Origin of the sequence: Sporosarcina sp. E16_3 (assembly GCF_017347125.1) — a bacterium.
Classification (GTDB): domain Bacteria; phylum Bacillota; class Bacilli; order Bacillales_A; family Planococcaceae; genus Sporosarcina.
In genome coordinates this window covers 1-57,671 of sequence record NZ_JADPRX010000022.1, presented here as the reverse complement: position 1 = coordinate 57,671, position 57,671 = coordinate 1, and the positions used below count along the sequence as shown (strand labels likewise).

Below are 57,671 nucleotides of genomic sequence, written 5' to 3'. Positions count from 1 at the left end.
CATTGATTTTTTGAAGCCCTCTCTTAACAGTATTCAATATCATCGCGAAAACGTCTATGGCTTATTCTTAACCTCAGGACGGCTGTGAATCCAAAAATTTATTGTATGACTGGTACTCCCAAAAAGCTGACTATTTCTTTGATGACTAGAAACTAATGGGCTAGATTTCAAAATAGGTCGCCTTGAGTGCGAAGCTTTGCGTGCCCCACTATTGAATAAACTTAGCATGGCGGTCCACAATTTGATTCTTAACACCCCTGTTATAATTTCCTGACAGGTTCCAGGAAATCAGGGTGAAATGATAAAAACGGCAATACGCTCAATTTAGCGGATAGCCGTTTTTGCATTTACTACTATGTATACTGTGTAAAAATTTATCGTGATAGTTCAAACAATCATGGATTTGCTTTTATAAAAAGTTCGTTCTTACACAGATACAAAAAAAATGAAGACAGACACCCCCGTCATGCATTCTTCTATCGTGCGAGTGACTCTTTTTGAATAAATACCAACATTACTCATTCCGAACTCTTAGTTTTCATCCTCGCTGTAACCCTGATAAATCAATTCAGTCATCCATTTAAAGATGAACAATTCATTTTCTTGAATCAATACCATATCTATACTCTCCCTAAAATTCTCCCCAATGAATACTAACTGGCGCATTTTGTGATGTATCTCCAATATGTATTTATCAAACGTGAACGATAACACTCTGCTCGCCCTGTCAACAAACACATCATCTAAATTCACTCGAACATCATACGAAACCCGTTGTACAATTTTCCAAAGAATATCTTCTTCTACCGTTTTTGAATGCAGACTTGCCAATGAATCAGCTTGAAGAAAGTTATTCGCGTAAACAGTCGCCTGATGATGAATATGATACCCCTTCCCCTCAATCAACTTCTGTTGCCAACGATTGACCTTAAAATGAATACTTTTCCCGACAATTTCAATATTCGCCACTTCAGCATAGTAACGAATATGTACCCCATCATCCTCATAAATCGCAATATACCGTATGTGTTGCCAACCCGCTAGCAAATCTGCAACAAGTATCTCATAACTTTTTGCTATTAATAACTGCTGTAATTCTGCTTCGCCATGTACAACACAAATTAACACCTGATCTACTGAATAAAGAATGCCTAATTCTTCATATGTCCCTTTCGGCAATATCCCCTCTTGCTGTAGCTGATCTGGGCTTTTATTCAACAGGTTATCAATGAAACGATCTACTAAGGTTGTCACATTCGGTAGGAATGGGAAAGCACCGATATTTACACTTTCAATACTACGGTATAATGGATGATTCTCATATTTTCGTTCTTCAGTCCAAGGAAATAGCACATAAGCACCAAATGCCGTGCGCTCATACCGACCATCTGTATTCACAACAATTGAATCACGATAACGATGCATCGTATTAATATCATCCTGCATTGGTCCGGGCATATCAGGATTTGTCTCTAAATCTAAGCGGTACTTTGCATCAAAAATATACTGATATTGATACTCTTTGCCAATCTTACCTATACTCAACATAGAATCAGGTTTTTGTTGTACAGTTGGTACCCGGTTACTTGATGTATCAAACTGGTATCTCAATGTGATTTCTTCACCTGTAATAGGATGAACATACTTACGCTCGGCTGCTCGTGACTTATCCAAACTAATAAAAAGCCCGTCTGAAATAATACTTACAATGTTCTGGCTGATCGGCTTACACTTTTGTTCTAACAAACGGCCTAACTTTAAAAATGTCCAATATTCATACAAAGTTGCAATGTCTTTGACAGACATCTTATAAATCTCACCTTGCAAAACAATACTTTTGCTAATAGTCGTATACACTTGAAGTACAATACGATAGCCTGGCGCCATTTGTAGTACTAAACTCATTACAGAGCGATCCAACTTACCAATTGCTCGCCAAAATATATTTCTCACTCTTTTTTCAAGCCATTCAATCATCATCTCAAGTTTATTTGCCAATTCAAAGTCTTCTTTTCCATATCCCTTTACATATGACTTTTCAATCGCCCTTATTAAATCCTTGAGCCGTGTAGCTACCCTAAGCATCGTCCATTTCACATAACGATTTTCGAGGGTATCTGCTGAATGTTCTTTTTTCATTAGCAACCCCTTGGTAGGCATTACAGTTCTTCCGTGTATAGGTATACCGTTTAGGGTATCCGCAAAGCGTCCGCTATTTTTGCGTAAATACGCTAACGTTTGTGAATCCTGTTTCCTTAACTGATCCCCCCGTACTTCCACATATTTTTTTATCAATTGCTGATGGGAAAATTTTTCGATTCGCTCAATCGCTCGAGTATATTGTTCAAAATGTAAATCAATTAGGCGATAAAACTCCGTTAAAGAAGGCTCTTTATAAATCTTGGCACTCCCTTGTAAATACGTTCGCTTAATAAAGTGGTAAGCTAGATTATAAATTTCCTCATTCACTTCGTCTAATAACGCCTTGTAATCCTTTTTATAATCCAGCTTTGTAGGATAAATTTCTAATACCACTGTTAATAATACGCGCTGCTGAGCCCCACGAATCTCAAAAGAAGTTAAACCTACCTCATTTTGAAAATGCAATGTCCCTGTTAATACATCACTTCTAGAAAGCTTTTTTATCGCTTCTCTGAATCCAGGAAATTCATGATAAAATGTTATCTGCTCTTTTATTTCAGGTTCAGGTAAAATAATAACTTCATAACGTCCATTTTCAAAAAAGACAGGTAGTAATGGTTGATTTGAAAAATTTTCTTCTTGTCCTGTCAACAAATTATAAACTTGAACTTCCTCTAAATTTTCCGCCCTACAATAAAATTGCATTGCATCCTCAATTTTAAACGACATATGTTCACGAAGCTTATTATATTGTGGATGCGCTACCGCCCCTTTAATAATGCACGTCAATTCCGCTGTCTTAATGACCACCAATTCTTTTTCTTTAGGAGATCCAGAAAGAAGTGAAACCATCTGCATGATACCTCCCTAGCATTTCCACGACCTTTCTCGTACTGCGTGGATAACTAGCGGATGTAGCAATATTTCCACTGTCATAAGATTCGCCAGTTAACCATTCAAAAAGATCATTCAAGAGCGTGTCAACGCGTCCATCTCCGCCCGTAATACGAGGCAATAGTTTTTGGATCATACAGTAATCAAACGCTTCATTTTCATCAAGTAATTCCGCTTCTGCATTATGTATCATATAAAAGCAAATCTCATCACGCACACGATATCCAACATGCGCATTCAAGGGTTCAAGGAACTTATTAATTGCTACTAGTCTGTTTGAAACTAAAGTGATCAGTGAACTATGTGTATCATATACATCCTTCAATGAGATATAATTTGCAACCAACTGCTCGTTCAAAATTGGTTGTGGTTGTGGTTGTACTTCTACCTCTTCCTGCTCTTCAAAGAAATCAAAGTTTTCCAAGTAAATTTCATTAAACTCTATAGTATTTGCACGATCCAACACCTTCTTACTAAAAGGATGTGTCGTCTCATCCATATTGACCGTACCGATAATATAAAGATTTTCAGGCAGTCGTAAAGATACACCAGTAGCCTTCTTATCTAACAAATAGGATGAAATAATCTTATCCCCATCCCTTCGTCGGCTCTCCATCACACTTAACACGTCACTAAAATAATACTCCACGCGTGCTAGGTTCATCTCATCCAAAAGAACAAAATGGGGTCGACTCGGACAATCCATAGCATGCTCGATCATTTCCGTCAATGGACCTTTTTTAAAATCACCTGTTATATCGGTATATCCTAATAACTCCGAACCATCACTCCAGTCCGGTCTTACAGGGATTAACTTAAACTGTCCATTCTCCTCCGTAGCCCCCACACTCTCTGCAAACAGCTGCACAATCTTCGTCTTCCCAGTCCCTGAGATCCCTGAGATGATGACAAAAGGCTTACTACGTAGGGATAGATAGAAATTTTTTATGTTGGGGAGGGAATAGTTGAAGCCTTTGGAAGTAATGCAGGAATGGATATGCTCGATTAAATCGACAACCTCTATTATTTCTAGCTTCCCTATTTCAGGTTCAGCAGGAAGTTTACTTTGTTCTTTTAAATTCAAAAGTGTTTCTAGCATTGTATATTTTACGGGATTACCACTACCTTTATGGATAGACTGAACATCAAGAGCAATTAATTTCTCACGAATAGCCTCATCTGCCAATTCCCCTTCTAAAATAAAACGACCTTCTTTCTCTGGACGAGTATCTGATTTATACCCAATTAATCGATAAACTTCAATAATTTCACTATTATATACTGCACAATAATATTTAATGTCTAAAGTCTCTAGTTTTCTTTCGCTGATTTTCCAGCTAATACTGGTTACCTCGTATAATTTCCCCGGAGAAATGTCTCCATAATAACTCTGATTAATCTTAATCAGAATTACATCATCAATGTTTATTATAGTCAATTTCATACCCACTTCCTTCAACTGCAGGATTTTTCATTATATTTCAATACAGCACTATGGATATAGTTCTATGATTGGTTAATTACCAACAATGAAAATATTTTAAAGGCATCCAATCATATATAACGAAGAAACCGATTCACTTATCTGTCAATTACAAACAAATCATACCATATAGTTGCCATATAAAAGTATAATTTGTAAAGTACCTATAACTTAACAAGTTGTTTTACTCGATACTATTCTAGGATTATTTTACTAATCCGTTTAATACACACTTCCAATTCCATCAATAATATCAACAAAACCCGCTACTCGGTACGATGCTTAAGCTTTCGCATTAGCATACATGGAAATAACAGGTTTAATCCTCATTGAATTCGTTACAGTTATTGCAAGCAGACAAAGCATCCTTGCCAATCTCAACCACATGAATATCATAAGTATCAGATATTTTATTATAAATGATGATTTGAAGATGCTTTTTCATCTTGAACAGCCTCAAATATTACTTTTGTAATTTCGCTACTTTAAACGTCATACCATTCCGTCCAATAAGCACCACCATTGCCATCATCGTGAATCGCCAAATATTCATCCCATGTAATCACTTTTGTTAAACATTCTTCACTGCAATACTGTGTTCCATCCGACTCAAAATAAAATCCTTCTTGCATCGTTATTCCACATTCTGAACATAAGCGCTCCTCTTCCTCTGGGTCTTTCATGCGAAGGTCTTGAGTAGCGAGCATTATGTTTAACTCGAAACTTGTTGTGCAAACAAATTTAAAGTGCCCTTCATCTATATCATAAATTGCACAAAACTGATCACTTTCAACCAATATTCCATTTTGAACTACAATCGCACCGCTATCGTCTACCACTTGAATGTCTATACTTTTGAAATTCAATTTCCCTCCCCCTGACTTAATTAATCAATTCAGATTCTGGAACAATCCGCAAACTTTCATAATTGCAGACTTCGCATATATAGGTTTCATCCGCATGCATTTCATGGCATTTGTTGCAGACGTATAATACAGCTTCATGTGCTTCATATTCCTCTGTATTTATATAGTATTTAGCAACTTTCATTTCTTCTTCCATCCATTCACATCACCTTCATACTGATATTTGAATAAATAATATTTCGGTATAAACTCTATCATCTAATTGATCTCTACTACATTCACACAATGAGTCGCAAGCATGTGACCTAAATCGCCACTTAATGTACAGACATAAGGAAACCAATTTTCATCTAAATCATAAATCGCACAAAGGCCTTCTCCTTCTACCCAAACCGCTCTTTTAACAACAACTTCTCCATCATCATGAATCACTTGGACTAGCGTTTCTTCAATACGATACTTGATAGTTGATTTCACAATAGATCCTCCCCTGAATTCGAATTCTTTATTTCTATACCTTTCCGATCCCCCTATCACCGTTATTCTAAACCATACTGTATTAGTGCCGATTATCATGGCTTTATCGAAACTATCAATCACTTTAGGACTTGAACTATAGCTGATTGCCCGTACAGATGAGGCGATGAGTTTAGATTGATTAATTCTTATTACCACCATGAAGAAATAAGCGTGTTAAAGCCATTGTCGACGTTACAAAGGTCAAAACCTTATTGACTGAGTTGGGGTCCGATTGCGGAGTTAGGGCAGGTAATTTGATTGTCTGCAATTCGGCCAACATATCAATGTATACTCCCATCCTAAATGGACACAATACGGGTAAATTTGAAAGGGGATTCGATATGTCATATGATAAAGTTGAAATTGCAGATTTGAACCACGAACAACTAGCAGCGTTAAATGGCTTGGAGGATAAACTAGGGGTAACTTTGGTTGCTTATGAAAATGCTTCAATGTCTACAAATACCGCTTCAGATCAGTAACGCTGTCGGACGCATTGAACGCCATAATAAAGAGACCTGGTTCTGAAAACAACACGAAATTGTTTCAGATTCAGGTCTTTTTTTTGTTATTGAACAACCGATTCAATAATTCCCTTCACTTTTTCAAGCTGAGATTTTTGTTAATTGTGCTGATCAAACCAATACAAAGTGCTGAATGATTTGTTTTCTAAAGTGAAGTAGATATAAAAAAAGAGAAGATACCCGTTTTGAGTATCTTCTTCAATGGTGAAAGCTTAATCGAATTTCAATCGAACATTGACTAAGAGCATCAATGTCGAAGCGAATACCACACTACATATCCATAAAAATTTGGGCCACAATGATGTTATTTTGCCTCTTCTACATCTAATTGTTAGAGGAAATCACTGTATCATCGCGGGGGAATTTTAGGGGATGAGCGGGGCCAACTGATTGATTTTAAAGGGTTTGCCATGGAATGCACAAACTTGTCCCGTATAACCAAACCTTGGTTCGAATGAAAAGCTGTTTAGTTAAATTACTGTAACTAACTCTACAGCTTCTACAACTAATGGAGTTCCAGCAGATATACTGCCAGTGACACCATTAAAGGTCAATTCTGTTGCGGATATTGTATACGAATCGCCCTCTTGTAGTACACCGTTTATATAGAGATTATAGTAACCATTCGTTACTACTGGAAAAGCAGTTGCAGCAGTTCCACTATCATCCAAAAAAGCAGTTGCAGCGACAGTTGTACCATCGACGACAGCTAAAGTTGCTGCCAACACATCAAAAAACCTTGTGGATGTACCTGAAACGTTCACGTGAATATTAATAAGGGTAAGCGCCATTTGATTCACCTCCTTTCGTCTACATTGTAGTAGATGCAAAGCATCTATGAAGTGACAGGGCTGTCCAAATAATATATTTTACTATTTGGATGAAAACCCTAACGATTCAATAACAATTGGAGTACTCGCACTAATTTTTGAAGCAGTGGGATTAATAATTAAGGAATTCGTATTCACCCTATACATTCCCCCCTGTTGCATTACACCATTTATATAAAGATTAACGTGTCCATTTGGACAAAAAATCATAAATTCAGTTGTTAGGCCTCCATCATCGTTATAAAATAGATTTGAAGGAATAGTTGCCCCATTCGTCAAATCAATAGTAGATACTGGAATATAAAAATATCTGTTTACAGTCGGTATGATACTAACTTCAGAGATATCTATTGGGCTAACTTCTATGCTTGTCTGGCACACAATCTTTTTGCAATAGTGTTTGTAATCAATAATTCTTACTACTCTTTTACACTTTCTATGTCTCTCCATGATATTATTACCTCCTTTCCATACTATATGATAATAATTAGTTGGCAGATTGACGTTCACCCAGTTCTAGTAATTTTTCATAATATCTTTATAGTTCCCCGAAATCAAAAACCCCACTTCACAGTGGGGTTTTTGATTTTTCTTATTCCCTATTAACCGGCATTGAGCAACACCTAAATGAGCCACCCGATTTAATAATTTCGGAGAAGTCCACCTCGATAACCTCGAATCCGCGTGCACGTATTTGGGCATTTACTTGTTTGTTTTGCGGTAGGCTGAATACTTTTTTGCCGCCGATTGATAAGACATTTGTTCCCATCGTGAATTGTTCTTCTTCAGAAACTTCGATGAGCTTGTATGTGGCTGTTAGCATATCAACAATGCTTCGATCAAACGCTTGTGGGAAAATCAGTCCCACTTCGGGTGACAGGATATTAAACACGCAGTCAAGATGCAGGTACTTTTCATCGAAAGGAACAGGAATAATCGTGTAATCTGGAAGATCGACATTTAATTTCTCAGCAGCTTCTATGGATGTACGGCTACTAATGCCGACGTACAATGTGCCGCGATCGACAATGACATCTCCGCCTTCCACTTTATTCGTTGTCGTCTGGAACGAGATGTCCTCATCGGCCAGCCACTCTTCCAGCGCCTCTTCCTCCCCTTTACGAATATCACTTGCCATTTCTGCGACAAAAATGTCGTCACCGACAGTAAATCCGATATCACGTGTGAATACTTGTTCCGGGAATTTTGCGGATGAGGGCAATTTGATGACTTCGACCCCATGCTTTACGAGGAGTTCTTCAAACTCTTTATGTTGTTTCATCGCCAACTCAATATTAATATTTTCGTCTTCGTATTTTTTTTGCACATCATTGATTACTTCATCTATAGACATGAATTTGGGCTGACATAAAATCACACGACGTAGCGTATCATATTCCGTCTGGCATTTTGTCGCTGGTGTTTCTTCCTCAGGGGAATTCATGTTTCATCCTCCAACTATTTTTGACGTCTTCTACAAAATTCCCTTTCAGATTTTATTTATACATTACTTTACTGGATGTTGAAGTACATTTTCTTCTCCCTTGTCTATATAAATTGAAGTTTTGAAGTTTTTATGCAAATTCAGCGTAGGCACCTTACAGGGGTAGCCGAAGCGGTATTCAATGGAATCAGAGCGTATATTAACTAATTGAAATGGAGGAGGATTGTTGATTCAGATAGATAAGGTTTTATTAACAAAAGAGGATTTTGCGGAACGTACCGATTTACCCGATTGGTTGTTGAAGGAATACCAAACGTTCCATGACACAGTGACGGATAAGACATTTCCTTGTTATTTCGGTATGGGAGGAGAGGTAAAGGGCGAATTGCGTTATGGGTATGTAACACAATTCGACTGGTCCAATTTGCCGGAAACGTTGAAGTCATTTTTGGCACTTTTCGACAATCCCGCTCATAAACGGCATGGATTATTCGTTTTTGTGGAGCCGTTTGACAACGAAGGTTCTTTGGAAGAATACAGGAAGCAGTTTTGGGAGATATTGCAGTACCTGCATGGGGTGGATGAGGTCGAATGGCCAGCGGAAAGTCCACGCGATCCAGCGCATCACTTGTGGGATTTCCGTTTCCATGGCGAGCCAATTTTTGTTTTTGGCAATACACCTGCCTATAAGCAACGAAAAACCCGTGACTTAGGCAATGCGATGGTACTTGGTTTTCAGCCGCGCCGAATATTCGAGGGATTGAAAGGGACGGAAAAAGGCGGTGTCATGTCGCGGGAAAAAGTTCGTGAACGCGTGGAAGTGTGGGACCAGTTGCCGAAGCATCCAGATATTAGCCACTTCGGGGATCCAGAACATAATGAATGGAAACAGTTTTTTATCGGGGATGACGTGGAGCCGATCCAAGGGCAATGTCCATTTTCGCATAAAGAGAAGACGTGATAATGTGTGCCCAATAAAGACAAAAAACCTCACAGAAGTGTGAGGTTTTTCATTACTCGCAATTATTTCCCAACTTAATGTCGATTTCCCGGGAAATAGTTGAATTATTTCCCAGCCATACTATAGTATAAATTCATCTCTTCTTCAGGCACCATACTGCCGCCTGTTGCCCAGACAAGATGGGTAGAAGTTGCTGAATTAGCTTCCTTCATATTTTCACGGATAGCTTGTACTGGGCCAGTCATCCCCGCGAGTGCGGACGGCTCGAGTCGAATACTTTCTGTGTCTGCGAGCAGTTTCAATAACTTGAACATCGTTTCGTCCGCAATCGTGTAACAGCCGGATAGTAATGGTTCCATTGTCTTGCCCACGAAACCAGACGCCGTACCAACTGCGAGCCCGTCTGCAACGGTTTTATTGTCAAGACCGAAGTCTTGAACTGAAATCTTGTCGTGAAGACCAGTCATCATACCGAGCATCATGCACGGAGAATGCGTCGGCTCGGCGAAGAAACAGCGGACTGCATTACCAAAAGCAAGCTTTAAGCCAAATGCTACACCACCAGGGCCTCCACCGACACCGCAAGGCAGATAAACGAACAACGGGTTGTCTTTATCAACGATGGTGCCACGCGCTTTCAACTGCGCTGCAACGCGTTCCCCTGCCACCGCATAGCCTAAAAATAAGTCGAGCGAGTTTTCATCATCAACAAAATGACAGGAAGGATCTGCATCTGCTTGGCGACGCCCTTCTTCAACAGCTTTGCTGTAGTCATCAGCGTATTCAACAACTGTGACGCCTTTTTCGCGCAGCATATCTTTTTTCCATTGTTTCGCATCTGCGGACATATGAACAGTAACGTTAAAACCGAGTTTGGCGCTCATGATGCCAATACTTAGGCCAAGGTTTCCTGTAGAGCCGACAGCGATTTTGTGCTTCGAGAACAAGTTGTGGAATTCCGGCTCTGCGAATTTAGTGTAGTTGTCAGCTGTTGTTATTAATCCGTGCTCAATCGCCAGGGTTTCGGCATGTTTTAGGATTTCGTATATGCCACCGCGTGCTTTGATAGAACCTGAAATCGGCAGTGCGTTGTCTTCTTTCAGGAGAAGTTCACCTGGGATTGCTACTTTGTATTGATCGGCAAGCGCTTCTTTCATGTTCGAAATAGCGGTAATCGGCGATTCGATAATGCCGTTCGACGCTTTTGTTTCCGGGAAGACGTGCTCAATGTATGGTGCGAAACGTTTCAGACGGTCTGATGCATCTTTGACGTTTACTGCAGTCACGCCTGTTTTTTGAATACCAGTCGTTGTTGACTCTATTAAGGGATTGAGCCAGAGCACTTCTTCATGTGCTATCATCTGTCCAATGAGCGGAAGCTTCTTTTTCCAATCATTTATTTGTGTTTGTTCCATCATTTTTATCGCCTCATTTTTTGAATGTTGTATGAATAGTATAACATGTCATGAGTCCCTTGAATTAGATATAGCCCCACCAAAAGTATCGGCAAGGCTCCATTTTTTCATTGTATTTGATTGATGATAGAAAGTACTTTTTCTTCGGGCATTTTCATAACCCTGGTAATTATTTCAACTGAAAACCCTTCAGTATGCATGCTAAGAACAGTTTCTTCTTTACCTTCAGCTTTACCTTCCTCTTTACCTTCCCTCCTAGCTTGCTCTCTTCTCGTTGCTTGGTCCGATAGCCATTTATCGCGTGCTATTGCACGTTCGCGCATCACTTCATCTTGACTAATCCGATGCAATTCATCATAGGCCTTTTCGATTCCCATGTCAGTCATCGCTAATTCCTCCTTTGTTTTGTCATCCCCAGACAGAAATAACATCCACTTGGTTAATAGATCTTCATCAGTCAATTCTTCAGTTGGTTGTACTTTAGGCAGCTCCAAAACATGAATTTCTAAGTGGTCTGTAAACTTGATAAGTTTTTCTTTTTCCATTAAATGAAACGTACTATGAAAATGGTCATTTTGCAAGAACTTGAAATTCACAATGGATATTTGAATTGTTTTGCTAACATTTTCATAAGCCTCTCCAGACTTTAATTGTCCAACATACATTCTTGCCCAATACAACAGCATACGATTTTCTTTTGACTATAAACGCATACAGTAAATACATACGTTTAAAATAATAACAACCTATTCATTCAGCACAAATTTCTCAATCAGCTCTCTCGTCAACTCAAATCGCGGAGTTGTTGTATCACCGCCATCTGCTTCAACATCCATGACAACTGAAATAATACGTCGCCCATTAAAGACGCCCGTACTAGCAAAGCAAGAACCAGCCTGATCTGTAAAGCCTGTTTTCAATCCGTCAATTCCAGGCAAGGCTTGGGGCATGCCTGCCAACATCAGGTTGGTACTCCACAACGTCGTTCCACTACCCGTTTGGAAGCTCGTCATTCTTGTAAAATCGAGTACTTCCGGATGATTGGCAATCAGTTTTTGTGCAATGACTGCAACATCTCGGGCAGAGGCATGATTCGTTTGCTCGTACCCTTTGCCAATGTAATCGCCATCAAGTCCGCTTGCGTTGAAGAAAGTCGTTTCTTTCAGACCGAAACTTTCCGCCTGTTTATTCATCAATTCAACAAATGCTTCTTCTGTTCCCCTAACCATTTCAGCCAGTGCCATCGACGCGTCATTTGCGGAGTTGACCGTCATTGCGGTGAACAGTTCTTGCACCGAATAGGCGTTACCTGCTGTCATTCCTAGTTTGACGGCAGCTGATTGTCCTGTAATTTGTTGTATCGCTTCACTTGGCTTATAAGTATTTCCCCATGATAAATTGCCGCTTTTAACGGCATTTAGCACGAGATACTGCGTCATCAGCTTGGACATACTTGCAATTGGTAGCGGTTCTGCACTATTTTCTTCATACATTACTTTACCTGTATCAGCATCTATAAGAATGATTGCTTTTGCAGTAACAGTTAACTCTACATTCTCAAAGGTACTTTCTATATTTTTCGTCACAACTGTAATGCTTAACACTATTACCAGCACAATAAAAATCAATTTCTTCATATTTTCCACACCTCTTCACTAATAAAAGCCCATTACCTTCATCATGAAGGCTAATAGTGAAGAATCGCCTAGTATAATCATGAAGAATTTCTTAAGTTTTGGCATACCAGTTATCTATAGAAACCGATTGATTAACCAAACTACTAGTAATACTGCCCCGAACCCAAACCAAATGAGTGCGAGCACTCTTTCCCTCTTCTTCTTATCTTCCATATTTCTCGTAAGAAAACGCACGAAAAACTCTACCGTAATTGCAAAGACAATAATTAGTATCCAGCGCATGTTCAGTCCCCCATTTCTACTGTCATCATGATTTTCGATTTGTAGCTCAATGCGCTAATTCTACCATTGATTGCGGGCGACTGCGCACAATCTGAAACGCACACACAACCCCCGTCCTTGCGGAATATGCTACTATAACAACTCAGTAATGGTGGTGCTTATAATGGAATTCACAATGAGTCCGCCTATCGATGATTGGTAATTTCGGTAGGGAAACATAATTTCAAGCACATTGTTCGCATACTGGATATTTCAAGGTTGTGGCAATGAACCACAGCGGTTCGCGGAGGAGTTCCTACTGTCGACGGGCAATCAGTTCGACAGGTTTATTGCCGGCATACTTGCCTCCAATTAGTGAACAAGAAAAATTGATTTAACGTTCGTTTAGATAAAACACTAAAACTCCGCCAACTAGGTTTGTTGGCGGAGTTTCTATGGAATCCTTATAATTTCGTCCGTACATCCCATAACTCAGGAAAGAACTGATGATCAAGCACAGACTTCAAATAGTTCACACCAGACGAACCGCCCGTCCCCATTTTAAAGCCGATAATCCGTTCAACGGTTTTCATATGACGGAAACGCCACTGCTGATGACTGTCTTCGATATCGACAAGCTTCTCCGCAAGCTGATATAAATCCCAGTAATCATCGACGTTGCGGTATACTTCCAGCCACGCATCCGCTACAGACGAATCCCCTTTGTATGTAACAGAGAAATCACGTTCCAGCAGTTCTGGATTAATCGCGAAGCCGGCCCGCGAAAGCGCACGTATTGCCACGTCGTAAATCCCCGGTGCGCGGAATGCCGCCTCTAAATCACTTGCAAGCTCGGGATCTTTCTCGTAAATCTTCAAAATATGCGGTTGCTTATACCCAAGTGCGAACTCAATAAGCCTGTTTTGATAGGATTGGAAGCCTGAAGCTCGGCCCAAACTGTCCCGGAATTCCATGTATTCAGCAGGCGTCAATGTCGACAATACGTCCCATGCCTGGATAATCTGCGTCTGCGTTTTTGACACGCGCGCCAGCATTTTAAATGCTTCCGGCAGTTCATCTTTTTCGATTAAGTCGATGGCTGTATTGAGCTCATGCAAAATGAGCTTCATCCACAACTCACTTACTTGATGAATGATGATGAACAGCATCTCATCATGATGGCCGGACAAGCGCTGCTGGCTCGACAGCAATTTATCGAGATTTAAATACTCGCCGTATGTCATATTATCTTTAAAATCCGTGTGAATTCCTTTTTCAGTCATGGCTGGGATTCCCTCCTTCAATTGATCGCAATACGGCACGAACTGGACTGCCATCGCCGTCTTTTAGTGGAAGTGGCAAGGCAATCAGTTCATAATCACCCGGTTCCACTTCGCTTAGGACGATGTTTTCTAAAATCATTACGCCGTTTTCATTAAGCGAATGGTGCGCTTCTACAGTCTTACTCGTTTCCGGATCAACAGATGGCGCATCAACGCCGATGAGCCGAACCCCTCTTTCTTTCAATAGAGGGCCGATATCCGGGCGCAAATACGTAAAGGTTTCCGGAAATACATTTGGATCAGGACGGCTACCTGTTTTCAATAAAATCCGTTCTGCCCCGCCGAAATCGATGTCCTTTAAGTCAGAATGACCGACACTTTTTTTTCCTGAAACATCGATTACACGCGCCCGCCCGATGTATAAATCAATCGGTAAATCGAGTACTTTTAGTCCGTTGTCATCGAAGTGAAATGGTGCGTCAATATGTGTTCCCATATGCGTACTTGTTGTTAACTTCCCTATATTGACTGAGCCTGTTTCGGCTTTGGAGTATGCAACTTCATATGAAAATGGTGTATCGCCTGGCCATTCCGCAATATTATTTTGCAGCGGTTGTGAAATATCAATCCATTTCCCTGTCATGCGACGACACCTCGTTTATTCTCAAATTCTTCATAACGTTTTTCATCCATGATGAGTTTTAGTTTCTGCACAGTATGCCAGACGTCTTCGAAAGAATTGTATAACGCAACTGGAGCAAGTCGGACACCGTTTGGCGCACGGAAGTCCGGGATGACGTCGTCTTCTTTCAACGCTTTGCAAATACGTGCCGCCTCAACGTGCTCAAGCAAGATGTGGCCCCCACGTGATTCGTCGACTGGGTTGCCAATTGTGAAGCCGTGCTCAGACAGTTCCTGTTGAATTAACGCCAGCATATAGTCCGTCAGCTGAAGTGACTTTTCGCGAATTTTTTTAATGCCCACTTCTTCAAACAACTCAAGTGCACCGATGACCGGCGCTAAACTGAGTACATGAGGTGTTCCGATTTGATAGGCAGCGACGTCCAACGCAGGATCCATCGTATGATCCATATCGAATTGTGCTTCTTTTTTTGAACCGAACCATCCCGCCAAACCAGGTGCAGTACCGAAATGTTTGTCATGGACAAACAGTCCTGCGACGGATCCTGGCCCCCCATTTAAATGCTTATACGTACACCAAAAAGCGAAGTCCGCGCCCCAATCATGCAATGCGTGTTCAACGGCGCCGATTGAATGACATAAATCGAAACCGATTGGAATGCCTTTGTCATTTGCAGCTTTCGAAAGTTTCTCCATATCGAGGATTTGCCCACTTCTATATAAAACGGCTGGTAGAACAATGAGCGCGATGTCTTCTGTCATTGCTTCGATGATATCGTCTTCATTTAAAAATCGACCATCCCTACTTTTTACTTGGACAAGGTGTTCGTCAGCATTAAAACCTTTCAGTGCTAGCTGGCTTTTTAGTGCATAAATGTCTGATGGGAAATTAAGTTCATCGGCAAGAATCTTTGTTTTAGCCCCTGATGGTTTGTAGAATGTTGCGGCTAGCTGATGTAGGTTCGTCGTTGTCGAGCCCGTTGCAATGACCTCGCGTCTTGTTCCCCCGACAAGCGGCCCCATTTTTTCTCCGACCGACTCCGATAGGTAAAACCAAGGATTGTCCCCTTCTGTCCAGCCATCGATGCCTAGTGTTTTCCATGAATTAAGTAATTCGTGCAGCGTGCGCTCCGCTCGTTTAGACAATAAGCCGAGTGAATTACCATCCAAATAAATTGTGTTTTCAAGTAGATAAAACTCGTCTTTGTATTTCGCGAGTCCATCTTTTTCGTCGAGTTTTCTTGCGTAATCGATGCCAAACATGTTCAGTTCCCCCTAATATGAATTTTCCGCCTTTGGTGAAATTGTAACATATTCGGGTTGCGCTCGTAACGCGGTTTATTGCTGGATTAGGGGTGGGAATTATGATTGGTTTAGAGAGGAATATGCTCGGTTCGCAGAGGGTTATGCTCGCTTGGCAGTGCGATATGATCGGTTCACCGGGGTTATGCTCGCTCCCCGGAGGGATATGATCGGTTCGCCGGGGTTATGCTCGCTCCGCGGACGGATATGATTGGTTCGCCGGGGTTATGCTCGTTCGGCGGCGGGATATGATCGGCTACCTGGGGTTATGCTCGTTCGGCGGCGGGATATGATCGGCTACCTGGGGTTATGCTCGCTCCGCGGCGAGATATGATTGGTTACCTGAGGTTATGCTCGCCCCGCGGCGGGTTATGATCGGTTCGCCGGTTATATGCTCTATATGCATCCCAAAACAACAAAAAACCGACATCGCTGTCGGCTCATACAATCAATTCACTTTAACCAGCCCTTCTCCTTAAACCGAGAAATCGCTTCAATTCGGTTCCCAACACCGAGCTTATCCAAAATCGTGGAGATGTAATTCCGCACTGTACCAGGCGTCAAATACAACTCACCAGCGATTTCTTTTGTCGTCTTGCCTTCAGCAATAAGTACAAGCACTTGGCTTTCACGCTCCGTCAGCGGATTTACCGTCTCATCCCCATCCCCGTAGGCAATGTCAACGAGTTCTGGCGCGTAAATTCGTCTGCCGTCCATTATCGTTCGAATTGAACTGACAAGCTCCTCAATCGGACTGTCTTTCAATAAATAGCCGCGTACGCCCGCTTTCCTCGCACGTTCGAAGTAACCTGTTCTGGCAAATGTCGTCAGGATAATGATTTTGCAATTCTCATCATGCAACGCTTCTGCTGCGTCAAGGCCCGTCATCACTGGCATTTCGATGTCCATAATGCAGACATCCGGCTGATGTTCTTTCACCAGCGCGACTGCTTCTTCCCCATTTTTAGCTTTTCCGACGACTTCCATGTCATCTTCCATATTCAATAATGATCCAAGTGCTCCGAGCATCATCCCTTGGTCTTCCGCTATGACAATACGTATCACATCAATCACTCTCCATAATATGTTGTATGACTGCTGGAACACGAATCGATAATTTCGTTCCTTCGCCACCCTCGACTCGAAGACTTCCATTTACAAACTCAAGCCGCTCGCGCATGCCAGTCAAACCATTCCCGGGCGACGTTTCCCCGCCCCTTGTAATTCCGATTCCATCGTCTACCACAGTGATGACAAATTCATTCGGCAATTGTTCAAACGACACGCAGCAAGTCTTTCCATAACTATGCTTCACAACATTTGTCACAGCCTCTTTCAAGCACATACTCAATACGCTTTCAACAATGGCCGGTATATTGGCGAACGATGGATTACCCTCTATGGTGTATTCCATTTCAGCTGCCTTCAACATCTGCTTAATGCGTATCACTTCATCTTCCAGCTTCGTTGCCCGCATGCCCGCAACTAACTCTCGAACTTCCTTTAGCGCCGTGCTAGCAGTCTGCCTGATATCCCGCAATTCTCTTTCAGCTGCTCTAGGATCACGAGACACCAGCTTGCCAGCTAAATCACTCTTTAAGCCAATCAATGATAACTTCTGGCCGAGTGTATCGTGTAAATCACGAGAAATGCGTTCCCGTTCCTCCACTATTATTAACTCCGAAATCCGTTCGTTGGCATGTTCTAATTGACCTACCAAGTTTTCACGCTTATTCCGATTGTATAAATTGAATGGCAATAATACTACACCAATAACCGAGATGAGGATGAAATGAACTTGCGGGAGGAATAAATCGAGTTCGATGAAAAAGCCTGCGACAATCGCAATGATTGTAATGGCAATATGCAGCCCGTATATAATGAAGAATCCGACTTGATTGCGAATATTACCTATGAAAAATGCAGTGAATATGGATAAATACACATAACCAAATAACAGCGTCATAACGACACTTATCACAATTTCAAAACTAATCCACATATAAACAAGGCCGCTTTTCGATGTGAATGAAAATCGATAGGACAAAAAGAATAAGAATAACAATGAAATTCCAATGGAAATTTCAATTGGCGACGATGATCTGAATATGAAAAAGAATGGAAGAAAACAAAATACTGCCCATGCATAAATACTTAGCCATGGATTTTTCGGGAAAATACTATACCAGCTTTGCATTTCTTTGTTTCACCACCCTGTCTATACTTTCCATTATACCAAATGACAGATAAAAAAAAACAGCCATCCTCTGAAGAGATGACTGTTTTCAGTATTATTTCGAGTCAAAAGTGGTGCGTTTTGGTTTCAGGTCGATTGAAGGACGTGCGCCTTTCAGCATGTGCTTTACGTCTTTAAATGCAATAAACCGCATTTTCTCTGGATCATACAAACGGTAACGGATTGACGACAAACTTTCTTTAATTGTAATCGTTGTTGCTTGATGAAGAGGTGGTGTCGATTCGTGTGCTAGTTCCAAGTTATAATTCGGAACACGTGGTGACAAGTGGTGGACATGATGGAAACCGATGTTTCCAGTCGCCCACTGCAACACACGCGGTAACTTGTAGTATGAACTGCCATCGATAGCAGCTTTCACATAATCCCACTCAGACTCCTCTTCGAAATACGAGTCTTCAAATGTATGTTGAATGTAGAATAACCAAATACCTAGTGATCCGGCAACAAACATTATTGTTCCTTGTATAAGAACAAATGCCTGCCAGCCAATAAGTAAAATCATACCTGTGTAAAGGGCAACAAGTATTGCATTCGTCAAATACGTGTTGTTACGTTCTTTATTACGTGCGTCTTTACGGTTGAAACGGCTTGAGATTAGGACAAGGAACAGGGGTCCGAAACCGAACATAACGATTGGGTTACGGTATAAGCGGTAACCAAAACGTTGCCATTTCGATGCTTCCACGTACTCTTCAATCGTCATGATCCAAATGTCACCCGTACCGCGCTTGTCGAGATTCGAGCTTGTCGCATGGTGAATCGAGTGTTCACGTTTCCATTTTTCATATGCAAAAAGTGTAAGAACGCCAGTAATGGTACCGACAATATCATTTGTTTTTTTGTTTTTAAAGAATGAACCATGTGTACAATCATGGAAGATGATGAATGTCCGAATGACAAATCCTGCTGCAATAACACAAATTCCAAGTGTTAGCCAAATCGACACCGACAAACTTTGGTACGCTAAGAACCATAGGATTAGAAATGGTGGGACTGTATTGATAAGCTGCATAATACTTTTCTTTTTATCTGACTTAGCAAAAGGGGCAACGTCTTTGTGTAGCTGCTTTGTTTTTTCTTTAGACATGTTGTGTAATCCTCCTTCAATCTGATGTTCTTTTTCTGATTCGCTATCTTGAATCTAATGATAAAGAACTTTCGGACTTCACAGAAGACATAACTGTCATGATTTCCGATATGACAAGTGTCACTTATTGTGAATTAATTCACAAACCCTGTCATTTACAACATCTAGACAACATAAATCTTCTTCCTACTCTTCCGAAGTGATTGATACTATAAATCGAGAGATGTGCCTCCCCTTGATAAGGTGACCTATTTCTTGCATAATCATTACTATCACACTTAAGGAGGATTCCATTTTGACTACTGTATATGAAGCACGACGTTCACTTTTGAAATCGTATCTCACCGAGAACAATATCGCCGCAGTTATGATTACAGCACCAGCAAATGTTTTTTATTTTACAGGCTTCAACTCAAATCCCCATGAGAGATTCATGTCTTTGTTTATTGATACACATGCTGATAAGAACTATTTGTTTGTACCCTCATTAGACAAAGATGCTGCCATGCAAGTTTCTGATATTACAACAATTATTCCTATTTCAGACGAGCAAATACCTTTTGAGGTTGTTCGTGAATCGATTGGTGAACTTTCGAAAACAGTTGGTATCGAGGCCAAGGCGCTGAGTTACCATCTTTACAATAGCTTGCTGGAATTTTTCCCAGGTATAGAAGTCGTCGATGTGCAGCCATTCATCAACAAACAAAGAATGAAGAAGTCTAAAGATGAAATCGCAAAATTACGGACGGCTATCGAAATTATTGAAAAGGTTTTGGAGGAAGGCATTAAGAAAGTGAAAATCGGGATGTCTGAGTCCGATTTGACGGCTGAATTGGAATTTCTGATGAGGAAGTTCGGAGCGGATGGTGCTTCCTTTTCAACAATTGTGTTATCCGGAGAAAAAGCGGCATTACCACATGGTTCTCCTGGAGAACGGTCAATCCAAAAAGGAGATTATTTGCTGATTGATTTTGGGGTCATCAAAGACGGATACTGTTCCGATATTACAAGGACCTTCATTATCGGTGAAGCTTCAGAACAACAAAAAGAAATTTACGACATCGTCCTCAAGTCTAATGAAGCTGGCATCAATGCTGTACAAGCGGGGGTACCCTTGAAAACTTTTGATATTGAAGCAAGAAATGTCATCGTTAACAACGGCTACGGGGACTATTTCAATAACCGTGTCGGTCATGGTTTAGGTATCGAAGTGCATGAGGAGCCTTCTATTCATGAAAAAAATGAACAGATTGCAGAGGCAGGACTTGTCTTCACAATCGAGCCCGGTATTTATATTCCCGATGTCGGCGGTGTTCGGATTGAAGACACTGTCTATATCAATGAAGACGGGAAAGTGGAAGTATTGTCCACGTTCCCTAAACAACTCCAAATTCTATAAATTACTCATTTCGAACACGCCCTTGTATATGTCGTAGGTAACTTTCACGTATAGTTGCTACTCATGCGTACAAGGGTTTTTTATCCACTTTCATGCCATGCCCGCCTCACCACCACCGTCACTTCAACATGCCACCATCCACTTCTAAAACGGTCCCGTTAATGAAATCAGATTCGTCGGAAGCCAAAAATAGATAGGCATTTGCTACGTCTTCAGGCGCGCCTAGTCGTGTATAGGGTGTCATCAACTTAATCTGGTCCAGGACTTTCTCTGGAATCGTATCAATCATATCTGTTTCGATGAAGCCAGGTGCGACAGCATTTACATTGATACCTTTGCGACCGAATTCCTTCGCCCACGTCCTTGTCATGCCTATGATGCCCGCTTTTGCCGCGGCATAATTTGTTTGACCGACATTGCCGCCCGTTCCTGCGATTGAAGACGTATTAATGATTTTCCCTTTCCCTAGAGCAAGCATCGGCGGAAGGAACGCTTGCGTACAATTGAAAACACCCGTCAAATTCACGTCGATTACTCGCTTAAAATCATCCACTTCGAGCTTCAGCATCATCGCATCTTTCGTAATGCCAGCGTTGTTAATAAGGATATCTACCTTGCCGAACTGTTCAAGAACTTTTATGGCCATCTCTTTAACAGCTTCACTGTCAGAGACATCCGCCTGAAAGAAAGCGGCCTCAATTCCCAATTCATGCAGTTGTTGTGCTTTCGCCTCTCCAGCCTTTTTATCAAAATCAACAATAGCAATTTGTGCTCCATGTTTGCCAAAAAGTGCAGCAGCAACTGCACCAATTCCATTTGCCCCACCTGTTATGACAACAGTTTTATCTTGTAAACGCATGTAAAGAACCTACTTTCACTTGTTATTTGGCGGACTATTTGAATAACTATTATTTTACCATATTTTATACCGCACCATAGGGTAATCTCCAACAAAAAAAAACAGGAACTCCTGGAATGAGTTCCTGTTTCACCTTATTTACTTCCGAATTCCTCAACAGCTTTACCAATTTTTGATCCGCTAATCGAGTAATGGGTTGCCTGCCAGACTGCTTGTCCATCTTTCAATAGAAACAGTTGGGGTGATTGATGTTCAACACGTAGATTACTTTCGATTTCATTGGAAACAGGCCGGCTATCTTGCACTTTAAGAAAGTATTTCGGTATTCCCGTTGCAGATGACTCAAAAGCATTATAGGCCGCTGCACTAATTGGACATGTTGTGCTATGTTTTAAAACGAACAAAGGATTCTCTTTCGATTGTTCCAGTACGTCGTACCACTCATTAACTGTTTGTAATTCCTTCATTACCTTCAATCCCTTCTATATTAACGTGTTTTCCCATTTGCGTTATTCGTAAACACTTACTCATGCGCTAACGTTAACAAAGGGAGCAGTTTAAGCATTCTCGTTAACTCTTTTTCCACCACATCGTTCATACAAGAGATTTGAAGCCAATTCCTTTCGCGTAAATAAGCACTCTCGTAATGAACATTACAACCGTTCAAAAATAAATTATTGCCGAGCTGAATTGCGCTTAACCCTGTAGGTAACGCAATCGTAACAATGGCATCTGCAGCACTTTCCCCTGACGCCAAAATTGGCAATCCCGCTTGTTCAACAGCCTTCCTCACTTTACTCGCCCTATTTGAAATTGCTGCGTAGACTTCTTCCGGGTGCTCAAATGCCAGTAATGCTACGTCGAGCGCTGCTATCAAATTAGACGATTGGGTATACGGAATCCCTTTTGCCTCCGAATAAGTACCTAAGTCAAGATAGCGCGGCAAGCTATTAGTTGCGGCGATTTCTTCATTATGAAATACGAAAGATAGACCTGTATAACTTAACAGTCCCTTGCCACTGACACCTGTCGCATAGTCAACACCAGTGAGATTAACTGCTGTAGTCCCAATCGCACTTACACAATCCACAGCGAGTGTAATACCATATTGTGAACAAAGCTTTTTGAATGAACATAGATCGTTCAACACACCCGTTGATGTTTCACAATGAACAACCCATAACCAACTGTAGCGACCCGAGCATAATGCGTCTTGAATTTCATCAGCATCAAAAGGGGTCCCCCACTCGATTTCCATTGTGTCAAATTCCATACCGAAACGCTGTGCATGATCAGTGAGCCTAAAGCCAAATTCCCCGTTCACCAGTATAAGTCCTTTACCACTGTGCATACTTAACTGTGCCCCAACAACGTCGTTCGCAAGCGTACCTGTCCCTTGAAGAAGTTGAACGTACTTGGCACCAGTCAATGCGGTTAGTTTTTCTTTCACACTTCGCAAAACACTTTCGAACCCAGACGACCGATGTGAGAATGGTTCTGCCATCATGGCCTTTCTTATTTCTACAGAAATTGTCGCAGGACCTGGTAGGAAATTGACAAGTGGTTTTGATATCCTTCCTGCAACGCCCGCTTCAAACGTTTCTATAGTCAAATACATCGGCTGGAAGGCGGCTTCTGCCGTCCCCGTCAATTGTGCAAACGGTAAAAACCCAAGTTGTCCGTATAATTTCTGTTCTCGAACCGTCCCTGAGATGAGGGCAGCGTCATACCCTTCCTTTAGGCAATACTGGACTAACGCCTGGGCAAGTCCGAGAAATGCCCTGCCATTTCGAAAGTTCTTTTCAATCGCAAGAAGCCTAATTTCTACAGGGTTTTTGGCTTGAAACGGTAATTGATGCTCAACTGGACCAATTTTTCCATCGAGCGAAAATGGACGTTTACTTCGTAGCGCAATCATTCCGACGACCCGATAATCTTTCTTGCAAATAATATATATATTTTCATCATGAAATTTGTCTACAAGTTTCCTTGATTCGTTCCGGTCGTGCTGCGGAATCTCCTCGGCAAAAGTACGGTAATTCAACTCATGAATCTGTTCGAATTCCAAAGCCGTTTCTGCAATTTTATACATAAAACTCATTCTCTCAACTCTTTTCCCGCATGAGTTTCTCTTTCAAATCAACTCGATGCGTAAATAAAAGAAGTGCCGATAACAAACACGCCACGATGAATACAGGAACTCCGTATGAAAAAACCAGCACTAAAACCGGCATCAATAGAACTGCACTTAACCCGGCTAACGTGAAGCTTTTTAGGAATGGATAGAACATGATGAATAAGCCCACAAAAACAGCAAATAATAGTGGATTGAATGCAAGCATGCCGCCTATGAAAGTGGATACGCCCATCCCGCCCCGGAACTTCAAAAATAGTGGATACACATGCCCCAACGTCACAGCGAATAACGCACAAAGTTCTACAGTCACTCCGAATCCAAGCCACTTGGCAACGAAAATGGCCAGTGCCCCTTTCAATGCGTCTCCTATGAATGTCGCAATGAAGGCTTTTTTCCCAAACACCCGCCCAGCATTACGCGCACCGGGATTTCCGCTTCCTTCTATTCGTATATCTTTCTTAAAAAAGAAGCTACTAATCATCGAGCCTGTCAGCACATTGCCCAGTATGTACGAGCCAACTACTAAAAATATAAGTGTCATAATCGATCCTTTATGGTAAATGATAGGTTCTTTCTAGTGTAGCATCTTTCTAACGTTTCTATTAATACTTTCCAACTTGTCCATTAGGATTATTCTTCGTCGTTTTCACTTAGAAGTAGTATACAATTAATTGAAAGGGGTGCATTCAATGCGCGAATTGTCATTTCGTCTTCTTTTAGCATTTGTTCTCTGCATCTTCTTTGGTATCGCTTTTGGATATATCGCTACCGCTGTTGGTAACGAATCGATTGCACACTTCGATACTGCCGTTATTGGATTTGTCCAAGGACTGGAAGCACCGTGGCTGACATCTATTATGAGAGTATTTACGTGGATTGGTTCAGGTTATGTCGTTGCGACAATTGCCTTGATCGGATTTATCGTCTTATACTTTGTGCTACGCTACCGTCATCAAGCATTTCTATTAATTGCAGTCATTGCAGGTTCCGTTTTATTAAACAGCGCGCTCAAAAGTTATTTCAAACGAGAGCGACCGAGTATCCACCGGATCATGGATGCAAACGGCTTTAGCTTCCCCAGTGGTCATTCGATGATGGCCTTCGCTCTTTATGCAATCATCGCGTATATCGCCTGGCGTAATGTAAAAACCACTATGAACCGTGTTGTTCTTGTTCTGTTCACTGCTTTCATGATCATTATGATTGGCACAAGTCGCATTTACCTTGGCGTCCATTATCCAAGTGATATTGTTGGAGGATTCGCAGCAAGTGCGCTTTGGGTGACGATTGCTATTTCAGTTTACGGGTATTTCCTAAACAAACATGAAAAATAAAAAAGGCCGTTTCGCGTAGAAAGATAACGTGGAGCGGCCCCTTTAACATCCCCGGCCAATCAGGTGAAAATAGGGCCTTATTCAATTCATTTCCTGGGAAATCCCGCGAAATAACTCCCATTCCAATCTATTTTGAGGTGTCATTTCCTATTGATTTAACTGCTTGGGTACCTACTACAAAACCCGCTATCCAAGTAGCAATTCCTATTAAAAAGTAGGTTCCTAACACCCCATTTACCAAGTCTATTCAAAGTACTTGGTTGCTTCTTCCTCCGTAAGGATTTTTGGCGTAAGCCCTCCAAGTTCAATGTAGTCAGTGCGCCCATTTACTTTTACAATGAAGATATCACGGTTTTTCGAAGGTAGTATCGAGTCGGCCCAGATGTTTTGATTTGCATAAAATTCTTTTATCTCCTGCTCGGCAGCTAATGGAATCGGCGTGTTAGCAACAGTGTGCGAATTGGCTTCCATAACCTGTAACGCTTGTGCTTTTGGGTCATTTTGGTCATGAATATTTTGCAATAAATCAACGACTTCCCCGAAACCGATAATTAAGATTCCGCAAATTGAATAGGTGAAAATGGTATTCAGAAAACCAGCAATCCCCATCCCATTTGAAAATGAATCTCCGAACGAAATGATAAATATGCATCCTTGAATAATGCCCCATGCAATAACAACCAGCCCGGCAGCTTTTAACACAAACCCAATGCCTGTACGCTTTGCGAATAATTCACTCATACAACTCAATCCCTTCCATTTTCCGACTCTTCTATTGTAATTATACGTACTTGAATGAAATTAGTTTCATTCGGATTTGGTACAATGAAAAGAACGCGAGGAGGCTTTTATTTATGAATTTATTCACCGAACGTGTCATACGCATCATTCAAGGAATTCCCGCTGGCCACGTCATGACTTATGGTCAAGTTGCTGCAGCTGCTGGAAGTCCACGTGGTGCGAGGCAAGTTGTGCGGGTACTGCATTCAATGAGTAAAAAATACGGGTTGCCTTGGCATCGAATTATCAATGCGCAGGGCGCAATTTCACTTACGAATGGCGACCAGCGTGAGTTGCTTGAGATGGAAGGAATTATCTTTAAAGAGAATGGTAAAATTGATTTGACCATATACCGATGGTTTCCTATTGATATCGATGAAGGTTGAAATGACTAAAACACCGCAATGAAAAATATGTACATCTCCTCTAGAAGATTTAGAGACAAATGGTTTATAATTCTTTTATAGAGGGTAATGTCGAATAGGGCTTGCCCATGCTATGAAAATATTAATTGGTTAGGAATGAAAGACATGCTAAAAGACTTTAAAGACTTCGCACTCAGAGGAAACGTATTCGATCTCGCCATTGCAGTTGTAATTGGGGCCGCATTCGGGAAAATCGTATCTTCGCTCGTTGAAAACATTATCACACCGCTTATCGGAGTGATTTCTGGTGGTATTGACTTTTCAGGGCTACATCAGAAAATCGGGGATGCAGATGTTACATACGGTGTTTTCCTTCAATCTATTTTTGATTTTCTCATCGTCGCGTTTGTCATTTTCATGGTGATCCGTCTGATGGCGAAATTTAAACGTAAAGAAGAGGTAGTTGAAGAAGCAGCACCTGAAGTGGATCCTAAAGAAGCCCTACTCATAGAGATTCGTGATTTGCTGAAAGAAGGAAAAACACTTTAATATGTACTTTAATAGAGGACAATCCTGCTATGGGACTGTCCTCTTTTTGTTTTAAAAAAACTAATAGTTCACTTCTATAGATGAGTGAACAGAAAGATTAACAATACGAAATGATGACCCCATTACCCGGATCGCCTTCCTGACTCAATCTACCGTTACAGAAAGCTCTTTTACTACTAACGAAGGTGAGCCATAACCGCCTGGCATGAACTTTAGGTCTGCCCCTACCTCTTCAATATCTTTTAAAAAACCGAAGAAGTTGCCGGCAATTGTCATCTGCTTGACGGCTGACGCAATTTTCCCACCTTTAATATGGAAGCCTGTCGCTGCGATGGAAAAGTCACCTGAGACCGTACTAACTCCAGAATGAAGGCCGGCTAAGCTTGTGATAAATACACCTTCTTCAATAGATGCAATTAGTTCTTCCTTGCTCTTGTTACCTGGAGCGATATACATATTCAACGGAGCGATTGTCAGTGTGCTTTTATACGAAGGCTTGCGTGCATGCCCGGTTGTTTTAACCCCATCCTTTTTTGCCGTTTTCCGGTTATGAAGCAGCGTTTCCAGTGTTCCGTTTGAGACGATTGCACGTTTTTGGGTCGCCACGCCTTCACCATCAAAATTCGAACCGGCAATTGCGTCAGGATGAGACGGATCGTCAAGCAGCGTGAATGTTTCGGCCGCAATCTTTTCTCCCACTTTTCCTTTTAGTAACGACTGGCCCTTTTGCGTGTTTTCAGCCGAAAAGATTGGTGTAAACGCTGCAAGTAACGACGCGGATGCATCATGGCGCATGATGATTGGGTATTTTCGTGTCGGAATTGATTGTTCCCCTAGGTTTGACAATGCCTCTTCCGCTACTTCTTTCGCAATTGTATCTGCGTCGAGCTCATTAAAGTCGCGAGTCATTTTACTGAAGCTCCCGGTTTTCATTTCTTCCCCGTCTTTGACGACAGCCGAAATATAAATAATAAGACCGTTCTGCTTTTCATTCAATGAAAGGCCTTTGTTATTCGCCATAACGCGCTCCTCAGAAAAGTCTTGTAACATGCAATAATTGAGTGTGACAATACGCGGATCATACGCAAAAACTTTCGCTTCAATTGACTTGATCAGTTCGATTTTCTTTAGGGTAGGCACTTGCGCAAGTTCTTCGCTATAAAAGTCATGCTTTGTGTATGTTTCACTGCCCTCGAAAATATCTGTTCCGTCATCTTCATCAAGTACATCCGCATTCGCTTTTGCACTGTCAATCAAAAATGCAATCGAGGATTCCTCAATTTTTTCCGTATAAGCATAGCCCATTTTTCCATTGTAGAGACCGCGAAAACCAAGGCCGCCTTCTTCAGACGTCTCGTAACTATCAATTTCTCCTTTGAAAATCATGACTCGAAATGATTCGGACTTCTTATAATAAACTTCAGCTTCTTCGAAACCCATTTCCACTGCTTCAGCTAATAGCTTCTTTTGAAATTCGTTGATAGTCATTAATTATTCCCCCTTCGTCCCGCCGACGGTAATTTCACTGACACGAATCATTGGCTGACCGACATTAACCGGCAAGCTTCCACTGATTGACCCGCACATACCAGCCCCGTGTGCCAAGTTATCGCCAACCATGTCAACAAGCTGCAGCGTTTTTGCCCCATTGCCAATCAAGGTTGCACCACGGACAGCGCGATCGATTTTACCATTTTTCACGAGGTACGCTTCCGCAACAGAAAAGTTGTATTCACCTGTTGCAGGATTCACAGAACCACCACCCATATACTTCGCGTAAATACCATGTTCCGTCGATGCGATAATTTCTTCTGGTGTTGATTTCCCAGGCGCGATATAAGTATTCGTCATACGGGATGTCGGATTGAATCGATACGACTGGCGGCGTGAAGAACCCGTCGCTTCTGCATCCATACGGCGTGCATTGAATTTATCGATAAGATAACCTTTTAAAATACCATCTTCAATGAGAATATTCTTTCGTGTCTTTTCACCTTCATCGTCAACATTGAGTGATCCCCATTCGTTTGGAAGCGTACCATCATCAATGTACGTCACGATATCCGGCGCCACCTTCTCGCCAATTCGATTTGCAAAGACGGAGTTGTTTTTTGCAACAGAAGTTGCTTCAAGTCCGTGCCCACAAGCTTCATGGAAAATAACTCCGCCGAATTCATTGTCGATTATGACTGGGAATTTTCCACTTGGACATTCATCCGCTTCGAGCATCGTCACCGCAATGCGCGCAGATTCACCTGCATAATGATTCAGATCCAGGTTTTCTATAAATTCAAAACCTGCATGTGCGCCTGGTCCATAGAAACCAGTCTGCATTTCAATGCCATCGGAAGCCGTTGCCTGAATGGAGAGCCTGCTATAGACACGTGTGTCTTCAACGAATTTCCCTTCAGAGTTTGCAATAAGTACATTCTGCTCCTCATCGATATAGCGCAGCGCGACTTGTTTGATGCGCTCATCGTAGTTTTTGGCAATGTCATTAGCCTTTCTCATAACTGCTACTTTACGTGCATGTTCCACCGTTCGCGGCATTTGTGTAATTGTATGGATGGGTTGAATGATTTCTTTTTGAAGAGGATGAATTGTGCCGTTCGCCCCGCCTTTAATCGCAAGTGCTGCCCGTTTTGCTGCATTAATTAACCCCGCTTCCGAGAAATCCGTCGTATAGGTATAAATGCATTGGAGACCTGAAAAAATGCGGATACCTATCCCGAAGTCACGACCTGAAATGCTTTTCTCGATCTTGCCACTTTGTAATTCCATTGTGTTTACATACTTATCTTCAATAAATACTTCTGAGAAATCGCCCCCCGTGGAGAGTGCGGCTTCCAATACGTTTTCAATAATTGATTGCTTGATCATATTCCCATTCCTCCTCTACTACTAGATTATAGCGAATATTCTATACAATTACAGCATTTACATTACTAATTTGGTATTTCCAGAGAATTGATTCGCGCCAAAAAGAAGTGCGTCAGACGTCTGATATATAAAGTTTTATTCGATCATGCACTCATGGATTATCCTCGCTCCGACAACAAATTCGCCACAATTAACATCATCATAATTCAGACAACATTGCCTGCCAATCTCAGTGGTGGTATAATGGAAAAAGGATTTATCGTCTAAAAGGAGTGATAGTCAATGTGGTTCCTATACATCATGTTCACACTGTTTGCATTCGTAATCGTTGGTAATATCGCAGGTCTAGTTCGTACATTCAGTAGCCATAAATAAGTACACGCAAAAGCCCTCCATTATCGGAGGGCTTTTTGTATGTTATGCGGTTATATCTCGTTTTATGAATGTTGTATAACTGATAAATAGGAAGATCACGATATAAACCGCAAGAACGGCGAGTGAAAATGGCATTGTAATGCCCTCCACAATCCGAAAGTCCGTTTCGTAAATCGTCAAATCCATATGCGTAAAGACAATGTATTTCACAATTTCATATCTCGCCAGGAGCATTACCAATGTCGACCCCATAAAGTAGATGAATAACGACAGCCCGATTGCAAGTGAGCTAGAACGGAAGACGCTACCAATCATGAATGCAAACGTTGCTGTAACAAATACATTTGCAAATGACAGGAGCAGCATATAAAGACCTTTCCCCCAAACAGAAACTTCTACTACTTCTTTACCATTCCAAACAAGTTCTTGCCCATTGCCCGATTGGAAGAAGATAAACGCGCCAAGTATAGAAACAATGAAACCGACGAGCATAAGAAGAATACCGAATAAAATAACCGTCACATATTTCGACGTTAAAATTTTCCACCTTTTTACGGGACGAGATAACAACATTTTAATTGTCCCTTGCGTAAATTCAGACGCGACAATTCCCGCGGCAACAATGACCGTCAGTAAAACAGCGATGGAGCCGATACCGCTCGAACCCATAATCATTTTTTCCCTGCCAGTTTCGCTTAGCGGTTCAATTGAGTTCGCAAGTCGGTATTCAAGAACTTTTTCTTTGCCCTCTAACCGTTCCTTTTCGCTCTTCACACGTTCAGGATTATTCAAGTCTTCTTTCACATAGGTCAATTCATTTTGTACAGACGTTTTCCAATCTTGTTCTTCGGAATTATTCATTGTATTGACCCATTTTGTCAGACCAAACATCCCTAAAATTGCCAAAACGAGTAGACCTGTCATAACCCAAGTCCCTTTTTTACTCCACAGTTTCATCCATTCATTTTGTATGAGCCTCAGCAATCTGGCCACCCCCTGTCATTTCTAGGAATTGATCTTCAAGCGTCTTGCGATGCGGGTGAACCGCAAACAATTGCATCTCATTCGCCGCAATTTGCTGTACGAGTCCTGGAATCTGCGTTTTTTCTGCTTTAATAATAAATCCGTCGTTATGTGCTTCTACAGCGAATCCTTCAGCTTTCAGCATACTTTCTGCCATTTCGGCCGGGAATATTTCAATATAATAGTGAGATTCTTGCGTTTCAGACATTTCCCGGATATCAACCAATTTACCATTCTGAATGACCGCAATCCGGTCGCACATAAGCTCAATTTCAGATAACATATGGCTAGAAACGAAAATGGAAACACCTTCTTTTTCTGCTATCATCTTGAGATACGTCCGGAATTCGCGGATACCCGCTGGATCCAGTCCATTCGTCGGTTCATCGAGAATTAAAAATTTCGGACGATGCAGGATTGCCTGCGCAAGCCCAAGCCGTTGCCGCATTCCCAGTGAATACGTCGATACTTTTTCGTGTATACGGTTTTGCATACCTACCTGGTTAATGACTTCTTCGATTCGTGCTTTTGTAACACCGTCGTGCATACGCGCAAAATGCAGTAAGTTTTTATAGCCGGACATGAACTTATACATTTCCGGGTTTTCAACGATAACACCTACTTTGGAAAGCCCAACTTCAAAATCATCAGCGAGTAATTTTCCGTCGATGACGATATCCCCGCCCGACGGCTCCATTAAGCCAACCATCATCCGAATCGTCGTCGTTTTCCCCGCCCCGTTCGGGCCCAGGAACCCGGTGATTTGCCCCGGATACAACGATAAATTCAAGTTGTCGATAATCTTTTTCTTGCCTATCGTTTTCGATAAGTTCTTCAATTCCACTACTGGTTTCATTTCCACGTCAACTTCCCTCCCTATAGAAAAGCGCAAGGCGCCGTTTTAGACGCGACAGGCATAAGACGGACCGGCGAAGCGGCGTTCTTTGCCGCACAGGCGGGCCGACTTATGACCCGAGCGTCTGGCGCCTGGAGCCTAGACACCATATCCATTTGAATTTTTTTACTTACTCCCTAAACAGTGACACCATCCATGAAGTAGCATCTTTCCCATACGTATCGCGGATTACGTCAACCGCTTCATGCGCGATTATCCGTCCCCCTCTTAGTACTACGATTTCATCGAGCAATGGTTCCACTTCTTTTAATTCATGCGTCGACAGGAGGACCGTTTGTCGCTCCGGATTAGTAAAACGAATAAGCCCTTTGGCGATATCGTCACGCACCATCGGATCCAGTCCGGAGAACGGTTCATCCAGCAAATAGTAATCGGCTTCACGCCCAAGAGTCACTGCAATTTTAACGCGTCCGCGGTTCCCTTTCGACAAATTCTTTATTTTTGAATCAAGAGACAAATTCAGAAACTGTGCAATTTCTTTGGCTTTCGCCGGATTAAAATCAATGAACTGAGATTCATAAAACTCAATCAGCTGACCTACCGTAAAATATGGATAGAATAGGTCTGCATCTGGCATGTAAGCAATATTGGTTGCCACTTTACGCGTAATGCGACTTCCGCCGAACGCCGCCCTTCCCGAATCAGGTGTCACTAACCCAGAAATCAGTTTCAACAGCGTCGTTTTTCCACTCCCATTTTCTCCGACAAGCCCTATGATTTTCCCTTGTGGCAAAGAAAGTGTCAGGTCTTCAAGCGCTTTCCTGCGGCCATACTTTTTCGTTATATTCTTCAGTTCAATCATCTTTTCCACCCCGTTCCTGTAGCTGCTGCAGCATTTCAGACTTCGTAAAACCAAGCGCTTCAACACTTTGAATGAATGACGTCACAAGCCGTTCCTTCATTTCATTACGAAGCATAGCAATCTTCATTTCATCTTCCGTTACGAAAGATCCCTGCCCCCTCTTGGTTTCAGTGATTTCCATCTGCTCCAGCTCCTTATAGACGCGTTGCATCGTATTGGCATTCACACCGGCTTCAACTGCATAATCACGAACGGATGGCAATTTCTCCCCTGGTTTCAACGTTCCCCGAATAATTTCGCCTGTAATCAGGTCGATGAGCTGCTGATAAATTGGTTTGTCTGGAAGAAAATCTATGCCCATCGTTACAACCTCACTTTCTTTTCGAACAACATTGACCCGACAACAAAATAGAGTGCCGTCATCATACCGTAAAGGACAAGACTACCGATTGTTAAAATCGTTCCGCCTGGGACAATATAATTGTTAAGCATTAAGAGTTCCATTGGCTGAATCGGTCCATACATAGGCATCATTTCCTTGACTGTCTGGAATACTTGCGTAAACCAGACAAGTGCCCATCCATAGAGCCATATGTTCACCGAGATAATAACGACGACAATCGAGAACCAACCCATCCAAGAACGGAATACTTGGTAAATGGACCAGAAGAAAAAAACGAGTGCCATGACATAAAGGGCGTTCAATAATATAACAACACCCACACGTAGCCATAAAGACAAATTGTCTGCAATGGATATAGCTCCTTCGCCTACGTAATAGGAGATACCCACAACCATCCCGCACAACAAAAGCGAAAAGCCTGTTGCCAAGAGTATTAGTAAAAACTTTGCGCCAATCAGCTGTTGCATCGACGCGGGGGAATGAAGCCAAATATCCGGCCGTCTTATGTCTTTTCCTAGGCTACGGAAAAGCAATGATACCGCCATGATTACGTGAAGGAGAAAAAAAAGTCCAATCATCGGTTGGATAGAAGTAAGGAACCCTTCCGACAGCCCAAAAACCACGCGATCCACACCCCAAGAAAGGAATAGACTATTGATTAAAACAAAGATGGCCAGTCTCCACTTCATCTGCGCCCACTCTTTTTGCAATAAACCTTTCCAAACTTTCATATGGTTTACAACCTCACTTTCTTCTCAAAAAGGACGGCTGCAATGATGAATATAGCGGCTGTAAAGAAAGCATCAAATAGAATTTCACCCGTGTAAAAAAATGTTTCGGTATGCTCGAAGTAAATAAAATCCACATTGATTTTCGGATTTTTGACTTTCATTAAATCAATAGGACCAATTAAAAACAGTTTCTCGTATAGTTCGGAGAGGGCAAATAGAGCATATTGCCGAGACGCGACAAGGAATATTATAATTGTTGCAACAATTGAGAATCCCTTTATATATGGTTTCATCAGTCGGTCAATGACCCAGAAGAAAAACCCGATACTCATAAATGATATCGATACTGCGAAAATTATGACGATAAAAATACTTCCAAAGAAAAGTAAATCATCAAAGGTAGCCATTGTCGAGCTGAATAATACGTGTTGAATCGCAAGAACCGTTGTGGGAATTAACAATGCCACAGCGCCAATAAGGGTTGCAAAAAGTGCTTTCACTCCTACCAATTTAAAAATGGAAGCCGTCGAATGAAACCATACATCTGGACGTTTCATTTCTCTTTCCAACATTATAAACAATGCAGTAACCGGTGCTAACACACTTGCACCCGCCCAAATGAAACAGATTACAAGCGCCACTTCAAAGACATGTGCTTTGATACCAATAAAGTTTACTAACAGATGTGGGACAAATGACATTACGATGATCCCAAGTACCGCACTAACAAGTAATGGCCACTTCATCGTTACCCACTCTTTCTTCAACAATCCATTCCACTGCTTCATCAGCGTACCCCCTCTTCGTATTAGTGTATTAGCTACATGGTACACTATATGCAAAGGAGTTGTAAAGGGATTTGTTGGGATAAAATTCAAAGATGGTTCAAAAAGAATAAACGATGAACGCTATGTTAATTTCCAGCTGGAAGTAGAAAAACGCCGAACTTGTATGCTCAGCGTTTTACTAATTCAATTATTCACTCTTTTACCCACAAATTCATTCAATTAGGAATAATCATCTGACTATTATTAAACTTTTTTGGCTTGGTATAGATAAATGGATGAAGCAATACTCTGGATGAAATATGCACCCATCATTATAAATATAAATCCTCCGTAAGGAAGTAATTTTAAAGCCCCTACTATGACAACGCCTATTATTAGGCCACCAGACAAAATGGAATAGGATAGAGATTTCGCCTTATATATTAATTCCCAACCCCTTTCGTCTTTGGATTCCTTATTATTTTCAAACTTGGCCCTATAAATTTCAGCCAAAACTACAATGACCACCAGTATTAAAATTAGAAATTGTAAAAATAAGCCCATTTTCATTCCTCCCTTTCATACTTAAAAACTTGGGTAATTGGTTTGTTCAATACATCGGCAACTTTAAAAGCTAAAATCAGCGATGGGTTATATTTATTTTTTTCCATTGCTGCTATCGTTTGTCGACTGACCCCCACGGAGTCAGCTAACTGTTGTTGCGTCCATTTCTTTTCTGCACGGCAAACTGTAATTGTATTCTCTAGCATATCCACTACCCCCTTCGCTAAATTGATTGTAATATATTTAAAACATTTTGTAAAGTATTTATAACATTATGTAAGAATTAGCATACACCATTAAAGTTATCAAGACACTAATACACAATCTATTTGAAAATCCAATTACTTTCAACGAGGTCTATAACTTTTACTTATGCCACGGAGTCAGAAAAGGAGAATGGTACTGATTTTCAATGACGACTATACTAAAGGTATTACGTTCAAGGGAGTGTTGGATGATGAATACATTTCTAACAGGCATTGATCATATCCAAATTGCAGCGCCACCGGGTTCCGAAGATGCAGCTCGTTTATTTTACAGTGAGTTACTCGGTATGGAGGAAATTCCAAAACCAGAAAATTTGGCGGGACGCGGTGGTTGTTGGTTCCTTTGTGGCTCACAAGAAGTGCATATCGGTATCCAGAAAGACTTCATGCCTGCGAAAAAAGCGCATCCTGGATTTACGGTGAATTCACTTAGGCAATTGAAATCACGGTTGGAAGAAGCTGATTATGAGATTAGTGAAGAGCCTCCAATCGAAGGACGTTCTCGCTTTTTTACACATGACCCTTTTGGCAACCGGATAGAGTTTTTAGCGTTTGAATAAAAAGTGTATAATACATTTAAATTTCACCTCATTATGCAAAAGGATGCACAATGAGGTTTTTGATTTGAATCTATAATTTACCGGGTCAGTTCCATGCCCCCCCCTTACTACCCTGTCACTCCATTACGCTTCAATAATCTCCCTCTCTTGCACATCCAATCGTTCCAGTTCATGTAGCAATTCATCACGCTTTCTCGCAAGTCGGTCTTGAACCTTGCGCACATCTTGAAGCACACCGTTCAGCTTACTTTTCGCGCCTGTAATGCGTGAATGAATCATCCAGTCTGAAAAAATATTATCGAAAAACAGGTCAGTAAATGTAAAGATGTCATTTTTGTTCACCGTGAATGATTCAGTCGCGGCATTTTGGACATCCATCAGTTCCGTCTCAAAATGGCGAAGGGCACGTTGCGCGCGATGGACAAGATCATCAGAGCTATTAATTTCGGAGTATTTAAGAGCCGATACCAGCAAGCCACCGCCAAGGAACGTATCCCATATCGACAATCCTTCTGCCGCCCCAAGCTTCTCCAACGCCGCATCGAGTGCCCGATTTGCCTTGGTACCCGCATCGCAAGCTTCGTCAATTTCACGCAGCATCGAACGCAGTCTTACTCTATCATCTGCTATCTTTTGTAGCGTACCATTCGCAATTGTGTCATTGAATCGAATCCACGTCTCTTTCTCCTTCAGAAAGTCCGCCCACTCTTCCTCGATATGGTCGAAGTCTGGATTTTTAATCTCATCACGTAATCGGACCGCATCCGCTTCCAAGTCCTTCACTACTTTTTCTGCTTCATTATAATGGAGCTCCGCATCTGCTGCTTCTGAAATCTCCTTCTCCATTTTTTCATCCCACTTGCCTGTCCACTCACTTATCTTATTCATAAAAGAAAACTTACCAAGCTTTACTACATCCTGTTGTTCTTTTGTAAGTTTTTCATGCAAGTTATCACGTTGGATAATAGCTTCTTTAAGTTTTACCTCCGCGCCCCCAAGACGCCTTGTCACCCGGTCGCGCTCAGTGCGTATCATCGTCAATTCCATTTGTCGTTCTTGTATTTCCTGTCTCATTGACTCCACCCCTTTCTCTGTTATACGAAAACAATTGGATGAAGTTTCATTTACACATTATATTTTACCCACATGTGGATAACACCTAATTAATCGTCAGAGGAATCACCTTATCCACAGCTATTTATTGATTTCAATCAAGGTTTATCCCCCCCTCAAAGGTATATGCTAGAAGTGGAGGTATGTCCATCATGAAAAAAATACTGTCCATTGCAATTGTTCTTATACTACCCCTCTCCGCCTGCGGGATAGAACCAGCAGTTTCTACACTGCCTGATCCCGTGCCCGATCAGGAAATGTTTTCATCAGAAGAAGGTTTATCTCTTGTATTGGACGAAGATTCATTCATCGGTTCGCCTCCCGTCATTAAGACGCTTGTGCGAAACGACAGCTCATCCGATTACCAGTTAGGCGAGTTTTATCATATAGAAGTAAATAAAGATGACCAGTGGTATATGATTACCTACTCAGATGCCGTGTTCTTAAAAAACCCGTCTTTCAAAGACTATGGAAATATGTTGTCAGCTGGCAGTAAAACAAACCAGACTTTTTCGGTCGACGCACTCGGCGTGACACTGATTCCAGGTGAATACCGTCTTGTGAAAACCTTTATTTCAACAGGTGAGCCAATGCACGAACTATCCGTTGCCGCGCTGTTTTCAGTGGAATAATAAATAAACCGGAACAAAGCATATGAGCCTTGTTCCGGTTTATCAGTTTTTATCCCCAAACTTCCTTCGCCACGCCCACTATGAATTCCAATTTTTCACATTGCTGCTCTTCTGTCAGTTTGTTGCCATGATGCGTTGACGCCAATCCGTTTCTTTTCTTATAACAGGATCGCAAATGAGCGGACCTTCTTTCTTTTCTTACAACAGGTGCGCGAATGGGCGGACCTTCTTTCTTTTCTTGCGGCATGAGCTCAAATGAGCGGACCTTCTTTTTTTCTTGCGGCAGGAGCGCAAATGAGCGGACCTTCTTTCTTTTCTTACGGCAGGAGCGCGAATGAGCGGACCTTCTTTCTTTTCTTACGGCAGGAGCGCAAATGAGCGGACCTTCTTTCTTTTCTTACGGCAGGAGCGCAAATGAGCGGACTCTTTTTTTATGGCAGTATCGCGAATGAGCGGACTGGGAATCCCGATGCTTTTTCCGGCTTAGGGACGATATTAAAAATGACTGCGCCTTTTGCAGGCACTTTATCCAAGTTTGTTAATAGCTCAATTTGATAGGTATCTTGTTCAAGAACGTAATATTCGCCTAGAAGAGCTTGGTTCTTTTGAAAGTCTATGGCTGAATCGGTATCGAATGTTTCATGACCAACTGCTTTCACTTTTCTTTCGTCAAATAAAAACTGCAAAGCAGCAAGACCCCAACCCGGTATACGGTTATTCCCATCGGCATCTTTATTGCAAAAAGCCTCGTTATCCGGCCAGCGTTTGCTCCAATCTGTGCGTAGTGCTACAAATGTACCTGCCTCAATTTGTCCGTGCTGAGCTTCAAACTTCAGAATATCTTCAACAGTTAATGTAAAATCATGATTTGCATCGGATTCTTTTGATTTATCGATGACAACAAGCGGTAATACCAATTCTTTTAAACCCAATTCATCCAAGTATCTTGTATCACGTACGAAGTGAATTGGTGCATCAATATGTGTCCCATACTGTCCTGCAAATTTAAAGCTCTGTGCAAAAAAACCATCATCATGATCGAATAGTGTCGTAAACTCTGCTGCATCAAATGCTGAAAAATGGGGTGATTCGGGTCCAAAGGTATGTGTTAAATCGACCCATTCTTTCTTTTTTAACAAAGCAATTGCATCGATTAATTCGTTTGACATAATAATTCTCCCTCCATCTTTTGAAGGTAACTTTAGTCTCCAGAAAAAACAAAAGCGAAGGGCGCCTGCTTAGATGCGACAGGCATAAGATGAAGATGCGTAGCGGCGTTCTTTGCCGCAGAGTAGCTTTAGCTTATGACCCTAGCATCTGGCGCCCGGAGCCTAGACGAAACAAAAAACCTCTTCTAAATTTCAAGAAGAGGTTTTGGCATAATCGCTTTTTGCTCTTCTTATCTACAAGCCCTAAGCATTACACTTAAGCTTCTGGAATTAGCACAGTACTTTTACAAGTCTGTTGCTGAGGTATCATCGGGCCAGTCCCTACACCTCTCTGGATAAGAAAGTTACGTATTTAGTTGTTAAATAGTACAATACATGTTCCTGAATGAATTGTCAATACAGAATATATAAAACTTTCTATATATATATGATGATATAGAATCCCATTAAATTCGCCGCGACGCTAGGGGATGCCGAGCAGCTTCGCCCACCAGTCTTAGGGCGAGGCTACCCCTTGTAACGCGCCTTCTCTCAGTTAATATAGGCATTCATTTGTTCTACATATATAGTCACATCTTTTTCCCTCGGACAAGTTAGACAAACAAAAAAGCTCATAAGTATGTACCAACTTTTCGATGCTACTGTTTTTCCTTATAGTCTGCCATTATTTTCTTTCTTACATAGCTTAAATGCCTGTACATCTGTGTGAATGATTCGTACGGGTCTCTTTTTTTCAACGCCTCATAGATGGCTAAGTGATGCTCAATTGTAATATCAGGCTCTCGATAGGTGATTAAGCTGTCTGTTTTCTCATGCGTAATGAGCAGGGAATCTATCATTCCTTCGACGACTGGATTGTTGGCGCTTTGTGCAATCAATCTGTGGAATTCCTTATCTAAACGACCATAATCACTATCAGCATTTTCTTGAATGCTATCAATTGTTTCTTTGATCTTTTCGAGTTGCTCATCCGATATCTTCTCGGCTGCAATCGTGACAAGCCCCAACTCTAACGCCATGCGTGCTTCAATGATCGCAGGAACATTGTTAATCGATAGCGCGAGCATTACCTTAAATGGATTACTTCCGACCCTATCATTTATAAACGTACCTCCGCGCGGCCTTCTCGTAATGATTTCCAAGGTCTCCAAAGAGCTAAGCGCTTCCCGCAGTACAGGCCGGCTAACGTCAAATTGTTCCATCAAATTCATTTCTGGAGGCAATTTATCCCCCGGATTCAGCTGCCCACTCATTAATAGCTGAACAATTTGTTCTAACACCTGTTGCGAGAGGGTGCTTCTACGGACAGTGTCCATTTTATATTCTTTCATTTCAACCCTCCTTTTCTTATGTTTCCAAGGACACTTTAAACTTCAACCAGACTTTGATATCTCTCATAGATCAGCTTAGCTGTTAGGATATCAAAAATAGATACACCTACCGATTTGAAAACAGTTACTTTTTGTTTCATCTTTTCATTTTCACCTTGTTGAACCAATGTTTTCAACTCCGGGATTGTCTCTTCACTGTGGCCAAACTTTTTTGCGTTAATCATTTCTCCACATTCGGAAAATGCTGCATGCGTGTCGACGAATAGATGATCTGCTTCTTTGATGATTGAGTCGGGAATCTCTTGCATAAATGATTTGAATGCACCTGAACCTGCGAAATGCTTTCCAGTCAAATCAACTTGCCCGTCGTAAGGAATAACCGGATTTGTTGATGTCGTCGTTGTAATAATAATTTGTGCCTCTTTTACAATGCTCGCAGGATCTGAACTATCAAATCGAATAGTTGGAAACTCCTTCTTCGCTTTCTCTATAAATTTATCGAGTCTTTCCTTACTACGATTATACACTAAAACCCTCTTTACTGACCTTACAGCGCAAGCCGCCTGTAAATGACTCCACCCTTGATCGCCAGTGCCTAGAATGCCAATGGTCTCCGTTTCATCCGATGCCAAGTATTTCATACCCAATCCACTGACTGCACCAGTCCGCATAGCGGTAATCGTTCTGGCATCCATAACGACAAGTGGTTTCATCGTCTTCCTTTCATTCAACAAGAAGATGCCCCTTAACGTAGCTTCCCCGATTGCAGCATTGCCTGGAGCGATACCAATCAGCTTCGCCCCATAATAATTTTCATAAAAAGAAGGCATTAATAGCGCCGAATTGTCATCATCATTGATGAATAATCGTTCGGGGACAAAGGAGTTCTTCTCTCCATCGTTTATGTAATACTCTTCGATTGTATCGATAATATCCTTCATCGAGATAAGACTTCTAATTTCCTGTTCGTCAATAAAATGCATAGCCAACCTCCTCAAAATAATCGCGTTACTTAACTATTTCTATAGGGTTCAATACGTTAGATGGTGTTTCCCCGGCAAACACTTTTAAAACGGACTCCGCAGCCAGCATCCCCATTTTCAATCTCGTTTCCTTTGTCCCTGATCCGATATGGGGTGTCGTAACGATGTTTGACAACTTCAACAATGGATGACTCGTGTCAATTGGCTCTTGCTTATAAACATCCAAGCCAGCCCCAGCTATTTCTTTGTTGACCAATGCATCATGCAAAGCTTCTTCATCCACGACGGCACCACGTGAACCGTTTACGAAGATGGCACTGGTCTTCATCGATTTAAATTCTGCTGCACCAAATAAATTCTTTGTCTCAACAATGAGTGGCACCATATTACAGACAAAATCAGAGCGCTCTAGAAGTTCAGGTAAACTACAATACTGCGCGTCATAAGTCGATTCAGCATCCACATCACGGTTGCGGTTATGATAAAGGATCTCCATACCAAATCCAAATCTCGCCCGCTGAGCAATTGCTTTCCCAATGCCGCCCATTCCCACAATTCCAATCACTTTTCCGTGAACATCCGTTCCGAATAACTCCTCCCCTAGCTGCTGATTCCAATCCCCCCGCTTAACGTAGGCATCCAATTCAGGAATTCTTCTTGCAGCGGAAAGTAATAGCCCAAACATTGCATCTGCTACGGTCTCATTCAAAACACCTGGCGTGTTTGTTGCCACTATATTTCGTTTTGTCAGCAATGATAAATTCAAATTATCGTATCCGACCGAAACGTTGCTTACAACTTTCAATTGCGGAGATTGTGCTAGTAACGCATTGTCTACCTTTAAACCAGATCCTAGAAGTGCATGCGTATCTTGGAGATGTGTTTTAAACTGTGGATATGTATATTCATTTAGCTCCTCAAAGTAAACGACCTGACACGTTGTTCGAAGATAATCTAAAACTTGAGGATCTATTTTTTTATAAACAATCACTTTATGCTCCATCGAATTTCCTCCTTACTAAAACAGAATATAGACCAACGTTTCCCGCTGGCCTACCCCATATATTTTCCATATAGCAGAATACTATCGATTTAAAGTCACCTGACTAAACAAGGCCGTTTATTATCGAATTTCCATTCTGGAATTAAATACTGCATACCGATAGAATCATCACGAGCGCCAAGGTTTTGATCGATATAGAGTTTATTGGCCTTTTCGATCTGCTCCATATCAATTTCAACACCTAAGCCAGGCGCAGATGGAACTTCGATTTTCCCATTTTTAATTTGAAGCGGTTCTTTTGTTAAGCGTTGACCATCTTGCCAAATCCAATGCGTGTCAATCGCCGTGATTTCTCCAGGTGCAGCTGCAGCAACATGCGTGAACATTGCAAGAGAAATGTCGAAATGGTTATTCGAGTGCGAGCCCCACGTCAATCCCCAATCATTACACATTTGTGCGACACGAACTGAACCTTGCATCGTCCAGAAATGCGGATCGGCCAACGGAATATCAACGGCATTAAGCTGAATCGCATGACCCATTTGTCTCCAGTCTGTTGCAATCATATTGGTAGCCGTTGGAAGTCCAGTAGCGCGGCGGAACTCAGCCATTGCTTCGCGTGCAGAATAACCGGCTTCCGCTCCACATGGATCTTCAGCATAGGCAAGTACATCATGTTGGTTTTTACAAAGTCGAATGGCTTCCTCTAATGACCAGGCGCCATTTGGGTCCAGTGTAATTCTCGCCTCCGGGAAACGTTTTGCAAGCGCTGTCACCGCCGCCATCTCTTCATCTCCAGAAAGCACTCCGCCTTTTAGTTTAAAGTCATTAAAGCCGTAGCGTTCATAGGCCGCCTCCGCAAGTGCAACAATCGATTCAGGCGTCAATGCTTCTTCATGCCGCAGTCTGAACCAATCATCTTTGGCGTTCAAATCGCTTAGATAAGGTAAATCCGTTTTGTTCCGATCACCAAGATAGAACAAATAACCAAGCATTTCTACACTACTGCGCTGCTGACCTTCACCAAGCAATGCCGCGACAGGTACATCTAGGAACTTCCCTAGTAGATCCAATAATGCCGCTTCAATAGCCGTAACAACATGAATTGTCGTTCGTAAATCAAATGTTTGTGCACCGCGCCCGTCCGCATCCCGGACAGCAAATTGTTTTCGAACTTTATTTAATATCGAGTTATATGTACCGATGGATTCACCAATTACGAATGGCTTTGAATCCTCTAACGTCTGGCGAATCGCCTCTCCGCCCGGTACCTCTCCTACGCCTTTATTCCCGTAATTATCTTCGAGAATAAGTATATTTCGCGTAAAGAATGGGCTATGTGCGCCACTCAAGTTCAACAACATGCTATCGTGACCTGCTACTGGAATTACAGTCATTTTTACGACCTTCGGAGTATTTGACTTTTTCCCCTCCGTATTTGTACGTTCTTCCGCAGTCTCTGTTAACATAAAAAATCCCTCCAATTACTGAATTGTTATTTCCTTAATTTCACCAACGACAAATAAATAACAGCATATGGCGATGAATGCATTCACACCGACAAATAATAGCGCCATATTGAATGAACCAGTAATTTGTAAAATGTAACCGATTATAATGGGTGTAGTAATACCCGCTACATTACCAAATGTATTGAATAATGCACCGTTAAGTCCCGCAACTTCTTTTGGCGATGTTTCAGAAATAATCGCCCAGCCTAATCCTCCGAAACCTCTTCCAAAAAACGCAAAAGACATAATAACAATGACAAAGACAATCGAATCCATATAGTTGGCACTAATAATAGTCATTGAAATAAGCATTCCGGCGATAATCGGGATTTTTCTTGCAAGCGTCCGAGAATACCCTTTTCTAATCAATGTATCAGAAAATACACCACCAGTTAAAGCCCCGATAAAAGCGGCAAGTGCCGGAAATATGGAAATGAATCCAACTTGTAAAACAGTCATTTGCTTTTCCGTAATAAGGTATACCGGAAACCACGTAAGAAAAAAGAAAGTAATAACGGTTGAACAATATTGTGCAACGTACACTCCGACAACCATGCGATTGCGTAACAATTGGAAAACTGGACGCTTATAACCGACACGTTTTTCACTTCCACTATCCGTTTTTTCATTGCCTAAAACGGACGCGCCACCTCTTTTGATGAATTCAAGTTCATCAGCACTAATCCATTGATGCTTTCCAGGTTGATCATAATTCCTTAACCAATCGACTGCACACACGATTCCAATGCATCCTAAAAGAAAGAAGACATATTCCCAGCCATAAGAATATGAAACCCATCCGATTAGTGGGGCAAAGAGCACGGCGGCAAAGTATTGTGCTGAAGTGAAAGTAGCAGTGGCAAATCCCCGTTCCTTCATCGGAAACCATTCAGCTACAATCCTAGAATTTGCAGGAAATAAAGGGGCGCCTATTAATCCTATAAAAAAACGCAAGATAAATAATGATAGTACTGCAAAATGAAGGGGTATAAATCCAATAACGCCATGCAATAACGATAGCAACGACCACAATATTATCAAGCTGCCATACACTCGTTTTGTTCCAAACTTGTCTATCAACAGTCCGCCTGGAATTTGTCCGATGACATATGCCCAACTAAAAGAAGAAAAAATATAGCCCATCGTAATTTCATTAATCCCTAGGTCAATGGCGATACTATTACCTGCAATCGACAATATGGAACGATCCGCGTAACTAATCACTGTCACAATGAAAACCATAAAAATAATTTTATATCGAAAACGATTCTTTTTATACCGCCTGATTCCAGTGAATTTCCCCACTCATTTACTTCCTTTCATTGAAAGAAAAAAATGAAAGCTCAGTAGCTCTTTTTGAAAAATAAGGAGTTAAGCTTTTTATCGCATAACTCCTCCTGACTTATCTTATTTAATAAATACTGTTTTGATAGACGTATAGAATTCTTTTGCAGCTTGCCCTTGTTCACGTGAATGGGAACTAGATTGCTTCATGCCGCCGAAAGGAGCTTGAAGTTCGACACCAGCACTTTCTGCGTTAATGCGTACTAAACCAGCATCCATTTCATTGATGAATGAAAGCATATTACTAATTTTCGTCGTGAAGATTGAAGCGCTTAGCCCGTATTCCGAGTCATTTGCCACTTCCAGTGCCTCTTCCATCGTATCCACTTTCATAAGTGCAAGAACTGGACCGAAAATCTCTTCTTGTGCAAGCACCATTTTAGAAGTTACGCCTTCAAATACTGTCGGCTCCACGTAGTACCCGTTCAATCCATCTTTCCCTACTACTTCATTCCCACCAAAGAGTAGGTTTGCACCTTCTGCTTTCCCTTTTTCAATATAGGTGAGCACTGTGTCCAACTGACCTTGGCTTGAGCTTGGGCCCATCCACGTACCTGCATCCATGCCGTCACCGACAGTTATTTCAGCAACCTTTTTTAGAAGTTTCTCTTTGAATTCGTCATAGACATCTTTTTGAACGATGACACGGCTTGTTGCCGTACATTTTTGTCCTGATGATTTTAATCCACCACTTATCGTCGCTTCAACCGCCAAGTCAAGATCTGCATCGTTGGCAACGATTACTGGATTTTTCCCACCCATTTCAAGTTGATATTTAATGCCTCTTGCAACAGCTGTCTGAGCCAGTGATTTCCCAACCGTATTCGACCCTGTAAACGTGATTGCATCAATGTTTTTATTACTTGCCATCTCTGGTCCAAGAAGGGAACCGGAACCTGTTACCATATTGACTACACCTGCGGGAATCCCTGCATCATGCAAACACTCAATCACTTTTGCACATGTAATAGCCGTTTCGCTCGCTGGTTTAATAACAACTGCATTACCGTAAATTAAAGCCGGAGCCATTTTCCAAAGCGGGATTGCTACTGGGAAGTTCCAAGGAGTAATTACTCCAACAACGCCAAGTGGTACTCTCGTTGTAAACATAAGTGCATCGCTATCTGTAGATGGAATTACGTCACCAACCGGTCTCATCCCTTCGCCAGCATAGTAGCGTAAAATAGCTACTCCGCGTGCAGTCTCACCTTTTGCTTCTGGGAATGTCTTACCCATTTCTTGTGTCATTGCAGTCGCGATATCATCGATGCGTTCTTCCATAATAGAAGCAGCTTTCAACAAATAGTCGCCCCGTACGTTTCCAGTAAGTTTGCGCCATGCTTTTTGAGCTTGTCGTGCAGAAGATGCGGCTTTATCAAAATCAGTACTTGAGGATAGTTGATAAGATCCTACAACTTCATCTTTCCGCGCAGGATTCTTACTTACCCCTGTCTTTCCTGTTTCAGAGGCAACCCATTCGCCGTTAATATAATTTAAATACGTTTTTGTTGTCACTTCAGTTGTAGTAGTCATAATTGCCTCCTATTGTACTGTCTCTGCATGAGCAGGATATTTCTTCAATGCATTTTCAATAATTACCTTTAGCTCTTCATAATGCTCTTCTTCAACAGGGGCGATTGGTGCCCTAACATTTGTTGTAATTGGGAGGCCAACAATTTGCATACCTGCTTTGATTAAAGAAACCGCGTAGCCTTTCTTCTGTTTACGGATACGATGAATCGGGAATATCACGTTTTCATATAGTTCATTCAGTACTTCTTTGTTTCCACTTAGAAGCGCTTCATAATACTTCGCTGAAATATGTGGAATATAGTTTGAGATCGCTGATGAGTACGAAGTGAATCCAAGGTTCACATAGGCAGCCATTGTTACTTCCGCCAAAGGCATACCGTTGATCCACTCAAGACGATCCCCGATTAGATGTGTAAACTCGACATTCAGTTCCATATTTCCAACGCCGTCTTTATAGCCAACAAGCTGTGGTAATTCACATAATTTCTGTAATGTTTGTGATTCCAAAATACAATTGTCACGCTGATAAACGATTGCGTTCAAATCTGTACTTTCAATAATCGTACTCAAGTAGTTATAGATACCATCTTGAGATGGATCGATTAAATACGGTGGTAAAATCAAGTATCCTTCTGCTCCTAGTTCCTTGGAAATATTTGCCTGCTCTAAAGCGTGCGCAATATTTCCTCCTACTCCTGTATAGAGAGGAACTTTACCTTTTGTCTTTTCTACGGCGACTTCTACCATTAATCTGTATTCTTCATTGCTAATTGCATGTAGTTCACCTGCTCCGCATGCTACAAAAACGGAAGACAAACCATTTTCGACTAAAAACTCAATATTCTTTCCTAATCCATGTAAATCTAATTTGCCTTCTGCATCCATTGGAGCAACTGGGAATCCTAAAATCCCTTTCGGTGCCTGTCTTTTCTTTGTTGTCATGTGAAATCCACCCTTCAATAATAGTTAATTAGTTTCTATATGTCTTATTGTAAGACAATTAGATTAGTCTGTCAAATGATATTTTGATATGTTCTGAAAATGGCGTTTATGTTACCGGCGAAGGATTGAATAAGGCCAAGTCATTATGGATTCCCCATTTATCTGCCCATGTTTTTTTCGTTCCGCTGGCGACTTCAAGAATGTCATTGAAGATTTCCCAGCCAACATCCTCAATCGTCGCTTCACCCGTAGCAATTTTCCCTGCATTAATATCAATTAAATCGTGCCATTGCTCTTGCAACGCATTTCGAGTGGAAACCTTTATAACCGGTGCTATCGATAATCCATAGGGAGTTCCTCTCCCAGTAGTAAACACTTGCAGATGAATACCAGATGCAAGTTGCAATGTTCCACAAACAAAATCACTTGCAGGTGTCGCCGCAAACACAAGGCCCTTCTTGCGCGCCTTTTCCCCCGGCGCTAATACATCTACGATTGGCGATGTTCCCGACTTCACAATTGAACCAAGTGATTTCTCAACAACATTGGACAATCCACCGCGTTTATTGCCCGGTGAAGGATTTGCACTTCTGTCCGCTTCACCTCTACTTAAATAATCGTCATACCATTTCATTTCTCGTATTAATGCCTGGCCGACTTCTTCCGTCGCAGCACGAGGTGTTAAAAGGTGAATTGCATCCCTCACTTCAGTCACTTCCGAAAAGAGAACGGTAGCTCCTGCACTTACTAGCAAATCGGCTGCATAGCCCACTGCTGGATTTGCAGTTACGCCGGAAAACGCATCACTGCCACCACATTGAACACCAATCACTAAATCTGAAACTGGACAAACTTCTCTTTGCCGTTCATTCAAATTCTGTAATCGTTCCTTTGCCATTGCGACAATCGACTGAATCATATTAACGAATCCATTTTCATCTTGTAGCGACAAAATGTTACCGTCGTCTTTTCCATCATTTAATCGCTGAGGAACTAATTTCTCGCAACCAAGTCCGATAATCATGACTTCCCCACCGAAGTTCGGATGTTTCGCTAGGTTTTGAATCGTTCGGATTGGTATCACAGCATCCGGTGCGTTAATGGCTACACCACAGCCGTAGTTGTGAGTTAGTGCAATTACATCATCCACATTTGGAAAAGATGGCAATAGTTCTTGCTTGATTTTCTTCACTGCAAAGTCAAGAACACCAGCTACACATTGAACGCTCGTAGAAATTCCCAATATGTTTTTAGTCCCAGCGCTTCCATCAGAATTGCGATAACCTAAAAATGTGTATTCTTTTTCAAGTGGAGAAACGATTGCCACATTAGTGGACATTGAAAGGGAATCCAGATTAGGAGGAGTAGGCATAACTACCAATGCCTCTCGAATCCAGGCACCTTTTTTTATTGGGCTTTTTGCATACCCGATGACTTCTCCGTAACGAACTATGTCTTCCCCCGTATCAATATCCGCCAAAGCCACTTTGTGACCTTGGGGAATAAACTCCGTGAGAATAAGTCCACATGAAAATTCAATTCCTTCTTTCAACCCTCCTGCATTAACAATAATTGCAGTATTGTCTGCTTGATTTACTTTAATGAACAGTGGAATTTCAAGATTAGCTTTGATCGCCACCCAAATCATCCCTTCTATTGTTACGTTTAATAGATGTAATTTTAAAAAACTGCCTGCAAACCTCACAGGCAGAGCAAATATTTATTGCGGATTCAATTCAGTGTAGAATTTATCCTCTTTCTCCATAAGTTCATTTGCTTCAGCTGGATTCAAATACACAGGCTCAACCATGAAGCCTTCCATTTCCTTTTGGTACTCTTCATTCGCAACTACTTTTTCCAATGCTTTCGTAAATGTATCTACAATTTCTTCAGGAGTTCCTTTCGGGAAGCCCCAGAAAAAGAATTTGTCCATCACAAGGTCAACGCCCTGTTCTTTAAATGTAGGTACATCCGGAGCTGCCTTTAAACGTTCATCAGACATAATTCCAAGAGCTCTGAAATCCCCAGATTCAACGTAGCTGTTAACTAGCCCTAGTTGAGTCGGGATAATATCGATTCGCCCACCAAGTAGTGCTGTAATTTTGTCTGAAGCACCTCCAACATCTACGATATTAAACTTGGTCCCTGTCGCTGCTTCAAATGCAAGCAATTGTAAATGTGTAAACGATCCTACTTCAGTTGCCACAGTAACCTTTTCAGGGTTCTCTTTCGCAAATGCGATTAAGTCATCAAGACTTTTAAATTCCGATTTATTATTAACAACAAACGCATTCCCTTTATCCATAACCCCCATACCCGCTACATCAAAGTCTGAATACGTATAATCAACTAACCCTAGAATCTTACTAATAAGTGTTGAGTTATGGTAAGATAGCACTGTGTAACCATCCGGTTTTGAGTCAAGTACCTTTTTCGTACCAGTTGTTCCTCCCGCGCCATTCACGTTGGTAATAATCATTGTCGTTCCCAATTCCTTCTCCAAATACTTCGCCATCGTACGTGTGTTTAGATCTGTATCCCCACCCGCACCTGCTGGTACGACTATTTCAATTGGTTTCGTTGGATAAGAACTTGAGTCTTTCCCTCCCGAATCCTTCTCCGTTCCCTCTACAGTTTCAGAACAAGCCCCCATTACAGCCACGGCCCCGACAAGAAGTGCTCCGAATAGTACCTTTTTAATCATTTTCTTCATCTAAATACCCCCTATTTTCCCCCATTATTTGGTGAATCTCATTGAAACTATTATTCAGCTGAAGTTAAATCTGTTAATAGACTTTTAGGCGCCTTTTTTTCTTCCAACCACTATAGAATTTTAGCCCTAGTGAAGCAACTGTCACTAGAAGGAAGAAAGCGGCGATTGGCTCTGTTAGAAACGGCATAAAATCACCTTGTGACAACATGAGTCCCCGGCGTAAATTAGTCTCTAAAAGCGGTCCTAATATGAAACCAAGAACTAATGGCGTCAATGGATATTTAAATTTGACCATGAAGTATCCAAGAACTCCGAAAAATAAAAGCGCTCCTACATCAAACAAGCGGCTGTTTACTCCATACGCCCCTACAACACAAAGCGTAATGATAATTGGCAGTAAAATATTTTGTGGAATACTTAGTAGCCGAATAAAGCCTTTCATACCAATGAACAAGAAGAGCGCCATAAAGATATTTGCAATTAGCAAAGCTGCAAAAATCCCAAATACGACATCTCCGTGATTTTGCATTAACAATGGACCTGGTTGAAGGCCGTGTAAAATTAATCCTCCTAGCAACATGGCAGTAACCGTATCACCTGGAATACCAAGCGACACAAGCGGAACAAGTGCACCGCCGATTGCAGCATTATTTGAGGACTCAGATGCCACAACACCATTCGGAATACCTTCACCATATTTTTCCGGTGTCTTAGATGCGTTCTTCGCAGCAGCATAAGCAATTAGGTTAGCCGTCCCACCACCGATTCCTGGTAGAATCCCAATTCCCACCCCAATTACACTAGATCGTAAGAAGTTCCATTTTTGATCTAGATATTCTTTAATTGTTACTTTGTAACTTATATTTTTAATATCGACTTTAAGCTTGTTTTTATATTTCTTTTCTGCCACTAACAAAATTTCGGAAATTGCAAACAATCCTATAAGAACTGGCAACAAGTCAAATCCAGCATCAAGTGAACTAAACCCAAATGTAAATCTCGGGAATGCATCGATTGGGGCAGAACCGACCATCGCAAACCCGATTCCGATTAACCCTGCCATAACCCCTTTCGGCAATGAGTCGCCTGATAGACTTGCAATCAATGTCAGAGAGAAGATAACGATTGCAAAATACTCAAACGGACCGAACTGAAGGGCTATTTTACCCAGTGGTGGCGCGATCATGATGAGAACTATGATACTTAGAAGCCCTCCCAAAAAGGATGATACAATTGCATACGAAAATGCTTTACCAGCTTCACCTTTTTGAGCCATCGGATATCCATCAAAAGTGGTCGCAATAGAAGACGGCGTCCCTGGCAGTTTTAGGAGAATAGCAGGTATTAAACCACCTGAAACGCCCCCAATGTATAAGCCCATTAATAGTGACATTCCCGCGATTGGATCCATTCCATATGTAATGGGAAGACAGATTGCAATAGCCATCGTTGCAGTCAAACCGGGAATTGAACCGAATACAAGACCTAAAGCAACCCCCATGACAATCAACAATATTATCTTAATTGTCATTACAGAGGTAAAACCGGCCAATAACATTTCTATCATTCTTTTACCCCCTTAGCCAAGAATTCCAGTTGGAAGCATGACATAAAATATTGAACGGAATATAAAATACGTAACTATTGAAGATACGATAGAGACGACTATGAACAACACCAGTTTTTTATTGCTTTTATCGGATAATACATACATCTGAAAGAATAAGTAGACGGCTGTCATAATCAAGAAGCCAACATACGGCATGAGAATTAAATAACCTACCATCAATGCCAAAGAAAGGATAACCGGCAAGTAGGTTTTCTCTTCCGATTCTTCTACCGTTACAGAAGTTTCCTCTTCCACCGTTTGTATTTCTAATGACTTTTTCTCTTTCAATTTATTGAAGGCGCTTACAATGATCGCAATGCTGACAAGCGCTATTAAACATGCAATAATCTTGGGCATGAAGTCGGGACCAACCTTACTAACTGTAAGTGCTTTAAAACTAAATGTTGCCGTGAACATGCCAACGCTTATCAATAACAAAAATAATCCTGAAAAGACGTCACTATATTTCCCTACCAATATCCTCTCCCCTTCCACTCTCATCTTAAAGGAATATTCTAATAAGTCTGTTTGTAAATCTTATTGTAAGACAAATAAACTTTAGAGTCAATCGTATTTTAAATATTTTTTAAAATACCTTTATCCAGTCTTCTGATTACAAACATCCTATTTACTGAAATTTCAATAAACACTAGAATTCTATACTTCTTTTTGTTAGACTTGGCAGCGTAAGATAACCACTTCTGAAAGGAGAATACAATATGGTTTCATTAATCATTTATTTCGACAGTGTATCCCAAGAATACAAAGATGAGCTAGTAAGTCATTCGAATGATTTTAAGTTGCTTTTTTGGCAGGATTTGTCCATTTCTCAGAAAGAAAAAGCGTTATGCGAAGCGGATTATTTCCTAGTAAGCACATTTGAACTGACTGAAGATATGCTAGAACGTGCAACTAATGTAAAGTTAGTACAAAAAACAGGAATTGGCCTGGATAATATTGACCTAAAGGCTGCTGTACGACTAAGCATTCCAGTTTGCAATTTGCCTGGTGGAAACGCAAGAGGTGTCGCTGAACTAACTATTGGAATGATTTTAAGTCTCTATAGAAAGTTAACTATTCTTGATAAAGCTACTAAATCAGGAAAGTGGTTGATGTGGGAACATCGTCTATCTTCATATGAAATGTTTGGGAAAACACATGGATTTATTGGATTTGGGAATATTGGACAGGAAACAGCGAAGAGGTCTAAAGCATTCGGAACTGAAATTATTTATTATGATAAATTCCAACTCAGCCCTGAACTAGAAATAGAGCTTGAATCAACATTTGTATCACTTCAAGAAGTACTTGAAAGATCTGATATTATTAGCATACACATCCCTTTACTTACTGAAACGAAACATCTTATTAGTACATCCGAATTCTCGCAAATGAAATCAAATGCTATTTTAATTAATGTTTCACGCGGAAATATTGTAGATGAAGATGCACTTGCCGAGGCATTGTCTACTAATAAAATTGGCGGTGCAGGTCTCGATGTATGGGCAGAAGAACCAATAAATATAAACAATCCATTATTAGCTTTTGATAACATTATTGCGACACCTCATATAGGGGCTGGCACAAGAGATACTTTGAACAACGTAATGACTTTAGCATTTAATAACTTTAGAAAGGTTGAAAAAGGTGATCGTCCTAGCTTCATACAAAACGGGGTGAACTTGTAAGTGCGTTATGGGGGTTCAAATACTTCCTCACTACAAAAAACTACTATTTAACTTAATTGTACCCAACACAAAAGGTGAACCTCCTATAAACAGGGGCTCACCTTTTAAACTTTTCCACATCCAATGATTAATGTTTCATCTCACTCCGCAATTTCCGATGTTCACGACGTGCAGGAGCTGTTTCAAACAGACTCTTTTCAACTTCTGTTTCCGGGTAAATGCCCGGTACAGGGGTTGGTTTGTTATTCTCGTCCATAGCGACCATCGTTAGGAAGGATTCGGTTGTTAGTTTTGTTTCACCTGTAAGCAAGTTCATCGAATGGACCGATACGAACACTTCCATCGATGTACGGCCTGTTGACGTGACGATTGCTTCAAGTTCAAGCACATCCCCGACACGCGCCGACGATACAAAATCGACCGAATCGATTGAAGCAGTAACAACCGCTTTCTTTGAATGTTTCATGGCTGCAATATCAGCGATTTCATCTATATATGCGAGGACTTTCCCCCCGAAAATTGTCTGCAGATGATTGGTATCGGGTGGCAATACAAGTTTCGTCTGGATTGTGCGTGATTGGCCCATTGGTTTTTTTTCTGGCATATGGATATCCCCTTTTCAATGTAGAACTCTATAGTAAGTATACCCATTCCTAGGCACAGTGACCGTAAATTTTTCTTTTTGGAATGAAAACCGTAACTTAACAACACTCTCTCGAAACTTCGAAACGTCACAAGCAAACTTAACAACACTCTCGCAAAACTTCGAAACGTCACAAGCAAACTTAACAACACTCTCTCGAAACTTCAAAACACCGCAAGCAAACTTAACAACACTCTCTCGAAACTTCGAAACGTCACAAGCAAACTTAACAACACTCACCGAAAAAACCATAACCAAAAGAGGACACCCCCTTATCGGAGTGTCCTCTTAAACGTTTGCCGCCAACAATGCGTATACACGCTTCATATCTTCCTGCATCGTCCACTGATCAACCGCAAGCCATCTGCAATGGATAGCATTTCCTTCAAGCCTTGTCATACCAGACTTCAAGCCTTCTTCAACCCGCAATGTTTCTTGTATTGCTCGCACGTCGACATCTACGGCTTTCGGTGATACGAGCCAGATTGAACCGATATACATGGCATCTTCCAGTACACCGATATCGCCAAGTGCAGCTTCTTTCGGTGAGAAATGCAAAGAGTCAAAAGCAATTAATTGGTCCTCGACAAATATCTTGAAATTCGTATGAAATGATTGATAATTAAATATCTCGCCGCGCTTTTCACGGCCGGGAGCAACGATTTCACCCCATAATATAGTTGCATCGCTGGCGATTCGAAGTGTCGTGTCGGCCCTGAACTTCGCATCTACAAATGGAATAATTACTTCCGGCATCCATTCGAGACGTGCCTGTTCTCCGAGCTCGACATTAATGGTCTGCACACAAGTATCTCCTGTATGTGATGGATAGATTTTCAAAGCGGACTGCTGAACCAACCTTACACTGCTATTAGGAGCAAGTTTCACTGTAATGTCATTCCGATCCCCGGCGACCATGCCCCCAGAGGACTCCATTATGTAAACGGTCGCTGTCGGGTCTTTCCCTTCATACAGTTCACGACTTGCCTTCAATGGAGGTTGCTGGAAAACATGAGGCATTCGCGTGTAGCCTCTTCTTGGTTCAAACTCCAAGTCTAGTTTTCCGTGATGGATGGTGCGAGACGGTTTAAGCATTTGAACCAGCGGATTCCGCACCCTCTAATAGCATATTGCGCTTGATCCAAGCAACAACTTGGTCAACATTTTTTTGTGTTCTTACATCTGTGAAAATGTACGGACGTCCATTACGCATTTTTTTCGCGTCACTATCCATTAATTCAAGATCAACGCCAACGTATGGAGCAAGATCCGTTTTATTGATCAATAAAAGATCAGAACGCGTCAAAGCGGGTCCGCCTTTTCTTGGAATATCTTGGCCTTCTGCGACGTCAATGACATATATATAACCGTCAACAAGTTCCGGACTAAATGTAGCGGACAAGTTGTCGCCGCCGCTTTCTACGAAAATAATATCAAGGTCCGTAAAGCGACTTTTCAGTTCATCAATTGCTGCGAAATTCATCGAAGCATCTTCACGGATTGCCGTATGTGGGCACCCTCCCGTTTCAACGCCTAAAATGCGGTCCGCTTCAAGTACACCACTATTTATTAAAAACTGAGCGTCTTCACGCGTGTAAATATCGTTCGTTATGACTGCTACATTATATTCTTTGTGCATCGCGCGTGTAAGTTGGTCAACGAGCGAAGTTTTCCCCGATCCAACTGGTCCACCTATGCCAATACGTACTGGTTTCATTAAAAAAACTCCTTTCAATCCATCATGAAATAAACAATCTTGAGAACAAATACTCGTGCTTCATCGAAGCAAGTTCAATACCTAGCGCGTTATTACTAATGTCAGTCTCTGTCAAAGTAGCTACTAATTTAGCTGCTTCCGTCACCTGTCCAATCAATTCATACGTCGCTTGGACGCCGGTAGTTTGACCGAATGGCACAGCACGGACTGCATTTTGGACGAGTCCGTTAAGCGATGCAAACAAATACGTCATAACCGCATGATGGGCACTGACGCCTGTCGTTGCACTGTAAATACCATAGAGAATGGCGTAATGCCCTTTAATCTCTTTCGAATCAATGCGTGCTTTCCAGTCAGTAAGGAAATCATCCGTTCCGAGCGGGGACACCGTTTTAATGAACTGTCTACCAAGTTTCACACTCGCCTCACGTGATTCCTTCGCAAGCTTGATTGCTCCGCATAATTGCTCCAAATAGAGAAGTCGTTCGATATCCTGTTCCTGAGCAGCAGCATACGCTTCTTGAATTAAAATCGCATCCCCACGCACCAGGTTTTGAAAAAGAAACGATGTACAATAAGCGACCAAATCCTCTTTCGTCCGGATCACATCTTCCTGAATATACGTTTCCATACCATACGTCTGTGTAAAAGAACCAATCGGAAACGCGGAATCATGAATTTGAATTAACCGTAAAAGGGCAAGATCAGTGAGAGTGTCCGCGGTATTTGAATGGTTGTTTGAATCGTCTTTCAGTTGTTTCATATGCAACACCCACTTCATCTAGCAATTTATTCAACGTATGGTCTGCACGCACGATGACTTCATTTTCCTCAATCAATGCTGGCGTGTGGCGGTTACCAAGTTCGAAAGCTGTTTTACCCATTTCCGTCATGTTTTTCGGGCTAATTACCATAACCGGCTCCATTTTCGTGCGAACAGCGATACGGCGTACGTCGTCTTCAAATAGAAGATCGCCATATTGTAACGTCTGATGTTCGTGATGGTGATGGTCGTGATCATCATGTTCGTCGTGGTCATGGTCATGGCCGTGATCGTGATCGTCGTGATCATGGTCGTCATCTTGTTGTTCAAGTGATATCGCGACATCTGTACCTTGATCTGTTTCTTTGCGTAGAATGCGTTTACTTAACTCTTCCCAGTCAAGTTCAATCCACTCTGTCTTTTTACCGACAATTTCTTCTTCCGTTCCGATATTACCAATGACTTTTGTTATAAGCATTTAGCATCCTGCTACTAAAAACATAGAAAAACGTGTAAGTTCCTCTACGCTAGACTTTTCCTGCTTCTTCGTACCCCGCCTCGCCATTTGCCCGCTACTACGGTAGGTTTAGCACTCCACAGGCGTAAATTCGGATGTAGCCCACCCTATTGATACGCGGTTCTCATTTTGTCACAACCGTGTATTCCTTCGTATATTTCAGATTTAAACTCGCATTGAAATCCCGATCCATTTCCAACCCG

General features: G+C 41.6%; 61 protein-coding genes and 1 riboswitch (1 of these 62 running past the window's edge). Of the genes, 10 read left to right on the top strand and 51 right to left on the bottom strand.

Annotated features, from left to right (window positions below):
- Nucleotides 1-88, top strand: partial view of an HNH endonuclease gene (locus I2483_RS13280; protein WP_207277618.1) — the 3' portion only. Its footprint begins 923 nt before the window's first position; only the last 88 of its 1,011 coding nucleotides appear in the window; its start codon lies beyond the left edge, outside the window; its stop codon occupies nt 86-88.
- Between the two features lie 443 nt (nt 89-531).
- On the opposite strand, the gene I2483_RS13275 is transcribed toward I2483_RS13280, so the two are convergent.
- The 5 genes from I2483_RS13275 to I2483_RS13255 all read right to left on the bottom strand — a co-directional run bounded on the left by I2483_RS13275 (nt 532) and on the right by I2483_RS13255 (nt 5,862).
- Nucleotides 532-2,994 (bottom strand): restriction endonuclease-like protein, encoded by a 2,463-nt coding sequence (locus I2483_RS13275; protein WP_207277617.1) that lies wholly within the window; start codon nt 2,992-2,994, stop codon nt 532-534.
- Nucleotides 2,966-4,474 carry an McrB family protein gene (locus tag I2483_RS13270; protein WP_255550432.1) on the bottom strand — a complete coding sequence of 503 codons (1,509 nt, stop codon included), beginning with the start codon at nt 4,472-4,474 and terminating at the stop codon, nt 2,966-2,968. The genes I2483_RS13275 and I2483_RS13270 overlap by 29 nt, the downstream gene beginning before the upstream one ends.
- 530 nt (nt 4,475-5,004) lie before the next feature.
- Nucleotides 5,005-5,385, bottom strand: a complete 381-nt coding sequence (locus tag I2483_RS13265; RefSeq protein ID WP_207277615.1) for a hypothetical protein — start codon at nt 5,383-5,385, stop codon at nt 5,005-5,007.
- Nucleotides 5,386-5,401: 16 nt separating this feature from the next.
- A complete protein-coding gene (locus I2483_RS13260; RefSeq protein WP_207277614.1) occupies nt 5,402-5,569 on the bottom strand; it encodes a hypothetical protein in 168 nt (55 codons plus the stop codon).
- Between the two features lie 74 nt (nt 5,570-5,643).
- The gene (locus tag I2483_RS13255) at nt 5,644-5,862 is read right to left on the bottom strand and encodes a hypothetical protein (protein WP_207277613.1); all 219 of its coding nucleotides are present in this window, start codon (nt 5,860-5,862) and stop codon (nt 5,644-5,646) included.
- A gap of 383 nt (nt 5,863-6,245) precedes the next feature.
- Here I2483_RS13255 and I2483_RS13250 point away from each other — a divergent pair, with 383 nt between their 5' ends.
- Nucleotides 6,246-6,386, top strand: coding sequence for a hypothetical protein (locus tag I2483_RS13250; RefSeq protein ID WP_207277612.1), 141 nt, complete (start codon nt 6,246-6,248; stop codon nt 6,384-6,386).
- A 512-nt stretch (nt 6,387-6,898) separates the two neighbouring features.
- Here the strand turns inward: I2483_RS13250 and I2483_RS13245 are convergent.
- The 3 genes from I2483_RS13245 to I2483_RS13235 all read right to left on the bottom strand — a co-directional run bounded on the left by I2483_RS13245 (nt 6,899) and on the right by I2483_RS13235 (nt 8,702).
- On the bottom strand, nt 6,899-7,219 hold the full coding sequence (locus tag I2483_RS13245; protein WP_207277611.1) for a DUF4183 domain-containing protein: 321 nt from the start codon (nt 7,217-7,219) through the stop codon (nt 6,899-6,901).
- A gap of 81 nt (nt 7,220-7,300) precedes the next feature.
- Nucleotides 7,301-7,708 carry a DUF4183 domain-containing protein gene (locus I2483_RS13240; RefSeq protein WP_207277610.1) on the bottom strand — a complete coding sequence of 136 codons (408 nt, stop codon included), beginning with the start codon at nt 7,706-7,708 and terminating at the stop codon, nt 7,301-7,303.
- 142 nt (nt 7,709-7,850) lie between these two features.
- Complete coding sequence (locus I2483_RS13235; RefSeq protein WP_207277609.1) at nt 7,851-8,702, bottom strand: dimethylarginine dimethylaminohydrolase family protein; 852 nt, start codon at nt 8,700-8,702, stop codon at nt 7,851-7,853.
- Between the two features lie 226 nt (nt 8,703-8,928).
- Here I2483_RS13235 and I2483_RS13230 point away from each other — a divergent pair, with 226 nt between their 5' ends.
- Nucleotides 8,929-9,663 (top strand): YqcI/YcgG family protein, encoded by a 735-nt coding sequence (locus I2483_RS13230; protein ID WP_207277608.1) that lies wholly within the window; start codon nt 8,929-8,931, stop codon nt 9,661-9,663.
- Nucleotides 9,664-9,767: 104 nt separating this feature from the next.
- Here the strand turns inward: I2483_RS13230 and I2483_RS13225 are convergent, their stop codons facing one another.
- The 10 genes from I2483_RS13225 to desA form a co-directional block, all read right to left on the bottom strand.
- Complete coding sequence (locus I2483_RS13225; RefSeq protein WP_481886346.1) at nt 9,768-11,078, bottom strand: D-serine ammonia-lyase; 1,311 nt, start codon at nt 11,076-11,078, stop codon at nt 9,768-9,770.
- 107 nt (nt 11,079-11,185) lie between these two features.
- On the bottom strand, nt 11,186-11,764 hold the full coding sequence (locus tag I2483_RS13220) for an Rpn family recombination-promoting nuclease/putative transposase (RefSeq protein ID WP_207277606.1): 579 nt from the start codon (nt 11,762-11,764) through the stop codon (nt 11,186-11,188).
- A 60-nt stretch (nt 11,765-11,824) separates the two neighbouring features.
- Entirely contained in the window at nt 11,825-12,715 is an 891-nt protein-coding gene (locus tag I2483_RS13215) for a D-alanyl-D-alanine carboxypeptidase family protein (RefSeq protein WP_207277605.1), read from the bottom strand.
- A gap of 114 nt (nt 12,716-12,829) precedes the next feature.
- Nucleotides 12,830-12,997 (bottom strand): hypothetical protein, encoded by a 168-nt coding sequence (locus I2483_RS13210; protein WP_207277604.1) that lies wholly within the window; start codon nt 12,995-12,997, stop codon nt 12,830-12,832.
- A gap of 443 nt (nt 12,998-13,440) precedes the next feature.
- The gene (gene kynA, locus I2483_RS13205; RefSeq protein WP_207277603.1) at nt 13,441-14,259 is read right to left on the bottom strand and encodes a tryptophan 2,3-dioxygenase; all 819 of its coding nucleotides are present in this window, start codon (nt 14,257-14,259) and stop codon (nt 13,441-13,443) included.
- Complete coding sequence (gene kynB, locus I2483_RS13200; protein WP_207277602.1) at nt 14,252-14,902, bottom strand: arylformamidase; 651 nt, start codon at nt 14,900-14,902, stop codon at nt 14,252-14,254. Before kynB ends, kynA begins: the two co-directional genes overlap by 8 nt.
- On the bottom strand, nt 14,899-16,164 hold the full coding sequence (kynU, locus tag I2483_RS13195) for a kynureninase (RefSeq protein WP_207277601.1): 1,266 nt from the start codon (nt 16,162-16,164) through the stop codon (nt 14,899-14,901). Before kynU ends, kynB begins: the two co-directional genes overlap by 4 nt.
- Nucleotides 16,165-16,656: 492 nt before the next feature.
- On the bottom strand, nt 16,657-17,268 hold the full coding sequence (locus I2483_RS13190; protein ID WP_207277600.1) for a response regulator: 612 nt from the start codon (nt 17,266-17,268) through the stop codon (nt 16,657-16,659).
- 1 nt (nt 17,269) lies between these two features.
- Nucleotides 17,270-18,400, bottom strand: coding sequence for a sensor histidine kinase (locus tag I2483_RS13185; RefSeq protein ID WP_207277599.1), 1,131 nt, complete (start codon nt 18,398-18,400; stop codon nt 17,270-17,272).
- Nucleotides 18,401-18,494: 94 nt separating this feature from the next.
- Nucleotides 18,495-19,547: a Delta(5) desaturase DesA gene (gene desA / locus I2483_RS13180; protein ID WP_186672771.1), complete on the bottom strand. Its 1,053-nt coding sequence runs from the start codon at nt 19,545-19,547 to the stop codon at nt 18,495-18,497.
- A gap of 295 nt (nt 19,548-19,842) precedes the next feature.
- Here desA and I2483_RS13175 point away from each other — a divergent pair, with 295 nt between their 5' ends.
- Nucleotides 19,843-20,946: a M24 family metallopeptidase gene (locus tag I2483_RS13175; protein ID WP_207277598.1), complete on the top strand. Its 1,104-nt coding sequence runs from the start codon at nt 19,843-19,845 to the stop codon at nt 20,944-20,946.
- A gap of 118 nt (nt 20,947-21,064) precedes the next feature.
- On the opposite strand, the gene fabG is transcribed toward I2483_RS13175, so the two are convergent.
- The 4 genes from fabG to I2483_RS13155 form a co-directional block, all read right to left on the bottom strand.
- Nucleotides 21,065-21,805 (bottom strand): 3-oxoacyl-ACP reductase FabG, encoded by a 741-nt coding sequence (gene fabG, locus I2483_RS13170; protein WP_207277597.1) that lies wholly within the window; start codon nt 21,803-21,805, stop codon nt 21,065-21,067.
- 134 nt (nt 21,806-21,939) lie between these two features.
- The gene (gene ytxJ, locus I2483_RS13165) at nt 21,940-22,272 is read right to left on the bottom strand and encodes a bacillithiol system redox-active protein YtxJ (protein ID WP_207277596.1); all 333 of its coding nucleotides are present in this window, start codon (nt 22,270-22,272) and stop codon (nt 21,940-21,942) included.
- Between the two features lie 56 nt (nt 22,273-22,328).
- Nucleotides 22,329-23,906, bottom strand: coding sequence for an aminotransferase class V-fold PLP-dependent enzyme (locus I2483_RS13160; protein WP_207277595.1), 1,578 nt, complete (start codon nt 23,904-23,906; stop codon nt 22,329-22,331).
- A gap of 4 nt (nt 23,907-23,910) precedes the next feature.
- The gene (locus tag I2483_RS13155) at nt 23,911-24,483 is read right to left on the bottom strand and encodes a glycerol-3-phosphate acyltransferase (RefSeq protein WP_207277594.1); all 573 of its coding nucleotides are present in this window, start codon (nt 24,481-24,483) and stop codon (nt 23,911-23,913) included.
- A 148-nt stretch (nt 24,484-24,631) separates the two neighbouring features.
- Here I2483_RS13155 and I2483_RS13150 point away from each other — a divergent pair, with 148 nt between their 5' ends.
- On the top strand, nt 24,632-25,276 hold the full coding sequence (locus I2483_RS13150) for a phosphatase PAP2 family protein (RefSeq protein ID WP_207277593.1): 645 nt from the start codon (nt 24,632-24,634) through the stop codon (nt 25,274-25,276).
- Nucleotides 25,277-25,519: 243 nt separating this feature from the next.
- Here the strand turns inward: I2483_RS13150 and I2483_RS13145 are convergent, their stop codons facing one another.
- Nucleotides 25,520-26,017, bottom strand: coding sequence for a hypothetical protein (locus I2483_RS13145; RefSeq protein ID WP_207277592.1), 498 nt, complete (start codon nt 26,015-26,017; stop codon nt 25,520-25,522).
- Between the two features lie 113 nt (nt 26,018-26,130).
- Between I2483_RS13145 and I2483_RS13140 the strand changes: the two genes are divergently transcribed.
- Complete coding sequence (locus I2483_RS13140) at nt 26,131-26,442, top strand: MGMT family protein (RefSeq protein ID WP_207277591.1); 312 nt, start codon at nt 26,131-26,133, stop codon at nt 26,440-26,442.
- A 144-nt stretch (nt 26,443-26,586) separates the two neighbouring features.
- Entirely contained in the window at nt 26,587-26,970 is a 384-nt protein-coding gene (gene mscL, locus I2483_RS13135; protein WP_186672752.1) for a large conductance mechanosensitive channel protein MscL, read from the top strand.
- Between the two features lie 144 nt (nt 26,971-27,114).
- Here the strand turns inward: mscL and I2483_RS13130 are convergent, their stop codons facing one another.
- The 10 genes from I2483_RS13130 to I2483_RS13085 form a co-directional block, all read right to left on the bottom strand.
- The gene (locus I2483_RS13130; RefSeq protein WP_207277590.1) at nt 27,115-28,458 is read right to left on the bottom strand and encodes a TldD/PmbA family protein; all 1,344 of its coding nucleotides are present in this window, start codon (nt 28,456-28,458) and stop codon (nt 27,115-27,117) included.
- Between the two features lie 3 nt (nt 28,459-28,461).
- A complete protein-coding gene (locus I2483_RS13125) occupies nt 28,462-29,850 on the bottom strand; it encodes a TldD/PmbA family protein (RefSeq protein ID WP_207277589.1) in 1,389 nt (462 codons plus the stop codon).
- Between the two features lie 417 nt (nt 29,851-30,267).
- Complete coding sequence (locus tag I2483_RS13120; RefSeq protein WP_346267729.1) at nt 30,268-31,218, bottom strand: ABC transporter permease; 951 nt, start codon at nt 31,216-31,218, stop codon at nt 30,268-30,270.
- On the bottom strand, nt 31,187-32,104 hold the full coding sequence (locus tag I2483_RS13115) for an ABC transporter ATP-binding protein (RefSeq protein WP_207277627.1): 918 nt from the start codon (nt 32,102-32,104) through the stop codon (nt 31,187-31,189). Before I2483_RS13115 ends, I2483_RS13120 begins: the two co-directional genes overlap by 32 nt.
- Before the next feature lie 169 nt (nt 32,105-32,273).
- A complete protein-coding gene (locus tag I2483_RS13110; protein WP_207277587.1) occupies nt 32,274-32,966 on the bottom strand; it encodes an ABC transporter ATP-binding protein in 693 nt (230 codons plus the stop codon).
- Entirely contained in the window at nt 32,959-33,327 is a 369-nt protein-coding gene (locus tag I2483_RS13105) for a GntR family transcriptional regulator (protein WP_207277586.1), read from the bottom strand. Before I2483_RS13105 ends, I2483_RS13110 begins: the two co-directional genes overlap by 8 nt.
- A gap of 2 nt (nt 33,328-33,329) precedes the next feature.
- Nucleotides 33,330-34,100 carry a hypothetical protein gene (locus tag I2483_RS13100; RefSeq protein WP_186672744.1) on the bottom strand — a complete coding sequence of 257 codons (771 nt, stop codon included), beginning with the start codon at nt 34,098-34,100 and terminating at the stop codon, nt 33,330-33,332.
- Between the two features lie 5 nt (nt 34,101-34,105).
- Entirely contained in the window at nt 34,106-34,888 is a 783-nt protein-coding gene (locus I2483_RS13095; RefSeq protein WP_207277585.1) for a hypothetical protein, read from the bottom strand.
- A gap of 243 nt (nt 34,889-35,131) precedes the next feature.
- A complete protein-coding gene (locus tag I2483_RS13090; RefSeq protein ID WP_207277584.1) occupies nt 35,132-35,431 on the bottom strand; it encodes a hypothetical protein in 300 nt (99 codons plus the stop codon).
- A 2-nt stretch (nt 35,432-35,433) separates the two neighbouring features.
- The gene (locus I2483_RS13085) at nt 35,434-35,637 is read right to left on the bottom strand and encodes a helix-turn-helix transcriptional regulator (RefSeq protein ID WP_207277583.1); all 204 of its coding nucleotides are present in this window, start codon (nt 35,635-35,637) and stop codon (nt 35,434-35,436) included.
- A gap of 251 nt (nt 35,638-35,888) precedes the next feature.
- Here I2483_RS13085 and I2483_RS13080 point away from each other — a divergent pair, with 251 nt between their 5' ends.
- Nucleotides 35,889-36,257, top strand: a complete 369-nt coding sequence (locus I2483_RS13080; RefSeq protein WP_207277626.1) for a VOC family protein — start codon at nt 35,889-35,891, stop codon at nt 36,255-36,257.
- Nucleotides 36,258-36,380: 123 nt separating this feature from the next.
- Here I2483_RS13080 and I2483_RS13075 read toward each other — a convergent pair whose 3' ends face one another.
- A complete protein-coding gene (locus I2483_RS13075; RefSeq protein ID WP_186672741.1) occupies nt 36,381-37,331 on the bottom strand; it encodes a hypothetical protein in 951 nt (316 codons plus the stop codon).
- Nucleotides 37,332-37,522: 191 nt separating this feature from the next.
- Here I2483_RS13075 and I2483_RS13070 point away from each other — a divergent pair, with 191 nt between their 5' ends.
- Nucleotides 37,523-38,002 carry an immunoglobulin-like domain-containing protein gene (locus tag I2483_RS13070; protein ID WP_186672740.1) on the top strand — a complete coding sequence of 160 codons (480 nt, stop codon included), beginning with the start codon at nt 37,523-37,525 and terminating at the stop codon, nt 38,000-38,002.
- Nucleotides 38,003-38,433: 431 nt separating this feature from the next.
- Here I2483_RS13070 and I2483_RS13065 read toward each other — a convergent pair whose 3' ends face one another.
- The 12 genes from I2483_RS13065 to I2483_RS13010 form a co-directional block, all read right to left on the bottom strand.
- Nucleotides 38,434-39,171, bottom strand: coding sequence for a cyclase family protein (locus I2483_RS13065; RefSeq protein WP_207277582.1), 738 nt, complete (start codon nt 39,169-39,171; stop codon nt 38,434-38,436).
- 227 nt (nt 39,172-39,398) lie between these two features.
- A riboswitch (SAM riboswitch) is annotated at nt 39,399-39,513 on the bottom strand.
- Nucleotides 39,514-39,809: 296 nt separating this feature from the next.
- On the bottom strand, nt 39,810-40,502 hold the full coding sequence (locus I2483_RS13060) for a FadR/GntR family transcriptional regulator (protein WP_207277581.1): 693 nt from the start codon (nt 40,500-40,502) through the stop codon (nt 39,810-39,812).
- Nucleotides 40,503-40,537: 35 nt separating this feature from the next.
- Nucleotides 40,538-41,485: an ornithine cyclodeaminase family protein gene (locus I2483_RS13055; RefSeq protein ID WP_207277580.1), complete on the bottom strand. Its 948-nt coding sequence runs from the start codon at nt 41,483-41,485 to the stop codon at nt 40,538-40,540.
- A gap of 25 nt (nt 41,486-41,510) precedes the next feature.
- Nucleotides 41,511-42,488 carry a 2-hydroxyacid dehydrogenase gene (locus tag I2483_RS13050; RefSeq protein ID WP_207277579.1) on the bottom strand — a complete coding sequence of 326 codons (978 nt, stop codon included), beginning with the start codon at nt 42,486-42,488 and terminating at the stop codon, nt 41,511-41,513.
- A gap of 95 nt (nt 42,489-42,583) precedes the next feature.
- Nucleotides 42,584-43,957, bottom strand: a complete 1,374-nt coding sequence (gudD, locus tag I2483_RS13045) for a glucarate dehydratase (RefSeq protein ID WP_207277578.1) — start codon at nt 43,955-43,957, stop codon at nt 42,584-42,586.
- A 15-nt stretch (nt 43,958-43,972) separates the two neighbouring features.
- The gene (locus I2483_RS13040) at nt 43,973-45,241 is read right to left on the bottom strand and encodes an MFS transporter (RefSeq protein WP_207277625.1); all 1,269 of its coding nucleotides are present in this window, start codon (nt 45,239-45,241) and stop codon (nt 43,973-43,975) included.
- 165 nt (nt 45,242-45,406) lie between these two features.
- Nucleotides 45,407-46,876: an alpha-ketoglutaric semialdehyde dehydrogenase GucD gene (gene gucD, locus I2483_RS13035; protein ID WP_207277577.1), complete on the bottom strand. Its 1,470-nt coding sequence runs from the start codon at nt 46,874-46,876 to the stop codon at nt 45,407-45,409.
- Between the two features lie 9 nt (nt 46,877-46,885).
- Nucleotides 46,886-47,818, bottom strand: coding sequence for a 5-dehydro-4-deoxyglucarate dehydratase (gene kdgD, locus I2483_RS13030; protein ID WP_207277576.1), 933 nt, complete (start codon nt 47,816-47,818; stop codon nt 46,886-46,888).
- Nucleotides 47,819-47,924: 106 nt separating this feature from the next.
- The gene (gene garD, locus I2483_RS13025) at nt 47,925-49,457 is read right to left on the bottom strand and encodes a galactarate dehydratase (protein WP_481886345.1); all 1,533 of its coding nucleotides are present in this window, start codon (nt 49,455-49,457) and stop codon (nt 47,925-47,927) included.
- Nucleotides 49,458-49,538: 81 nt separating this feature from the next.
- Nucleotides 49,539-50,531, bottom strand: coding sequence for a tripartite tricarboxylate transporter substrate binding protein (locus I2483_RS13020; protein WP_207277574.1), 993 nt, complete (start codon nt 50,529-50,531; stop codon nt 49,539-49,541).
- A 73-nt stretch (nt 50,532-50,604) separates the two neighbouring features.
- The gene (locus I2483_RS13015; protein ID WP_207277573.1) at nt 50,605-52,098 is read right to left on the bottom strand and encodes a tripartite tricarboxylate transporter permease; all 1,494 of its coding nucleotides are present in this window, start codon (nt 52,096-52,098) and stop codon (nt 50,605-50,607) included.
- A 12-nt stretch (nt 52,099-52,110) separates the two neighbouring features.
- Nucleotides 52,111-52,617 carry a tripartite tricarboxylate transporter TctB family protein gene (locus tag I2483_RS13010; protein ID WP_207277572.1) on the bottom strand — a complete coding sequence of 169 codons (507 nt, stop codon included), beginning with the start codon at nt 52,615-52,617 and terminating at the stop codon, nt 52,111-52,113.
- 242 nt (nt 52,618-52,859) lie between these two features.
- On the opposite strand from I2483_RS13010, the gene I2483_RS13005 reads away from it, so the two are divergent.
- Nucleotides 52,860-53,828, top strand: a complete 969-nt coding sequence (locus I2483_RS13005; protein WP_207277571.1) for a 2-hydroxyacid dehydrogenase — start codon at nt 52,860-52,862, stop codon at nt 53,826-53,828.
- 127 nt (nt 53,829-53,955) lie between these two features.
- On the opposite strand, the gene I2483_RS13000 is transcribed toward I2483_RS13005, so the two are convergent.
- The 5 genes from I2483_RS13000 to I2483_RS12980 all read right to left on the bottom strand — a co-directional run bounded on the left by I2483_RS13000 (nt 53,956) and on the right by I2483_RS12980 (nt 57,429).
- Nucleotides 53,956-54,432, bottom strand: coding sequence for an acyl-CoA thioesterase (locus I2483_RS13000; RefSeq protein WP_186672033.1), 477 nt, complete (start codon nt 54,430-54,432; stop codon nt 53,956-53,958).
- 327 nt (nt 54,433-54,759) lie between these two features.
- Complete coding sequence (locus I2483_RS12995; RefSeq protein ID WP_255550431.1) at nt 54,760-55,491, bottom strand: urease accessory protein UreD; 732 nt, start codon at nt 55,489-55,491, stop codon at nt 54,760-54,762.
- A 67-nt stretch (nt 55,492-55,558) separates the two neighbouring features.
- Complete coding sequence (gene ureG, locus I2483_RS12990; protein ID WP_207277569.1) at nt 55,559-56,188, bottom strand: urease accessory protein UreG; 630 nt, start codon at nt 56,186-56,188, stop codon at nt 55,559-55,561.
- Between the two features lie 22 nt (nt 56,189-56,210).
- Nucleotides 56,211-56,951, bottom strand: coding sequence for an urease accessory protein UreF (locus I2483_RS12985; RefSeq protein WP_255550430.1), 741 nt, complete (start codon nt 56,949-56,951; stop codon nt 56,211-56,213).
- Nucleotides 56,893-57,429, bottom strand: a complete 537-nt coding sequence (locus tag I2483_RS12980; protein WP_207277568.1) for an urease accessory protein UreE — start codon at nt 57,427-57,429, stop codon at nt 56,893-56,895. The genes I2483_RS12985 and I2483_RS12980 overlap by 59 nt, the downstream gene beginning before the upstream one ends.
- Between the last annotated feature and the right edge of the window lie 242 nt (nt 57,430-57,671).

What these genes read in the sequence shown, in the direction of transcription:
- I2483_RS13070 (WP_186672740.1), top strand. Translation starts at nt 37,523, where the DNA reads ATGAAAAAAATACTGTCCATTGCAATTGTTCTTATACTACCCCTCTCC.
- I2483_RS13160 (WP_207277595.1), bottom strand. Translation starts at nt 23,906, where the DNA reads ATGAGTTTTATGTATAAAATTGCAGAAACGGCTTTGGAATTCGAACAG.
- kynU (WP_207277601.1), bottom strand. Translation starts at nt 16,164, where the DNA reads ATGTTTGGCATCGATTACGCAAGAAAACTCGACGAAAAAGATGGACTC.
- I2483_RS12980 (WP_207277568.1), bottom strand. Translation starts at nt 57,429, where the DNA reads ATGCTTATAACAAAAGTCATTGGTAATATCGGAACGGAAGAAGAAATT.
- I2483_RS13225 (WP_481886346.1), bottom strand. Translation starts at nt 11,078, where the DNA reads ATGGAACAAACACAAATAAATGATTGGAAAAAGAAGCTTCCGCTCATT.
- I2483_RS13050 (WP_207277579.1), bottom strand. Translation starts at nt 42,488, where the DNA reads ATGGAGCATAAAGTGATTGTTTATAAAAAAATAGATCCTCAAGTTTTA.
- I2483_RS13005 (WP_207277571.1), top strand. Translation starts at nt 52,860, where the DNA reads ATGGTTTCATTAATCATTTATTTCGACAGTGTATCCCAAGAATACAAA.
- I2483_RS13110 (WP_207277587.1), bottom strand. Translation starts at nt 32,966, where the DNA reads ATGATTGAACTGAAGAATATAACGAAAAAGTATGGCCGCAGGAAAGCG.
- I2483_RS12995 (WP_255550431.1), bottom strand. Translation starts at nt 55,491, where the DNA reads ATGCCTCATGTTTTCCAGCAACCTCCATTGAAGGCAAGTCGTGAACTG.
- I2483_RS13040 (WP_207277625.1), bottom strand. Translation starts at nt 45,241, where the DNA reads ATGGTTTTCATTGTGACAGTGATTAGTTACGCGGATCGTTCCATATTG.
- I2483_RS13065 (WP_207277582.1), bottom strand. Translation starts at nt 39,171, where the DNA reads ATGTCAAACGAATTAATCGATGCAATTGCTTTGTTAAAAAAGAAAGAA.
- I2483_RS13055 (WP_207277580.1), bottom strand. Translation starts at nt 41,485, where the DNA reads ATGCATTTTATTGACGAACAGGAAATTAGAAGTCTTATCTCGATGAAG.
- I2483_RS13210 (WP_207277604.1), bottom strand. Translation starts at nt 12,997, where the DNA reads ATGCGCTGGATACTAATTATTGTCTTTGCAATTACGGTAGAGTTTTTC.
- ureG (WP_207277569.1), bottom strand. Translation starts at nt 56,188, where the DNA reads ATGAAACCAGTACGTATTGGCATAGGTGGACCAGTTGGATCGGGGAAA.
- I2483_RS13130 (WP_207277590.1), bottom strand. Translation starts at nt 28,458, where the DNA reads ATGACTATCAACGAATTTCAAAAGAAGCTATTAGCTGAAGCAGTGGAA.
- kynB (WP_207277602.1), bottom strand. Translation starts at nt 14,902, where the DNA reads ATGACAGGGAAATGGATTGATATTTCACAACCGCTGCAAAATAATATT.
- I2483_RS13240 (WP_207277610.1), bottom strand. Translation starts at nt 7,708, where the DNA reads ATGGAGAGACATAGAAAGTGTAAAAGAGTAGTAAGAATTATTGATTAC.
- I2483_RS13115 (WP_207277627.1), bottom strand. Translation starts at nt 32,104, where the DNA reads ATGAAACCAGTAGTGGAATTGAAGAACTTATCGAAAACGATAGGCAAG.
- I2483_RS13075 (WP_186672741.1), bottom strand. Translation starts at nt 37,331, where the DNA reads ATGAGACAGGAAATACAAGAACGACAAATGGAATTGACGATGATACGC.
- I2483_RS12985 (WP_255550430.1), bottom strand. Translation starts at nt 56,951, where the DNA reads ATGAAACAACTGAAAGACGATTCAAACAACCATTCAAATACCGCGGAC.
- I2483_RS13060 (WP_207277581.1), bottom strand. Translation starts at nt 40,502, where the DNA reads ATGAAAGAATATAAAATGGACACTGTCCGTAGAAGCACCCTCTCGCAA.
- I2483_RS13140 (WP_207277591.1), top strand. Translation starts at nt 26,131, where the DNA reads ATGAATTTATTCACCGAACGTGTCATACGCATCATTCAAGGAATTCCC.
- I2483_RS13155 (WP_207277594.1), bottom strand. Translation starts at nt 24,483, where the DNA reads ATGACACTTATATTTTTAGTAGTTGGCTCGTACATACTGGGCAATGTG.
- I2483_RS13000 (WP_186672033.1), bottom strand. Translation starts at nt 54,432, where the DNA reads ATGCCAGAAAAAAAACCAATGGGCCAATCACGCACAATCCAGACGAAA.
- ytxJ (WP_207277596.1), bottom strand. Translation starts at nt 22,272, where the DNA reads ATGAAGGAATTACAAACAGTTAATGAGTGGTACGACGTACTGGAACAA.
- I2483_RS13015 (WP_207277573.1), bottom strand. Translation starts at nt 52,098, where the DNA reads ATGATAGAAATGTTATTGGCCGGTTTTACCTCTGTAATGACAATTAAG.
- I2483_RS13185 (WP_207277599.1), bottom strand. Translation starts at nt 18,400, where the DNA reads ATGCAAAGCTGGTATAGTATTTTCCCGAAAAATCCATGGCTAAGTATT.
- fabG (WP_207277597.1), bottom strand. Translation starts at nt 21,805, where the DNA reads ATGCGTTTACAAGATAAAACTGTTGTCATAACAGGTGGGGCAAATGGA.
- I2483_RS13150 (WP_207277593.1), top strand. Translation starts at nt 24,632, where the DNA reads ATGCGCGAATTGTCATTTCGTCTTCTTTTAGCATTTGTTCTCTGCATC.
- desA (WP_186672771.1), bottom strand. Translation starts at nt 19,547, where the DNA reads ATGTCTAAAGAAAAAACAAAGCAGCTACACAAAGACGTTGCCCCTTTT.
- I2483_RS13020 (WP_207277574.1), bottom strand. Translation starts at nt 50,531, where the DNA reads ATGAAGAAAATGATTAAAAAGGTACTATTCGGAGCACTTCTTGTCGGG.
- I2483_RS13085 (WP_207277583.1), bottom strand. Translation starts at nt 35,637, where the DNA reads ATGCTAGAGAATACAATTACAGTTTGCCGTGCAGAAAAGAAATGGACG.
- I2483_RS13275 (WP_207277617.1), bottom strand. Translation starts at nt 2,994, where the DNA reads ATGGTTTCACTTCTTTCTGGATCTCCTAAAGAAAAAGAATTGGTGGTC.
- gucD (WP_207277577.1), bottom strand. Translation starts at nt 46,876, where the DNA reads ATGACTACTACAACTGAAGTGACAACAAAAACGTATTTAAATTATATT.
- I2483_RS13245 (WP_207277611.1), bottom strand. Translation starts at nt 7,219, where the DNA reads ATGGCGCTTACCCTTATTAATATTCACGTGAACGTTTCAGGTACATCC.
- I2483_RS13250 (WP_207277612.1), top strand. Translation starts at nt 6,246, where the DNA reads ATGTCATATGATAAAGTTGAAATTGCAGATTTGAACCACGAACAACTA.
- I2483_RS13100 (WP_186672744.1), bottom strand. Translation starts at nt 34,100, where the DNA reads ATGAAAGTTTGGAAAGGTTTATTGCAAAAAGAGTGGGCGCAGATGAAG.
- I2483_RS13090 (WP_207277584.1), bottom strand. Translation starts at nt 35,431, where the DNA reads ATGGGCTTATTTTTACAATTTCTAATTTTAATACTGGTGGTCATTGTA.
- kynA (WP_207277603.1), bottom strand. Translation starts at nt 14,259, where the DNA reads ATGACTGAAAAAGGAATTCACACGGATTTTAAAGATAATATGACATAC.
- I2483_RS13080 (WP_207277626.1), top strand. Translation starts at nt 35,889, where the DNA reads ATGAATACATTTCTAACAGGCATTGATCATATCCAAATTGCAGCGCCA.
- I2483_RS13105 (WP_207277586.1), bottom strand. Translation starts at nt 33,327, where the DNA reads ATGGGCATAGATTTTCTTCCAGACAAACCAATTTATCAGCAGCTCATC.
- I2483_RS13220 (WP_207277606.1), bottom strand. Translation starts at nt 11,764, where the DNA reads ATGCTGTTGTATTGGGCAAGAATGTATGTTGGACAATTAAAGTCTGGA.
- I2483_RS13145 (WP_207277592.1), bottom strand. Translation starts at nt 26,017, where the DNA reads ATGAGTGAATTATTCGCAAAGCGTACAGGCATTGGGTTTGTGTTAAAA.
- I2483_RS13125 (WP_207277589.1), bottom strand. Translation starts at nt 29,850, where the DNA reads ATGATCAAGCAATCAATTATTGAAAACGTATTGGAAGCCGCACTCTCC.
- I2483_RS13260 (WP_207277614.1), bottom strand. Translation starts at nt 5,569, where the DNA reads ATGAAAGTTGCTAAATACTATATAAATACAGAGGAATATGAAGCACAT.
- I2483_RS13095 (WP_207277585.1), bottom strand. Translation starts at nt 34,888, where the DNA reads ATGAAGCAGTGGAATGGATTGTTGAAGAAAGAGTGGGTAACGATGAAG.
- I2483_RS13235 (WP_207277609.1), bottom strand. Translation starts at nt 8,702, where the DNA reads ATGAATTCCCCTGAGGAAGAAACACCAGCGACAAAATGCCAGACGGAA.
- mscL (WP_186672752.1), top strand. Translation starts at nt 26,587, where the DNA reads ATGCTAAAAGACTTTAAAGACTTCGCACTCAGAGGAAACGTATTCGAT.
- kdgD (WP_207277576.1), bottom strand. Translation starts at nt 47,818, where the DNA reads ATGACAACAAAGAAAAGACAGGCACCGAAAGGGATTTTAGGATTCCCA.
- I2483_RS13215 (WP_207277605.1), bottom strand. Translation starts at nt 12,715, where the DNA reads ATGAAGAAATTGATTTTTATTGTGCTGGTAATAGTGTTAAGCATTACA.
- gudD (WP_207277578.1), bottom strand. Translation starts at nt 43,957, where the DNA reads ATGTTAACAGAGACTGCGGAAGAACGTACAAATACGGAGGGGAAAAAG.